The sequence below is a fragment of the Mesorhizobium sp. BHbdii genome (genome assembly GCF_053848045.1).
Genome location: NZ_JBSPKX010000001.1, coordinates 2,303,538 through 2,360,746 on the forward strand (window position 1 = coordinate 2,303,538; position 57,209 = coordinate 2,360,746).

Below are 57,209 nucleotides of genomic sequence, written 5' to 3' on the forward strand. Positions count from 1 at the left end.
CGGCGCGGTGTCGTCGCCGCTCATCCTCATGCGGTCTGGCATCGGCGATCCGGATACGCTGAAGCGGGCGGGGATACGCTGCCTTGCCGACCGACGGGATGTCGGCCGCAATCTGCAGGATCACCTGCTGGCCCTTGGAAATGTCTACAGTGCGAAAAAACCGCTGCCGCCGTCGCGCCTGCAGCACTCGGAATCGCTGATGTACCTGCACGGCAGCGATCCGACCCGTTCGACGGGAGGCCCCGATATTGTGCTCGCCTGCGTCGTTGCTCCATCAGCCGCGGGTGGCTTGAATGCACCATCCTATGGCTCGGCTTTCACCATTCTATGCGGCGTCACCCATCCGACCAGTCGTGGACACATCGCACCGGGCGGGCCGGGCCGAAACGATGCACCGATCATCGACCCGCATTATCTCGAAACCGAACACGACCGGGCAGTTTTCCGGACGGCGCTGAAGGCGGCGCGAATGATTGGTCATCATGCAGCGCTGGACGAGTGGCGCGACGTGGAAGTTCTGCCGGGATCACCGGTGCAGTCGGACGACGACCTTGACGCTTTCATCGCCAGCGCCGCCTCCACACATCATCATCCTGCCGGTACCTGCCGGATGGGCGGGGATGCCGACGCCGTCGTCGACCCGGATTTGCGGCTCAACGGCTTCGACAACATCTTCATCCTCGACGCGTCGGTGATGCCGACGATCCCGAGCGGACCGATCAATGCCGCCATAGTCGCCATCGCGGAGACCTGGGCGTCAGCTCCACCTCGCGCATGACCCCGAAAATCGGAATCGTATCGAGCGCAACTCGGGCCAATCGAGATCGGCCAGGCATGGCCCGAACCGGATCGATGCCGGACGGCCTATTCCGCCCAGAGTTCGCGGCGCAGTTCGCGCCAGCTTTCTTCGTCCGGTGCGACAAGAAGGCCACCTCCGACATCCGAAGGAAGATAGGCGCTGCCGTCGAAACGCGCCGCGTAACCACCTGCCTCGGCATGGATCAGCACACCGGCCAGGTGATCCCACGGCATCAGCTTGTTGTAGACAACGAAGTGGGCGTGGCCGCTCGCCAGCAGGCGGTATTCGTGAGCCGCGCAGCGATAGCCGAATTGCGACAAGGATTTCGTCTGGTTGCGCGCCAGCCGTGACCGTTCCGGCTCGGGCATGTATTGCCAGGACACCGCGCCGGTCATTTGGGAGATCGGTGCAGGCTCGGCGACATGCACCTTCTCCAGAGTGCCATGCGCATGCCGTATGTGGCTGCCAGCACCCTTGGCGCCGATCAGCCAGTCCTTGCCGACGGGATCGTGAATGATGCCGGCGACGGTCTCGCCCTTCACGACGACGCCCAGCATGACGCCGAACAGCGGCACGCCCGAGGCGAAATTGAAGGTGCCGTCGACTGGATCGATGACGAAGGCAAGATCGGCTTCGCCGAGGCCCTGGAGCAGCGCCGTGTCGTCGGAGCAGGCTTCCTCGCCGACGATCATCGCCTGGGGGTAGCGCTCACGCAGCCTGACGGTGATGAGCCGCTCAGCATTCACGTCGGCCTCCGTCACCAGGTCGGCTGCCGAGGTCTTCTGGCGGACCTCGCCCTCATCCAGCCGTCGAAAGCGCGGCATGATCTCGGCAATGGCGGCGTCGGACAGAAGCTTGGCAAGCCAGTCGATCGCGGTATCGTCAAATGTCATCGGGAACGTCTTGCCGTGTAAGGGTTTCGTTGAGGGAGGCGAAATCGAAGAGTTTGCGATCGAGCAGATGCGAAGGCCGCACATTGGTCATGGCCTGGATCATCGTGTCCTTGCGGCCGGGCATGCGCTTTTCCAAGTCGTCGAGCATCGCCTTCATCGCATTGCGCTGCAAGCCGTCCTGGCTGCCGCACAGATCGCACGGGATGATCGGGAATTTCATGGCGCCGGCGAATTTTTCGAGATCGGCCTCGGCGCAATAGGCGAGCGGCCGCAGCACCATGACGTCGCCGTCGTCGTTGAGCAGTTTTGGCGGCATGGCGGCGAGGCGCCCGGCATGGAACAGATTCATGAAAAAGGTTTCGAGAATGTCCTCGCGGTGGTGGCCGAGCACCAAAGCCGAGCAGCCCTCCTCCCGCGCGATGCGGTAGAGATGGCCGCGCCTGAGCCGCGAGCACAGCGAACAATAGGTGCTGCCCTGGGGAAGCTTGTCGGTCACCACCGAATAGGTGTCCTGATATTCGATGCGGTGCGGAATGGCGTATCTGTTGAGATAATCGGGCAGAATGTGTTTCGGAAAATTCGGCTGGCCCTGGTCGAGATTGCAAGCCAACAGGTCGACCGGCAGCAGCCCGCGCCATTTGAGGTCGAGCAGCAAAGCGAGCAGGCCGTAGGAATCCTTGCCGCCGGACAAGGCGACGAGCCAGCGATCGCCTGATTTCACCATCGAAAAATCGTCGATCGCCTGACGGGCGAGGCGCAGCAGCCGCTTGCGCAGCTTGTTGAACTCGACGGAGGACGGCACATCGGCAAACAGCGGATGAAAGCCGCCTGCGGCATCGGCGATCGGTCCGAGTGTTTTGGCGTCTGGCAGCATGTTCATGGCGCGTCGGCCCCAAAGTCCTTGTTGCTGCCCGGATTAACGCATCGGCCCGAAAACCGAAATCGATTTTCGAAAAGCATGATGCGCAAATAGAACGAACCAGAGCGTACTTTGTGCGTCCAAGCGGATGCACATCGCTCTAGCATGGCTGACAAAGAAAAGCTGGGCGGACCAAAACCGGACAAAGAAAAGGCCGCCTCGATGGGCGGCCTTCGATGCTGTCGCAGACGGGCGCGTTCGATCAGCGCGAATAGAATTCGACGACCAGGTTCGGTTCCATCTGCACGGCGAAAGGAACATCCGATAGGCCGGGGATGCGACCGAAGGTCGCTGTCATCTTGTTGTGGTCCACCTCGATGTAGTCAGGCACGTCGCGCTCGGCCAAGCCCACTGATTCCAGGACGATCACCAGCTGCTTCGACTTTTCGCGCACTTCGATGACGTCGCCCGGCTTGCAGCGGTATGAGCCGATGTTGACGCGCTTGCCGTTGACATTAATGTGGCCGTGATTGACGAACTGGCGAGCGGCAAAAATGGTCGGCACGAACTTGGCGCGGTAGACGACCGCGTCGAGACGCGACTCGAGCAGGCCGATCAGGTTCTCCGAGGTGTCGCCCTTGCGGCGATCCGCCTCTTCATAGACCTTGCGGAACTGCTTTTCCGAAACGTCGCCGTAGTGACCCTTCAGCTTCTGCTTGGCACGAAGCTGCAGGCCGAAATCGGAAAGCTTGCCCTTGCGGCGCTGGCCGTGCTGGCCGGGACCGTATTCGCGCTTGTTGACCGGGGATTTCGGGCGGCCCCAGATGTTTTCGCCGAGACGGCGGTCGATCTTGTATTTCGCGGATTCGCGCTTGCTCATCGCATTCCCTTTCAAAACAACACACCCGGAACCTCATGGTCCGGGTGAAGGAAACGCGCCCTCCTCTGGCCCCCGTTTTCGAGACCTGACAGGGTTTTCCCACGCAACGCGGCGGAAAACCCACGGGACACGTCATTTACACAAGACCTGGGAAAATAGAGCGCTTCCCAAACGTCTTGCGCACATAAAGAAACCACCGGGCGTTGCGGCCCGGTGTTGGTGGGCTGATTAAACGGAGATTTAACCGGTGTCAAGCTTGCGGCTGGCGGATAACCGACCAGCTGCGGGCTGTGTGCTGGACCGCGGCCATCCAACTGCGGAATCGGACCCGCCCTTCGTGCGGGTGCGGATGAGCGGCTAGTGCTTTGATTTCTTCTCGGGCAGGTCTTTACGCTTGGTCTCCGCGAATTCCTCGAGCTGCTTCTCGCTCATCGATTTGTACATTCCCTTCGAAGCGCCTTTGAGCTCACTCTTTTTGGTCTCGCCACGCTTGGCGGACAATGCCGCTCCTGCGGCTTTCTGCTGGGCTTTTGAAGTGGCTGGCATGATCGTTTCTCCCGTCTTGCAATGAGGGAAAAACGCACCGGTCCGGGTGATGTTCCCAGATATCAGGAAATCGCCAGCCCAAAGCCCTGCATCAAGCGGCGAGTCGGGAAATCAACCCGCTTCGACGTGAAGACAGCAAGATCGGCGCCTTCCACCAGCATCTCGCCGCGACCGCTGGCCTCGGTGTCCGCAAGCAGCGAGAGCGCCCGTCGCGCGATCGCCTCGGCGGGATCGAGCCAATCGACCGGCCAAGGTGCCGTCTTGCGCATACGGTTGGCCAGAAAGGGATAATGGGTGCAGGCAAGCACGACGATGTCGGTCCGCAGTTCATCGTGTTCGACGAAGCACGGCGCGATCTCGGTGCGCACCGCCTCTTCATCGACAAAGCCCTCGCGCATATAGACCTCGGCCAATCCTGCCAGATTGTCGCTGCCAACCAGGCGGACATGGCATTTTTGCGCCCATTTGCCGATCAGGTCGCGCGTATACTGGCGTTTGACGGTGCCGGGCGTCGCCAGCACCGAAACCAACCCGGAGCGAGTGCGTTCCGCCGCCGGCTTGATCGCCGGCACCGTGCCGACGAAAGGGTGGCCGGGAAATCTCTCACGCAACGCATCGATGACCAGCGTCGAAGCGGTATTGCAGGCGATGACCGAGATGGCCGGCGAAAAACGGTTGAGCAGCTTGCCGAACAGCTCCAGTATATGCGCCCTCAGTGCCGGTTCCTCCCAAGCGCCATAAGGGAAAGCCGCATCGTCGGCGACATAGACGAAGCGGCGGTCGGGCATCAGCACGCGCGCTTCGCGCAAAACCGTCAGGCCGCCGATGCCGGAATCGAACATCAGGATCGGGCGGGCGCTTGAGGGATCGGCCATTGTCATTTGAGTCGCGAGGGAAGGCTGGGATTACGAGAGAAGGCTGGGATTGCGAGAGAGGCTGGGGACCAAGAGATGGTCACATTCGAAGGTCCATCATCCTAAAATGATGGACCACACCAAATAACATTCGGTTACTCGTGGTTAAGCCTGGTCTTTGTCTGTCGCCTTCGCGGCGCGTGCGGCCGCCGCCGGAAGCCGCCTTGGATCATCGCCCGGCGATCCGTCGCCGCGCGGCATGGCCGGCGAAAACCTGTCCAGCGATGATATTATGCCGCGCAGCACCTTGAGTTCCGGCTCGGCGAAGCCGGCGCGCGTCAGCACCGCGCGCAGATTGTCGACCATCTTCGGCTTCTTCGGCGCCGGTCGGAAATAGCCGCGCGCTTCGAGCGCGCCTTCCAGATACGCGAACAGGCCGTGCAATTGTTCCTTGGTCGCCGGCACCATGTCGGGGCTGGAAAAATTGGTTTTCGTCTCATCTTCCAGGCCGGACTTCATCCATTCATAGGACATCAGCAGGGCCGCCTGGGCGATATTGAGCGAGGAGAAGGCGGGATCGACCGGGAAGGTGACGATCTCGTCGGCCAAGCCAACCTCGTCGTTGTAGAGCCCGAACCGCTCGCGGCCGAACAGGATGCCGGTGCGCTGTCCGGCTTCCTGGCGCGCCCTTAGCGCCCTGCCCGCCTCGACCGGTCCGCGCACCGGCTTGAAATTATCGCGTGCGCGCGCCGTGGTGGCGAAGACGAAATTCAGATCGGCGACCGCCGAGGCCAAATCGTCAAATACCCTAGCGGCATCTATCACATGGTCGGCCCGGCTCGCGGCAGCGCGCGCCTTTTCGCTCGGCCAGCCGTCGCGCGGATTGACGAGGCGCAGCTCGGACAGACCGAAATTCGCCATGGCGCGCGCGACCATGCCGATATTCTCGCCGAGCTGCGGCTCGACCAGGATGATCGCCGGGCCTGCGGCAGGAGGGATGTCGTTGCTGGCTTGCATGGCTGTCAATGAACTGCTGTTTGCGGCATTTCAGCGTCCCCTGCCATATCCGGCCGCGAAAATGAAGCTTTCACAAATGAAGCTTTCACAAAGAGTGGCCGATGGCGATGGTAAAGCACGCCCGCGCGGATCGCCGTTTGCGCGGCCAAAAATGCTTTGATATACGGGCCCCATCCCCGGCCGAAAGCCATGCGGGCAAGGCCGTTCCGATCCCAATAATGAGGCATTCTTTCCATGGCGAAGATCAAGGTGGCGAACCCGGTCGTCGAACTCGACGGCGACGAGATGACCCGCATCATCTGGCAGTTCATCAAGGACAAGCTGATCCACCCCTATCTCGATCTGAAGCTTGAATATTACGACCTCAGCGTCGAGCACCGCGACGCCACCAACGACCAGGTGACTATCGAGGCGGCCAATGCCATCAAGAAACACGGCGTCGGCGTGAAATGCGCGACGATCACGCCCGACGAGCAGCGCGTCGAAGAATTCAAGCTGAAGAAGATGTGGAAGTCGCCGAACGGCACGATCCGCAACATCCTCGGCGGCACCATCTTTCGCGAGCCGATCATCATGAAGAACGTGCCGCGGCTGGTGCCCGGCTGGACCAAGCCGATCATCGTCGGCCGTCATGCTTTCGGCGACCAGTACCGCGCCACCGACTTCCGCTTTCCCGGCAAGGGCAAGCTGACGATCAAGTTCGTCGGCGAGGACGGCAAGGTGATCGAGCATGACGTGTTCGATGCGCCGGCCGCCGGCGTCGCCATGGCAATGTACAACCTCGACGAGTCGATCCGCGAATTCGCCCGCGCCTCGCTGAATTACGGCCTGCTGCGCAATTATCCGGTCTACCTCTCGACCAAGAACACCATCCTCAAGGCCTATGACGGTCGGTTCAAGGACATTTTCCAGGAAGTCTACGAGGCTGAGTTCGAAGCCGAATTCAAGGCGAAAAAGATCTGGTACGAGCACCGGCTGATCGACGACATGGTCGCCTCCAGCCTGAAATGGTCGGGCGGCTATGTCTGGGCCTGCAAGAACTATGATGGCGACGTGCAGTCGGACACTGTGGCGCAAGGCTTCGGTTCGCTCGGCCTGATGACATCGGTGCTGATGACGCCGGATGGCAAGACGGTGGAGGCGGAGGCCGCACATGGCACCGTCACCCGTCACTATCGCCAGCATCAGAAGGGCGAGGAAACCTCGACCAATTCGATCGCGTCGATCTTCGCCTGGACACGCGGCCTCGCCCATCGCGCCAAGCTCGACGACAATGCCGAGTTGAAGCGGTTTGCCGAGACGCTGGAAAGGGTCTGCATCCAGACCGTAGAGGCCGGCTTCATGACCAAGGATCTGTCGCTGCTGATCGGTCCCGACCAGCCATGGCTTTCGACCACCGGCTTCCTCGACAAGATCGACGAGAACCTGCAGAAGGCGATGGCCTGACGCATGACCCTGAAAACCGGAATCATTTTCGGACAGGATCATGCGCAAAATCAAAGTGCTACAGCGTCCTTTGCGCGTATGAAAAGACGCGCGGCGCTGTAGTGAGCATCATGAGCAAACCGGTCGTCTACGGGGCGGACCATAGCGTCTACGTGCGCATCGTCCGCCTCGTGCTCGCGGAAAAAGGCATCGACTACGAACTTGTGCCGGGTCGACATCTTTGCGGCGGACGGCATTTCGGGCTGGTATTTCGACCATCACCCGTTCGGCCGCATCCCTGCCTTCGAGAATGACGGGTTCCGCCTATACGAGACCAGCGCGATTGCCCGTTATGTCGACGAGGCCTTTGATGGCCCGGCGTTGCAACCGGTCGAAGTTCGGCCTCGCGCAACCATGAACCAGATCATCGGCCTGCTCGACGCCTATGCCTATCGGGCCATGGTCTGGGATGTCGCTGTCGAGCGGCTGGAGAAGACGGCGCCTGACGAGGCTTTGATCGCCGCCGGACTTCGGCAGGCGAGAACGACACTACGGGCGCTCTCATCGCTGAAAGCCGAGGGGCCATGGCTGTTGGGCGAGCAACTGACGCTCGCCGACCTGCATGCCGTGCCAATCATCGGCTATTTCGTCAAGGTCGCCGAAGGGCGGAAGCTGCTGGCCGAGTTTCCAGATATTCGGGCCTGGTGGGACCGCATCGCTCAGCGTCCAAGCTTTTCCGGAACTAAAAAGGCAGGGTGAGGCGAATGGCAGCTGCTCATTCGGAAAGGTAGATTTCCGCCTTCATGAAGGTCTTCGCACGACCTGCGATCAGCACGCGATCTCCAGCCAGGTCACACAGCAAATGCCCGCCGCGCTGCGAACATTGGAATGCCGACAGATGCGTCTTGCCGAGTTTTTCAGACCAGTAAGGCACCAGAGTCGCATGAGTCGAGCCAGTCACCGGATCCTCGGGAATGCCCGCTCCGGGCACGAAATAACGCGAGACGAAATCATGGGCTCGCCCAGGCGCGGTAATGACCAGCCCAAGAGGATGAAGGGTTCCGATCCTAAGCAGATCGGGAACGAATGACCGTACGGATGCCTCGTCGACAAGCTCGACAAACAGGTTTTCGAAATTGCGGAAGCTCGAAACGGACCCCCGAGGAAATATCTCTTGCAGTGCCTGTATCAACTTCCCGCCGAGCGGCTGCGGCGGAAAACACGGCAGCTCGAGCTGGTAGGCACCTTCCCGTTGGGAAACCCGTAGCTCACCCACCCGCGTGGCAAAGGCCATGTCACCAGGCACATTGTGTTCCGCGGCCAACACATGGGCGGTCGCAAGAGTTGCATGGCCACAGAAGTCGGCTTCATGAACCGGCGTGAACCAGCGCAAATCCCAACTCTCGCCATTCGGCCGCGCAAACGCGGTTTCAGCAAGGTTGTTCTCGTTTGCGATAGCCTGCATCACATCGTCCGATAGCCAGTCCTCCAAAATGAGAACGGCAGCAGGGTTGCCCTGGAAAGCCCGTTCGGCAAACGCGTCGACTTGATACATCGTCAACGTGGTCACATCATCCCCGCCGCCATTTCGGCCCCGCCTTACTGGTACATGTTCACGCCGCTTCCAGCGCCGCTTTCACTGCAGCGATCGCGTTCTCGGCCTTCGAGGCATCCGGGCCGCCGGCCTGGGCCATATCGGGTCGACCGCCGCCGCCCTGCCCGCCCAATGCCGCGGATGCCACGCGGACCAGATCGACGGCGCTGAAGCGGCCGGTCAGGTCGTCGGTGACGCCGACCACGACGCTCGCCTTGTTGTCCTCGCCGGCGCCAACGAAGACGACGACGCCGGAGCCGAGCGACTTCTTGCCGGCATCGGCCAACGGCTTCAAATCCTTTGGCGCGACGCCCGATACCGCCTTGCCGAGAAAACCGACACCGGCAATGGTTTCGTTTTCCGCAGGCACGCCGGCTGGCGAGCGGTCGCCCAGCGCGAGCTTCTTGCGCGCCTCGGTCAGCTCCTTCTCAAGCTTCTTGCGCTCGTCAAGCAGCGCCTCGACGCGGGCCGGCACGTCGGCCGGCGAAATCTTCAGCGTGGCAGCGACCGCCTTCAGCCGCCTGTCCTGTTCGTCGAGATGCTTTCTGGCCGCCTCTCCGGTCAGCGCCTCGATGCGGCGTACGCCAGCGGCGACAGCGCCCTCCGACACCAGCCGGACCAGGCCGATATCGCCGGTGGCCCCGACATGGGTGCCGCCGCAGAGCTCGACCGAATAGGGCTTGCCGGCCTTGTCACCGGCAACCCCGGTGCCCATCGACACGACGCGGACCTCGTCGCCATATTTTTCGCCGAACAGCGCCATGGCGCCCTCGGCAATCGCGTCATCGACGCTCATCAGCCTCGTCGTCACCGGGCCGTTCTGCACGACGATCTCGTTGGCCATCGCCTCGACGCGTTCCAGTTCCTCGGCCGAAATCGGCTTGGGGTGGGAAAAGTCGAAGCGCAGCCGTTCCGGCGCGACCAGCGAGCCCTTTTGCGCGACATGGGTGCCGAGCACCTCGCGCAGCGCCTCGTGGACAAGGTGGGTCGCCGAATGGTTTGAGCGTAGTCGCGTGCGCCTGATATGGTCGACCTTCAACTCGACCGCTTCACCCGTCTTGACGGTGCCCTTGGTGACCTTGCCGAAATGCACGAACAGGCCGTCGCCCTTCTTCTGCGTGTCGGTGACGTCGATAGCAAAACCTTCGCCCGAAATCACGCCGGTGTCGCCCATCTGGCCGCCGGACTCGCCATAGAACGGCGTCTGGTTGACGACGACGCCGACGGTTTCGCCGACAACGGCGCTCTCCACCGCGGCGCCATCCCTGACTAGCGCCCGAACGATGCCTTCTGCTTGCTCGGTGTCGTAGCCTAGAAACTCGGTCGCGCCCGCCTTCTCGCGCACCGCGAACCAGACGGTTTCGGTGGCCGCGTCGCCGGAGCCGGCCCAGCTCTTCCGCGCTTCGGCCTTCTGCCGCTCCATCGCCGCGTTAAATCCCTCAAGATCGACCGAAACCCCGCGCGGGCGCAGTGCGTCCTGAGTGAGGTCGAGCGGGAAGCCATAGGTGTCGTAGAGCTTGAACGCTGTCTCGCCGTCAAGCCGGTCGCCGCTGCCGAGCGTCTCGGTCGCGTCGGCAAGCAGGCCGAGGCCGCGCGCCAGCGTCTTGCGGAAGCGCGTTTCCTCGAGCTTCAGCGTCTCTGATATTAGCGGCTGGCCCCGCACCAGTTCGGGATAGGCTTGGCCCATCTCGCGCACCAGCGCCGGCACCAGCCGCCACATCAGCGGATCACGGGCGCCCAAAAGCTGCGCATGGCGCATGGCGCGGCGCATGATGCGACGCAGCACGTAGCCGCGGCCTTCGTTCGACGGCAGCACGCCGTCGGCGATGAGGAAGCTCGATGCGCGCAGGTGATCGGCAATGACGCGGTGGCTCGCCCGGTTCTTGCCTTCCGCCTTGACGCCGGTCGCCTCTTCCGAGGCACGGATCAGCGCCTTGAACAGGTCGATGTCGTAGTTGTCGTGCTCACCCTGCAGGACGGCTGCGATGCGCTCCAGCCCCATGCCGGTGTCGATCGACGGGCGCGGCAGTTCGATCCGCTGCGCCTTCGTCACCTGCTCGAACTGCATGAAGACGAGGTTCCAGATCTCGATGAAACGGTCGCCGTCCTCATCCGCGCTGCCGGGCGGGCCGCCCGGAATGTCGGCGCCATGGTCGTAGAAGATTTCCGAGCACGGGCCGCAGGGACCGGTATCGCCCATCGCCCAGAAATTGTCGCTGGTGGCGATCCGGATGATCCTGTCCTCCGGCAGCCCGGCGATCTTCTTCCAGAAGCCCGCGGCCGCGTCGTCGGTATGGTAGACGGTCACCAGAAGCCGGTCCTTGGCGATGCCGAACTCGCGGGTGATCAGATTCCAGGCAAGCTCGATGGCGCGCTCCTTGAAATAATTGCCGAAGGAGAAGTTGCCGAGCATCTCGAAGAAGGTGTGGTGACGGGCAGTGTAGCCGACATTGTCGAGATCGTTGTGCTTGCCGCCGGCGCGCACGCATTTCTGCGAGGTGGTGGCGCGCGAATAGGGACGGCTTTCCAACCCGGTGAAGACGTTCTTGAACTGCACCATGCCAGCGTTGGTGAACATCAGCGTCGGGTCGTTGCGCGGCACCAGCGGGCTCGACGCCACGACCTCGTGACCCTCTTTGCGGAAATAGTCGAGAAATGCCGACCTGATCTCGTTGACGCCACTCATGAATACTGCCTTTTCGAGAGATCCGCCGATTGCCGGCGGAAAACAGACATGGCCTTTTAGCGGTCGCACTGCACCCTGTCCAGAAACACGGAATTGCTCCAAACCGTAGCCCTTGCCGGCTGTTCACAATGACCAGAGCTATCGGCAAAAACGCAAACCGCCGGCCCAAGGCCGGCGGCATAAACACATCGATACACCAACTCAATTCGGGATACGCGAACTCAAACCGGTAACTTTGACTGGCACAGCCTGTATCTTACATCGCGCCCGCTTCGTCCTCGAAACTATCGTCTCCGCCTTCGGAACCGCCATTTTCGAGGAATTTCTCGGCGATCAGCCCGGCATTCTGCCTCAGCGCCAGCTCGATCTCGCGTGCCGTGTCGGGATTGTCGCGCAGGAACAGTTTTGCGTTCTCGCGGCCCTGGCCGAGACGCTGCGAATTATAGGAGAACCAGGCGCCCGACTTCTCGACCACGCCGGCCTTGACGCCGAGGTCGACCAACTCACCGGTCTTGGACACGCCCTCGCCATACATGATGTCGAACTCCACCACCTTGAAGGGCGGCGCCAACTTGTTCTTGACCACCTTGACGCGGGTCTGGTTGCCGACGACTTCGTCGCGGTCCTTGACCGAGCCGATGCGGCGAATGTCGAGGCGCACCGAAGCATAGAATTTCAGCGCGTTGCCGCCGGTCGTGGTCTCGGGCGAACCGAACATCACGCCGATCTTCATGCGGATCTGGTTGATGAAGATGACCATGGTGTTGGAGCGCGAGATCGAGGCGGTCAGCTTGCGCAGCGCCTGGCTCATCAGGCGGGCCTGCAGGCCGGGCAGTGAATCGCCCATTTCGCCCTCGATTTCGGCGCGCGGCGTCAGCGCTGCGACCGAATCGACCACCAGCACGTCGATGGCGCCGGAACGCACCAGCGTGTCGCAGATCTCCAGCGCCTGTTCGCCGGTATCGGGCTGCGAGATCAGCAGATTTTCGAGGTCGACGCCGAGCTTGCGCGCATAGACCGGATCGAGCGCGTGCTCGGCATCGACAAAGGCGCAGATGCCGCCCTTCTTCTGGGCTTCGGCCACCGTGTGCAGCGCCAGCGTCGTCTTGCCCGAGCTTTCCGGCCCGTAGATCTCGACGATGCGGCCGCGCGGCAGGCCGCCGACGCCAAGCGCGATGTCGAGGCCAAGCGAACCGGTCGGCACCGTTTCGATCTCGACGACCTGCTCGTTTGCGCCGAGCCGCATGATCGAGCCCTTGCCGAAGGCACGCTCGATTTGCGACAGCGCCGCATCCAGAGCCTTTGATTTATCCACTGCTTTGTCCTCTACAAGCCGCAAAGAATTCTGAGCCATGATACATCACCCCTTGGTCGTCAATGAAGGCCGGACAATCCGTAATCCTTATTAATTTGTACCTTTTTTGTTCTCGTCTGGCAAGGGGAGACAAATGATTGAAAAACAAACAATATCTGGATTTGTTCTTTTTTTGTTTCGTGTTTTCACCCCCGGATGTATCCCGCTTCACCCGCAGGATCGTGCTGGCATCTTTCGAATCGCGCCTCCGGTTGCCGGGCTCCGCCGGACACCCTAGTCTTCGCCCGGCAACAGCAAAGGTTTCCTCCCAGGCATGATGAAGTCGCCGACAATCCTGGCCGTAGGCGGCGCCTATATAGATCGGCGCGGCCAGGTTTCGGGCGCCTTTGTGCCGGCGGCGTCGAATCCCGGCACGATGCGCGAGGCTGTCGGCGGCGCCGTCTTCAATGCGCTGCGCGGCGCCGTGCGGCGCGGCGTCTCCGGCTCGCTGCTTTCGGTGCGCGGCGGCGATGTTCTGGCCGACACGGTCTCGCGCGCCATCGCTGCGGCCGGCATTGCCGATCTATCCGTGGTGTTCCTCGATCGCACGACGCCGAGCAACACGACGATAATCGACGGCGACGGCGCGCTGATCGTCGGCCTTTCCGACATGGCGCTCTACGACCTGGCGCTTCCCAAGCAGATCCGCCGTGCCAAGGTGCGTGAGGCGATCAGCACCGCCGATGCGGTCCTGTGCGACGCCAACCTGCCGTCGACGGCGCTGGAGCGGCTGGTGGCGTTTGCCACCGGCAAGCCGGTCTTCGCCCTCGCCGTCTCACCAGACAAGGCGGTGCGGCTCGCGCCGGTGCTTGGCAGCCTGGCGATGGTCTTCATGGACCGGCGCGAGGCCATCGCACTCGCCGATGTCGGTATCGACACGGCGGAGCGTGATATCATCGACCGCCTGAGGCGCGCCGGCCTCAAATATGGCGTGGTGAGGTCGGATGACGGTCCGGTGCTGGGTTTCGACGAGGCCGGCGCCTTCTCGATCCCGCCGCCGAGAAAAGTCACCGTCGCCGCCGCCGATGCGCTGGCGGGCGCAACGGTCGCCGCCCTGCTGCGCGGCCTGACGCTGCGCGCGGCGCTGCGTGACGGCGTTGCCGCGGCAATGCTTGCGATCGAAAGTGCCGAACTTGTGCCGGTCTTTACGGCGGCAGACTTTGCCGACGCGCTGGCCCTTGTGCCCGAGCCGCAGAAAATTGGCATGAGCTGATGACCAGTGGAGAGGCGGCCTATTTGCCGGCACGCAGCCCCGCCTCATAGGCCCGGCGCGCCCAGACTGCCATCTCGTCCGGATCGTCGAAGGCGCTGTCGGGAATGCTCCAATACGGCATGGACACGAGCTTGCCGTGCCGCGAGCCGGTGTAGGTCCATTGCCGGCAGCCGGCCGCTTCGAATTCGGGCGCGCTTTCCGAGTCGGCCTTCAGCATCAATTCGCCACGGATGACGATGGCGACGATGACGCCGTCGAAGTAGATGCCCTTGCCGCCGAACATCTTGCGAATGCTGACCGGGCCGAGGCCTTCGAAAAGTTCGGCAATGCGTTCATTGTCCATGCCGCGATCATGTCACCCGGATTTCCCCTTGTCATCGCCGCAACCAAAACCATGCTGACAAGTTGAGAGCCAAATTCTTCGGAGTCCCTCATCATGCCGCTTCTGCTCAAAGGGTCCTGCCGGTGCGATGCCGTCCGCTTCGAGGTGGAAAGCCACACGCCGGTGCCGTTCATGCTTTGCTACTGCTCGATCTGCCGCAAGCAGCAGGGCGGCGGCGGCTTTGCCATCAATCTCGGTGCCGATTTCGATACGCTGAAAATCAAGGGCAAGCGCAACCTTGGCGTCTATCAAGCCGAGATCGAGGACGACGAGCATCCACAATGCGAGATCTCGTCAGGCGAGCGGAATTTCTGCAGGAAATGCGGATCGGCACTCTGGCTCTACGATCCGACGTGGCCGGAACTGGTCCACCCATTTGCATCGGCGATCGACACAGACCTGCCGAAACCGCCTGAAAAGGTGCACCTCATGCTGAAATACAAGGCGAACTGGGTCGAGCCCGACATCGGCGAGGACGACAGGGCCTACGATGTCTATCCGGAAGAATCGATCGCCGGATGGCACAAACGAACGGGAATGTGGGTGGACTGAGGAGCCCGATCAGGCCGAGGCGCGCGCCTCGGCCAGAGCCTTCAGATCGGCCGGCTTGAGCTCAACCGATTCGCCGCAGCCGCAGGCCGAGCTCTGGTTCGGGTTGCGGAAAGTGAAGCCGGTGCGCAGCGTCGTCTGCTCGAAATCCATCTCGGTGCCGAACAGGAAAAGTGCTGCCTCGGGCGCGACGTAAACGTGGGCGCCGTCGCGCTCGACATGATCGTCCTTGGCATTCGGCTCGGTCACCAGGTCGACCGTATATTCCATGCCGGCGCAGCCGCCCTTCTTGATGCCAAGGCGAATGCCGTGCGCACTCTCACGGGTCGCGACGATCTCGCGCACCCGGTCGGCGGCCTTTTCGGTCATCGTGATGACGGCAAAGCGTCCCATCTTTTCTTTCTCCATTGCGTGCAGGTTCAAGGCCTGCCGAATGATTCCTCACCTAAAATGGTGAAATTCTCTGCCTGGCGCAAGTGCACCAATCTTTGTCATATCCGGTGCTAGTACCAACCCACCGCGACCTGTGCCTCTTCCGACATGCGGTCGGGTGACCAGGGCGGATCGAAGGTCATGGTGACCTCGACGCCTGAAACGCCCTCCACGGCGCCGACGGCATTTTCCACCCAGCCCGGCATTTCGCCGGCCACCGGACAGCCAGGCGCGGTCAGCGTCATGTCGATCTTGACCGAGCGGTCGTCCTCGATGTCGATCTTGTAGATCAGGCCAAGCTCGTAGATGTCGGCCGGGATTTCCGGGTCGTAGACCGTCTTCAGCGCCGAGACGATGTCGTCGGTCAGCCGCGCCAGTTCGTCGGCGGGAATGGCCGAGGCGGAAACCAGACCGTTGGCAGTCGTTTCCGAAGTGGTCTCAGCGGTCCGGCCTGCATCATCCATCATCGTCACCCGAAGAATTTTCGCGCTTTTTCGAGCGCATCGGCCAAAGCGTCGACTTCGGCCCTGGTATTATACATGCCGAACGATGCCCTGCATGTGGAAGTTACGCCGAAGCGTTTCAACAGCGGCTGGGCGCAATGCGTGCCGGCGCGGACAGCAATACCCTGCCGGTCGATCACCATCGATACGTCATGCGCATGGATACCCTGCAGTTCGAAGGAGATGATGGCGCCCTTATCAGGCGCATCGCCGAAGATGCGCAGCGAATTGATGGCGCGCAGCCGCTCATGCGCATAGTCCTTCAAATCGGCCTCATGGGCGGCGATGCGCTCGCGGCCGATCTTTTCCATGTATTCCAGCGCAGCGCCCAACCCGATCGCCTGCACGATCGGCGGCGTGCCAGCCTCGAAACGGTGCGGCGGATCGTTGTAGGTGACGATGTCTTGCGTCACCTCCTCGATCATTTCGCCGCCGCCCATGAACGGGCGCATGCGCTCCAGCATGTCCTTCTTGCCATAGAGCACGCCGATGCCCGAGGGACCGTAGACCTTGTGGCCGGTGAAGACGAAGAAATCGCAATCGAGATCCTGGACGTCGATCGGCATATGCACGGCGCTCTGGCTGCCGTCGACCAGCACCGGAATGCCGCGTGCGTGCGCGATGCGCACGATCTCCTTGATCGGCGCCACCGTGCCCAGCGCATTCGACATGTGCGTGATGGCGACCAGTTTTGTGCGATCAGTCAGCCGCTTCTCGAACTCCTCGATATGGAAGACGCCGAGGTCGTCGACCGGTACCCAGACCAGCCTGGCGCCCTGCCGCTCGCGGATGAAATGCCACGGCACGATATTGGAATGGTGCTCCATGATCGAAAGCACGATCTCGTCGCTCTCACCGATATTCGGCATGCCGAAGCCGTAGGCGACGGTGTTGATCGCAGCGGTGGTGTTCGAGGTGAAGACGATGTTGTCGGTGCTTGGCGCGTTGAGAAACCTCTGCACTATCTTCCGCGCGTTCTCATAGGCGTCGGTCGCGGCATTCGACAGGAAATGCAGCCCGCGATGAACGTTGGCATATTCCTGGGAATAAGCGTGCTGGATGGTGTCGAGCACGACCTGCGGCTTCTGCGCCGAGGCGCCGTTGTCGAGATAGACCAACGGCTTGCCGTAGACTTCCCGCGACAGGATCGGGAAGTCGCGGCGGATCGCCTCGACGTCGTAGGGGATGTTTTCGACTTTCTGGTCCATCACAACTTCATCGCCTCATTCCGTCCAACACCCTCGTCCGTCTCGGCGCTACGCGCCGATCCACCTTCTCCCACAAAGGGAAGGCGCTAGCCGTGCGCCACGAACCAGCCGTCGAGCCTTGCTTCCAGCGCCTCGACAATCGCCTCGTCGTCCAGCTCCTCAATTACCTCGGCAACGAAAGCCTTGACCAGAAGGCCGCGCGCGGTCTTCTCGTCGATGCCGCGGGCCATCAGGTAGAACAGGTGGCTATGGTCGATCTCGGTGACGGTCGCGCCATGGCCGCAGACGACATCGTCGGCGAAGATTTCGAGCTCAGGCTTGGTCGAGAACTCGCCGTCATCCGACAGAAGCAGCGTGTTGCAGGCCATCTTGGCGTTGGTCTTCTGCGCATATTGGTGGACGTTGATGCGCCCCTGGAAGATGCCGCGCGCCTTGCCGGTAACCACATTGCGGATTACTTCCGTCGAAGCCGTGTGCGGCACGGCATGGTCGAGCACCATGGTCACGTCCGTATGAGTGTCACCGGCAAGCAGGTTGATGCCGCGCAGCGTGAAATCGGCGCCTTCGCCTGTCGTCTTGACCACGATCTCCTGGCGCACCAGCTTGCCGCCGGCATTCATCACGAACAGCGTCAGCTTCGCATTCTTGCCGAGATGCGCCTTGAACTGGGCAAGATGCGTGGCCGTATCCGGCTGCTCCTGCACGATCAGCCACGTCACGTCGGCGCCCTCGTCAAGCAGAAGCTGGCTGACCGAGCTGACGAGTGCGGCGCCCTCGCCCGCCTGGCGCTCGACGATAACAGCCTTGGCGCCGGCGCCGGCGCGGACGCCCAAGCGCACATGCGTCTGGCCGCCGGCCTGCAGGTTCTGCAGTTCGATCGGCTTGTCCAGTTCGGTGCCGTCGGCGATGTCGACAAAATAGCCGTCTGCAACGAAAGCGGTGTTCAGAGCGCCGATTGCATCGTCGGTGCCATACGGATCGAGCCCAGGTGCTGCGCTGCCGTCGGTCAGCTTCTCCGACAGGCGCTGCACCGCAACGCCATCAACCGTCGGCAGCTTCGTGCTCGAGACGCCGTTCAGGACTGGCAGAACGGCAGAGCCTTCAACGATCGGTGCGATCGCCTTGGCGGCAGCCGCGGGATCGAAGTCCGGCACCGAACCCAGCAGGCGACGCAGGTCGGTGTAGTGCCAGGATTCGATGCGCCGCGTCGGCAGGCCGCTCTTGATCGCCTCGATGGCGTCGTCGCGCTTCAGCATCACCGTGCCGTCGCCGGGCAGCAGCGAGAGCCGGTCGCTGAAGGCGTCGATCAGCGCCGTTTCGGCTGGCGTTCGCTGGGGTGTCGTATGTATATTCATCAGTTTCGCCTCGCCTAGCTTTGTCTCGCCTTCTGGCATCTCACGCGGCTTGGCCGATCACGCCGGCATAGCCATTGGCCTCGAGATCGAGCGCCAGCGATTTGTCGCCCGATTTGATCACCTGGCCCCTGTAGAGCACGTGCACAGTATCCGGCTCGATGTGTTGGAGCAGGCGCTGGTAGTGGGTGATGATGACGATGGCGCGGTCGGGCGAGCGCAGCGCGTTGACGCCGTCCGAGACGATCTTCAGCGCATCGATATCGAGACCTGAGTCTGTCTCGTCGAGCACGCACAGCTTCGGCTCCAGGAGTTTCATCTGCAAGATCTCGGCGCGCTTCTTCTCGCCGCCGGAAAAGCCGACATTGAGCGGCCGCTTCAGCATCGCCATGTCCATGTTGAGCGAGGCGGCGGCGTCCTTCACCCGCTTCAGGAATTCGGGGATCTTCAGAGGTTCCTCGCCGCGCGCCTTGCGCTGCTCGTTCATCGCCACCTTCAAAAATTCCATCGTCGCGACGCCCGGTATTTCCATCGGATACTGAAAGGCGAGAAAGATGCCTGATGTGGCGCGCTCGGCCGGATCCATATCGAGGATCGACTGGCCGTTGTAGAGGATATCGCCTTCGGTGACCTCATAATCCTCGCGCCCGGCGAGGATGTAAGACAGCGTCGACTTTCCCGAGCCGTTCGGGCCCATGATCGCGGCGACCTCGCCGGCCTTCACCGTCAGGTTCAGGCCGCGGATAATCTCAGTGCCGTCGTCGACAATGCGGGCATGCAGATTTCTAATTTCAAGCATTCTCTTGCTCTATCGTTCCGTTGACTACATATCGCCGGGCTAGGGTAACGGCGACGTCGCTTTCAAGTTCAGGTGCCAAGTCAACTCGCATACTTCCGTCCTCGACGGCGTCGGCGGGATTCGGCCACCTGGTGATTTCAAAAATCTCAGGACCGTAGACTTGGATCATCAACTCCGTGCCGTCTTCGCGCCCAGCGCTAATTCGGTTGGCTTCGACTTCGATACTGACGGCGACCCTGCTTTCGGCAGCAAAGCTTCGAAGGTAATTTCCAAGCGACGTTGCCAATTCTCCGCAAATCTGCTCATCGAGTTTGGCCCGATAGTCGTCGGGTAGCTCACCAGAATCCCTGTCAAACTGGTGGACGCGTGCCACCAACGGCGGACCGTTCTCTGCCTCATCGTCACTCACCCGACACTCCCCTCGAGGCTGATCCCAATCAGCTTCTGCGCCTCGACGGCGAACTCCATCGGCAGCTGCTGGATGACGTCCTTGACGAAGCCGTTGACGATCAGCGCGATCGCCTCTTCTTCCGGGATGCCGCGCTGCATGACGTAGAATTTCTGGTCTTCGGAAATTTTCGAAGTCGTCGCCTCATGCTCGAACTTCGCCGTCGCGTTCTTGGCTTCCATGTAGGGCACGGTGTGCGCGCCGCACTGGTCGCCGATCAGCAGCGAGTCGCAGTTGGTGAAGTTGCGGGCGTTGGTCGCCTTGCGGTGCGCCGAAACCTGTCCGCGATAGGTGTTCTGCGAAAGGCCGGCGGCGATGCCCTTGGAGATGATGCGGCTCGACGTGTTCTTGCCGAGATGGATCATCTTGGTGCCGCTATCGACCTGCTGGTAGCCGTTTGACACGGCGATCGAATAGAACTCGCCGCTGGAATCGTCGCCGCGCAGGATGCAGCTCGGATATTTCCAGGTGATGGCCGAGCCGGTCTCGACCTGCGTCCACGATATCTTCGAACGATGGCCACGGCAGTCGCCGCGCTTGGTGACGAAATTGTAGATGCCGCCCTTGCCCTCGGCGTCGCCGGGGTACCAGTTCTGCACCGTCGAATATTTGATCTCGGCATCGTCGAGCGCGATCAGCTCGACCACCGCGGCATGAAGCTGGTTCTCGTCACGCTGCGGCGCCGTGCAGCCTTCGAGATAGGAGACGTAAGCCCCCTCCTCGGCGATGATCAGCGTACGCTCGAACTGGCCGGTGTTCTTCTCGTTCATGCGGAAATAGGTCGACAGTTCCATCGGGCAGCGCACGCCCTTGGGCACGAAGACGAAGGAGCCGTCTGTGAACACCGCCGAATTCAGTGTCGCGTAGAAGTTGTCGGAGGTCGGCACAACCGAACCGAGATATTTCTTCACCAGTTCCGGGTGCTCGCGGATCGCTTCCGAGATCGAACAGAAAATGACGCCGGCCTGCGCCAGCTCCTTCTTGAAGGTGGTGACGACGGACACCGAATCGAACACCGCGTCGACGGCGACGCGGCCCGACTTGTAGACATTGTCGCTGGGTTCCTCGAGTTCCGACGCGTCGGTCTTCTGCACGCCGGCGAGGATTTCCTGTTCCTTCAGCGGAATGCCGAGCTTTTCGTAGACCCTCAAGAGCTCAGGATCGACGTCGCTCAGCGATGTCGGTCCCGGCGTGCTCTTGGGCGCCGCATAGTAGTAGAGGTCCTGGAAATCGATCTTCGGATAATGGACGCGCGCCCACTTCGGCTCGTCCAGCGTCACCCAGCGCCGATAGGCTTCCAGACGCCATTCCAGCATCCAGGACGGCTCGTCCTTCTTCGCCGAAATGAAGCGGATAATGTCTTCGCTCAGGCCCTTTGGGGCCTTGTCCATCGCGATTTCGGTCTGGAATCCGTATTTATACTGGTCGACGTCGATCTTTCGGACCCGATCGATCGTGTCCTGCACAGCAGGCATATGCGTTCTCCATCCACGCCGGGGTCAAGGCCCGACAGTTTTCAAACTATGGCACCGCGAAACGAGTGCCCATGGGCAACCAAGGCGGCGTAAGTTCCATATAGTGCGTCCCTGCCGGAAATTCACCCGGCCACCATGAAACGCACGGCTCTACCAGGCCGGAAGGCCTGCATCATTCTGCCGCACTCAGGCAGCTTTTTCCCTGCCCGCCGCTTCGTTACCGGCTTGCCGCGAGGCGATACCTGACAGTGCCTTGCGGAACAACTCGACATCCTCGGCACTCGTTGCGTGGCCGATGGACACGCGCAAAGCGCCAAGGCTATCACTGTGCCCCATAGCTTTCAGGACATGGCTCGGGCCAACCTTGCCCGACGAACAGGCGGATCCAGCCGACAGTGCCACACCGGCGAGGTCGAAGGCGATCTGCGCCGTCTCGGCCTTGATGCCCGCAATAGCGAAGAATGTCGTATTGGCAAGCCTCAGCGCGCCAGTTCCGAAGATTTCCGCATCCGGCACCAGCGTTTTCACGATGGCCTCGATCTCGTCGCGGCGGCGACCGACCGCATCGATGCTCTTCAATCCGATCAGGGCTTCCCGCGCCGCCGCGCCAAAACCGGCGATCGCGGCTAGGTTTTCGGTGCCGCCACGGTGGCCCTTTTCTTGGCCACCGCCGGCGATCAAGGGTCTTGGCATCATCAGGTCCGAGGCGGCGAAGATGGCGCCAGCGCCCTTGGGACCGCCGATCTTGTGCGAAGACAGAATCAGGTAATCGGCGTAACCCGCTGACAAATCGAGCGGAATGCGGCCGGCGGCCTGCACGGCGTCGATGATCAGAATGCCGCCCGCCGCCTTGACGATTTCGGCGATGCGCTCGATCGGCTGGATGATGCCGGTCTCGTTATTGGCAGCGTGGATCGCCACCAGCGGCAGGCCGTCTGCCTTGTCATGACGGCCAAGTGCCGCCGCCAACGCGTCCAGCCTGACGATGCCGTTGGTGTCGACGCCGATGCGTGTCACCTGGGCTGCCGGAAAGCGCCCGCCATTCAGCACACAAGGATGATCGGCTTCGCAGACATAGAGCCGGCTCATGCGGATAGTGCCGCGCCCCATCTGCCAATCCGGCGTCAGCAGCGTCGAGGCGGCTTCCGTCGCACCGGAGGTGAACACGACATGCTCGGCGCTGGCGTTGACCAGCGTCGCCACATCGCGCCTTGCATTCTCGATCAGCCGCCGTGCGGCGCGACCCTCGGCATGGACCGATGACGGGTTGGCGGCGACATCAAGCGCGGCAATCATTGCCGTGCGCGCCGCGGCAAGCAGCGGCGCACTGGCATTGTAGTCGAGATAGGCGCGTCTTCCGGCCATTTTCGTTTCGATCGGTCCCTTCAAGAGCCATTCCGCGAGGATAGCGCGTTATTTCCTTGAAATTGCAAGGCAAGCCGTCCTATTTACGCGACTTGCGGCGCGGATGGCCGAACCACGATGTTTTGGCCACCCAGTTTTGAACAATTCTAAACTAGCTTCTAGAAAGACGCTCGCCCTGCGTCAAGGCCTGGGAAGACTGGGGGCCAGAGGAAGAGTTGTTCCGGGCGCCGCGCATTCATATGCCATGTGGAGTATTTTATGCCTGAGGTCATTTTCACCGGTCCGGCCGGCCGCCTGGAGGGTCGCTACCAGCCGTCCAAGGAAAAGAGCGCGCCGATTGCCATCATCCTGCACCCGCACCCCCAGTTCGGCGGCACGATGAACAACAAGATCGTCTACGACCTCTTCTACATGTTCCAGAAGCGGGATTTCACCACGCTTCGCTTTAATTTCCGCGGCATCGGCCGCAGCCAAGGCGAATTCGACCACGGCACCGGCGAATTGTCGGATGCGGCCGCGGCACTTGATTGGGTGCAGTCGCTGCATCCTGATTCCAAGAGCTGCTGGGTCGCCGGCTATTCGTTTGGCTCCTGGATCGGCATGCAGCTTCTGATGCGCCGGCCGGAGATCGAAGGCTTCATCTCGATCGCGCCGCAGCCCAACACCTATGATTTCTCGTTCCTGGCCCCCTGCCCGTCGTCCGGCCTCATCATCCATGGCGACGCCGACAAGGTCGCGCCGCCAAAGGACGTGCAGGGGTTGGTCGACAAATTGCACACGCAAAAGGGCATCACCATCACCCAGAAGACCTTGCCCGGGGCTAACCATTTCTTCTCCAACGACGCGGACCTCCTGCTCCAGGAATGCGCGGACTATCTCGATCGCCGGCTGGCCGGCGAGTTATCCGACCCGCGGCCGAAACGGTTGAGATAACAGCGATGTACCAGCCCCCGCATTTCCAGGAAACGCGGCAGGACGTGCTGCACGGGCTGATCCGGGCGCATCCGCTTGGCCTGCTGATTTCAAATGGAGCCGAGGGGCCGGTCGCGAACGCGATCCCGTTCCTGCTCGACGCCCCCTCCCTGCGCAACGCAGAGGCGCCGCCGAACGGCAGGCTGCGCGCCCATCTGGCGAGAGCCAATCCGCAATGGCGCCTGCTGGCCGACAACCCGGCATCGCCTGTGCTGGTCGTCTTCCAGGGCACCGATGCCTATGTGACGCCGTCCTGGTACGAGACCAAGCGCGAGACCGGGAAGGTCGTGCCGACCTGGAACTACGCCATTGTCCAGGTGCGCGGTGCAGTTAGAGTGATCGAGGACCAGGATTGGCTGGCGCGACAGATTTCCGATCTGACGGTAACACAGGAAGCCGCTCGCAAAGCACCTTGGGCGGTGACCGACGCACCAGCCAGCTTCATCCAGTCGCAGATCAAGGGCATTGTCGGGCTGGAAATCGAGATCATGGACATGCAAGGCAAGTGGAAGGTCAGCCAGAACCGGCCAATAGCCGACCGTAGCGGTGTCGCCGAGGGGCTCGAGAGCGAGGGCTCGAACTCGCCCGACATGGTCCGGCTTGTACGATCCTACGGCGGACTGGACGACAGGTAGCACCGACCTTGTGCAAGGTCGCAGCCCGGGGACTCCCAGGGATTTGCTGCGGCCAGGAAGGCATCGGTGTCGACCTTACCGGCTTGCGCCACGTCGCGCTGAGAGGCAGGTCGCTCAATCGACCTTCGTCATCGCCGCCTTGCGCTCGTTGGCGATCAGCCACAGGTTGCGGATGTAGATGAACAGTCCCAGGGCCTGGCCGGCGATGAACACCGGATCCTGCCGCTGGATGGCGTAGATCAGCAGCAGGCTGCCGCCGAACAGCGAAAAGAACCAGAAAGCGATCGGCACGACGCTGCGCTTGGCTTTTTCCGATGCGACCCACTGCACGACGAAGCGCATGCTGAAAAAGAACTGGGCGACAAAGCCGAGCAGAATCCACGTATCGAACTGCTTGACGAAGACGTCGTGAAGCCAGGTCGCCAGTTCCTGAAGCACGTTAGCCATGCCGGATTTCCACTGTTTTTGGCATTCTGCGGCGCCGGCGGCGCAGCCACCAAACACCGGCGAGATCAAGCACCCCTTGCAGGCCGCGATCGAAAATTCCGTAATTCGACTTGCCGTGGCGGCGAGAGCGGTCGACGACGTCGCAATGCACGACGCGATACCCCTCCTGGATGACGAGGGCCGGAACAAAGCGGTGCGTGCCGTCGAAGAAGGGTAATTTCCTAAGGATATCGGTATGGATCGCCTTCAGGCCGCAGCCCGTGTCGCGGGTCTCGTCATGCAGGACGGCCTTTCTCAGCCAGTTGGCGAAACGGGACGCCAGTTGCTTGATCTTGCTGTCGCGACGCTTCAGGCGCTGCCCTTGCGCAACACCGAAACCGGGACCGGCCTGCCGCAGCGCATCGACCAGCACCGGAATATATTTGGGATCGTTCTGGCCGTCGCCATCAATCATGGCGACGATATCGCCGCGGGCCGCCCAAGCGCCCGAACGCACAGAGAGAGACTGGCCGGCGGATTTCTCATGCCGGAGGTGGCGAAGCGGAAACGGGCGAAGCACTGCCTGGGCGGCAAGCACCGAGGTGGTCTCATCGGTCGAACCATCATTGACGACGATCACCTCGAAGTCGCGCCCGACCATCGCCGCCCCGATCTCGTCAAGCAGAAGCGGCAGGTTCGCCGCCTCGTTCCGGCAGGGAATGACGATGGATATCTCCGGCATTTCGGGTCGGGCTCTGTCATAGGATATGGCATTCGATTCGATGCCGTGCGGTGCCGTTCCAGCGGGTCATGTGCGGCAAGAATCCGCTGGCGCGCCTCATTACGCCAGCCCAAACGATGAAGCAAGATGCAGCCGGAAGGCGAGCTTGCGCCCGTTTCACGACCCCGTGATTACGTTCGCACCGAACCGATCATGTAAAACGCGATCGGATGCAAAACCGGATTCCCCTTTTGCTGACCGCGCTTGGATGCTAAACGCCCGCGTTCACGCATACCACGCCCGTTGGGCGCTTTCGGGAAAGAAAAAATGTCCGCCTTTAAATCCGATTTCCTGCGCATTATGAGCGAGCGCGGTTTCATCCACCAGATTTCGGATGACACCGGCCTCGACCAGCTTTTCGCCAAGGAAACGGTGACCGCCTATGTCGGCTACGACGCCACGGCGACCAGCCTGCATATCGGCAATCTGATTTCCGCGACCATGCTCTACTGGCTGCAGGAGACCGGCCACCGGCCGATCGCCCTGATGGGCGGCGGCACCTCGATGATCGGCGACCCGTCCTTCCGCGACGACCAGCGCAAGCTTTTGACGCCTGAGGCCATCGCCACCAACATCGACGGCATCAAGCGCATTTTTGGCCGCATTCTGCGTTTCGGCGACGGTGCGGGCGACGCGATCATGGTCAACAATGCGGACTGGCTGATGAAGCTCAACTATGTCGAATTCCTGCGCGATGTCGGCCGGCATTTTTCGGTCAACCGCATGCTGACCTTCGACAGCGTCAAGCTGAGGCTCGAGCGCGAACAATCACTGTCGTTCCTCGAATTCAATTATATGATCCTGCAGGGCTATGATTTCGTCGAGCTCAGCCGGCGATATGGCTGCCGCCTGCAGATGGGCGGATCGGACCAGTGGGGCAACATCATCAACGGCGTCGATCTCGGGCACCGCATGGGTACGGCGCAGCTTTATGCCCTGACCACACCGCTGCTGACGACCTCGTCAGGCGCCAAGATGGGCAAATCGGCCAAGGGCGCCGTCTGGCTGAACGGCGATCTCTACTCGCCCTATGATTTCTGGCAGTACTGGCGCAACACCGAGGACGCCGACGTCACGCGCTTCCTGAAGATTTTCACCCGCCTGCCGCTCACCGAGATCGCGCGGCTCGCCGCGCTTGGAGGCTCGGAGATCAACGAGGCCAAGAAGGTCCTGGCCACGGAAACGACGGCCATCGTGCACGGCCGCGAGGCAGCCGAGCAAGCCGAGGAAACCGCGCGCAAGACGTTTGAGGAAGGCGCGCTGGCCGAAACGCTGCCAACCGTTGAGGTCGGCAAGGCCGATTTGCAAAGCGGCGTCGGCATATTGTCACTGTTCGTCACCGCCGGGCTTGCCGCATCCAACGGCGAGGCGCGGCGACACATCCAGGGCGGCGCCGTGCGGCTGAACGACCAGCCGGTGTCGGACGATCGCCGGGTGGTGACGCTTCAGGATCTCGGCCCGGAAGAGGTCGTAAAACTGTCGCTCGGCAAGAAAAAACACGTTCTGGTGCGGCCGGTTTGAGCGGAGCCCTGAGCCGACCTGATGGAATCGGGATGGGTCTTCTTGTTTGACCATGATCTTTTCCGGTTTGCGGCGCTGACCTTCGGTTCGGGATCACGGTCAGGGATAAAACTTGATCAGCTAGCTGCCGAGAATGTGACGTGCTCCCCGTTTGTCCATGCCGTGCTTAAATCGAATTTTAGGCTGCTCGGATAGTAATTGACGAGAAGCGAGCTTTGTTTGATCTTTGTCGTTGGGGGGATCAAATATGGCGATTCAGGCACTCAACGTTGCTGGGCCGAAAAACCAGACACCGAAGAATGACAATTCCGAACTCACGAGCGAGGTGCCGGTCACTAATGAAGAACGGCGCACCGACGAACTCGTAATCGCTTTGGTCGGCCCTGTGGGATCCGGGGTAAGCATCACCGCTCTTGCGCTCGCGGAAATACTTGAGGGGGAATTCGGCTACTCCGTTGAGACGATAAAGGTCAGTGATATCATCAACGAAAAGGCCGAACTGGTTGATCATCAGCCGGTGTCTGCTACCGACGATGAACGCATCCACAAATTGCAGCAGACAGGCAGCGCCTTACGAGGGCAGTTCGGCGAGGATGTGCTCGCCAACTTTTGCATCGAGAGAATTCATGCCAGCCGTGATGAAAGTGACGCGGACAAGGTGCGTCGCTACTGCACTATTATCGATTCCTTGAAAAACCCTGGCGAAGTCGAGCGACTTCGAACTGTTTACGGCGATTTGTTCTGGCTCTTGGGAGTGTTTGCCCCCGAAGAGGTTCGAATTTCTAGATTGAAGGCTGCCAGCCCCAGCAATGCCTATATCCAGCGGATCAGCGATCAGGACTACGACGAAGGAACTGAGCATGGGCAGTCGGTCAAGGACACCATGAGCATCGCCGATATGTTCATCAGGAATGATGCTCAGAATACGGTGCAATTGACCGTGGTCCTGCAATCGTTCCTGGATCGCATTTTTGAGGTCGGCGTCAGTACCCCGAACAGCGATGAAACCGCCATGTTTGCCGCAGCTAGCGTGGCCATGCAGTCCGCTTGTCTTTCCCGGCAGGTGGGAGCTGTGATTCAAAATCCCCACGGGGAATTGATAGGCCAAGGCGCAAACGACGTGCCAAAGTTTGATGGCGGTCTCTATTCATCCAACCTGCCTCCGACCCATGATCACCGCTGCTACAACTGGAAGAATAAGATCTGCCACAACGATGCCGAGAAAGACGCGATCTTCGACCAGATAGCGAAGTACGCGCGGGAGAGTTTTACGGAAAGTTCTCAGCAGGAGGTCGATGACTTCCTGAAGAAAGTTCGGAAATCGCGTGTTAAAGGCCTCATCGAGTTCTCTCGCGCCGTGCATGCGGAAATGGCGGCAATCGTGTCGGCGGCTCGTGATGGCCTCGGTCAGGTGCGTGGCGCCACCCTCTTTACGACAACCTTTCCTTGTCACAACTGTGCCCGACACATCGTCGCTGCCGGCATCCGCAAGGTTGTCTATATCGAGCCCTATCCGAAGAGCTTGGCCCTCAACCTTCACAACGATGCCATATCGACAAACGAGAATGACGAAGGGAAGAAGGTCGTGTTCTTGCAATACCAAGGTGCTGCGCCACGTAGCTTCTCTAGGATTTTTAAACCGAATCCTGTTAGGAAGCAGGCTGGTAGCTTTGTTTTGCGATCACGAAAGACGGCGATGCCGTTTTCCGCTCCTCCCGTGGACTCCTTGGTCACGCGGGAAGAGTTGGAGGTTGCTCGGCTACTGAAGGAGATATCTGATGTCCAAGAAGCCTAGTGGCACGCAGATTGAAATGCTCCTACCAATTTCTGGAAAAAGGGCTCGACCCGCTGCCGCCAACGTCGGGAGAGAAATTCGCACCCTCTCTTACGACAAGATCGTCGACTCCCTGCGGAAGAAAGGCTTAACTAAGACCGTTGTGAAGAAGTAGCCACGACGCGCCGACCGTCGCTGCTTGCGATCCACGATCGCACCTGCGTACGGTCCGTGATATCGGCGCCGTTCGATGAAAGCTTCCTCCACCTCAATGGGAGCATCAATTTGCAGGTGTCGCATCCGTGATGGGTCATAGGCGTGAACTAGGTCGGGACGAACGAGAATCCGCTTAGGACCAAAGCTCAGTCCGAGTGTTTAGGTTCGACCTCACCGATACTCGAAAATCGACCTGAATATCCCGGGCGCGATCACTGACAGCGGGTTGACGTCCAGTCTCGGCTTGTTGGCGTCGCCCTTGAGCCGGTAGTTACGCCGATCAGGCCGCGGTCACGGCCGTTGCCGAGCAGCGCGCCGAACAGCGGCGCTGGCCTTCGGATCACGGCCTGGGGTAACTCAATCAGCTTTCTGCCGAGAATGGCCGTGGAATATCGCCATCCGTCTCATCGATCGAAACGAGCAGGTAGCGCCAGGAGCGGACGTTCTGCTGCGCCTCGATGAACGTCTTGTTCTGGGCAGGGACCAGACTGACTGCCTTCGACAAAAAGGCGACAGCTGCTGTTTAGGTGCACTTAGGCGCGAATGGAAAAAATCTGCTCGATCATGCCGAATTGTTCATCATCTATGCCTTCGAGCTACGCCTCCCGCCGCTTGGTTGCCGGAGCTTTCGCCGGCGCCGCCTTCACGCGTGCGGTCTTTTCGTCCGGCACTGCTGCCGGCTCGACCTGCTTGGGCGGGAGTTTTGGGATTGTGCGTTGGAGTCGAAGCTTGGCCAGACCCGACGCCTTATCAGCTTCTTTGCCTAGAAGTCTTACCACTTCGTCGATCCAACCGGCCTCCGGCTTCAGGACCTCTTCAAAGCGGGCCCCCTTGTAGCGCTCCTGCAGAGCGTTCGAGATCCAATACCAGTTTGACTTTGGAGACCGCATCCATGCCGCGATAAAATCCTTGGGTTTTATGGCGGCGAGAATCGGTATCGAAGCGTAGGTGTACGTTCCCTTTCCAGTATTACAAACCTCTTCTAGGAACCGTTGACCGTCAGCCTCCACAATCTTCAAAAGCTCAGGCGCAAGCTCTGGAAACTTTGCCTCAAGGGCCTTGCCGCGTGCATCCAGCAGATGCCGGAAGATGGCCTCGAACTCCGCCTTGTAGTCGTCAGTAACCCAATAGCTGATCCCATAGGCTGAATGATCGAACTCGTCATACCAGCGCCAATCTGATCCCCGTGGGGGCAGCCGACCCTCGGCGAGGAGTTTGTCGATGTAGGACCTGCACTCCTTCGCGACTGTCTTGAGGTCCTTGCCAAGAATGCCCTTGCTGGCCATCATCATCCGAAGCGCAAAGATGTGGAGCATCTCGCCGGAATCGACGATGGCCCGCGTGTCGAACTGCTCCTGCATCTTCTTGACTGCATCATCGACAACGTCGTCGTTGAGTTTGTCGAAACTGCCGACGATCTGCCAAGGCGCCGCGCTCTGTGGTTTCAGGAAATAGGAGCTCGCATCCAGCGATGCTCGAATGCCTGATTTATCGAACCGCCCCTCGATCAGCATCTGGCTGAGCACTTCATCCTGAAGTAGCGAACTGGTCAGATTCACCGAACTGTAGCGGTTCTTCGCGACTACAATCCTGGGCTGCTCGCCAGCGCCCTCCTTTCCCCCGCGTCCAGCAATATAGCCAAATTCACTGGCGCGCCGTTGCGAAAGGTCCTCAGGCTCGAGGCGACCGGCCCGCCACTCGATGTCAAAAGCACAAAAGAGCCGGACGAGTTCGACCATCGCCTGATCGTTCGCCAGATGCTCTTTGCTCAAAGTTCCGATCAGTCGGCTCAGATCCTCGATCACATGCCGCAATATCCGAAGTGATTGCACGCCGGATTCGGAGAAGACCCCGATCATGTTGTCCCGCTGCGTGGCAACGAAATCCTTTCCGGACCCCGCAGGCAACACCGAATGAAAATCGTCAAAGGCCGCGAGGACCTGCGGCTCCACGCGAATGGTCTGGCCGAAGATCTTCTCCTTCGCTTCCGAAAATTCTTCGGCGAGCTTCTGGTCGTGAGCAATGACGATCACGCAACAGCCGTGATGCTCCACATAGAGATTGATGATTCCCAGCGTCTCTTTTACGCCGAGGCCACATCGCTCGAGATCGTCGAAAATGATCGGCTTGTCGTTCCTCACTTCCTGGCGGAGGAATGCCCCGACCAGTCCCGAGGTGAGGCCGCTGACGGCGAGTGATCCGAGACCCGGCACCTCGGCCGTCATGTCGCCGACGCTGTTGGCAATCTTCTTGACCCACGCCTTTCCCGGAAACATCGCTGTGTAGACGGCTGCGACCACGTCATCGGAACTGTTGAGGCCGAAGAGGCTCACATAGTACGCTTCCTCGTCCGGCATCGCCTGGCGTACCTGGTAGGTCTTCCCCGTTCCCCAGTCGCCGGTGACCAGAACGGCATAGTGCGGCTCTTTGCGTGTGCGGTAGTAGTCCAGATATTTCTTCAGATTCGACGTAGAAGTTGTCGGCAGCTTGGTAGTCTTGGGGGCTGCTTCGATCATGTCCGCCATAGATTTCGCTGGATCCTCATCAGGCCCGAAAAAGCGCTTTCTCAGGTGCCGCCAGACGCTCATAGTTGCTCCGTTTCAGGCGCGACGACCAAGGTCTGCGAGCGTAGAGCCTCCGCGAGCTCGCTGAGCCAGGACGACACGTCGACGATCGAAACGGCATGTTGATAATCGTAAAAGTAGTCCTTCACCTTGCGATACCTGTCCCCAAACCGCTCGAAAAAGAGCATCTGGACCTTGTCCCCCCGGCTGAGGACGCTCTTTATCGAGCGGCCGCCGTTCAGAAATTTCAGCGCATGCGCTGTTCCCAACGAGTACAAGATTTTGCGCTTCGGGCTTTGGCTATCCTCCAGCATGAAGAAGTCCTTGAATATGGAATTCTGTCGGACGGACTCCGCACCTCCTCGCCAGTTTATAAACTTGAACTCCGCAATGCGGCGGTCAGTCTCGAGGTCGAATTGGCGTCCGGTGTTGCCGGCGCCAAGCGAAACATACTCGACGCGCTCTCCCGGTTCGAGAACGTGTGGGAGACACAGCAAGATGCCAAGCGCATGTATTGTGACGTCGATCTGACCCGCCAGCCGTTTCATTGCGCCAGCCGCCGCAAGCACGTTGCGTTCGGCACCCGCGGTTTCCAGAAATGGCAATGCCTGGTCGGCCGTCAAACCCCGCACATCGCTTTCAATTCGCGACAATGTCCGCGTCAGATTCTCTCCCGCAAACTTCGAGAGAAGCTTGATCGCCCCAGCCGGATCTTCCTTCATCGCCCCATCCATTCGACTACGTCGTCAGCAATGTGCGCCGGTTGGAATTCGATCGCGGCACATAGTGTAGCTCCTGGCCGTGCGCGGAAAACCGTCAATTTGGCCCGGTTGCAGTAATACACACAAAGGTGTCGAACTCCGCACTCTTATAATTTGCACCACCAACCGCACCTCAAAGTTCATGCAGTGCAAGCGCTTCGGATCATCGGCGTGAATCCGGCCGGGGCGGACGAGCGGCCGCTTAAGATCAAAACTCGGTCGCTCGAAGCAATTGACCTCACCGGTACTCGAAAATCGACCTGAATATTCCGGGCGCGATCACCGACAGCGGGTTGACGTCCAGTTTCGGCTTGTTGGCATCGCCCCTGAGCCGGTAGGTCACGCCGATCAGGCCGCGATCGCGGCCATTGCCGAGCAGCGCGCCAAACAGCGGCAGTTCGCCGAAGATGCGGTTGAGGCCATAGACCGGCATGAACGTGCCGGTCATGTCCATGTTATTGTTCTGGTCGTAGAGCGTGCCCTGGAAAGTGGTGCCGATACGCGGGCCGCGCAGCACGCCATTGGCCAGCTTGAGATAACCGGCGCCCTTTTCGATCTCGGAAAAGCCGCGCTCGAACTTCACTCTCGACGTGTCGATATTGGCTTTGACAGCTTCGTTGAGGCTGCGGCTGTCGCCCGCCGGCGTCGTCGATACGAGCGAGGCGAGTCTCGGCTCGTTGACCACGAAGAAGTTGTGCGAGTCGACCTGGCCTCTCATCGGCCCATCGCTTGCCCCGGTGAGCGCCAGCATGATCGAACCGCCCTCCATATGCTCGTAAATGTTGAGGAACCGCAGGATGGCGCCGGCATCGGCCGACGTCACGTTGAGGGCGCGCCTGCCGGCGCCGGTCGTATTGCTGATGCTTATGGCAGCACCCGAGCTTGCCGTGGCGCTCACCTTGAGCCCGTTCACCCTGGAGCCGGCGGCACTGTAGTCGAGCTTCAGGTTCGACAGTCTCTCGTTGTGGAAGCCGGTCAGGGAATTGACATCGGCACTCACCGAAATCGCGTCGGACCCCGTGGCCTTGGTGGCGGTGTCGACATCGGACGTGAATTGCTTGATCAGTGAGCGCGCGTCCAGCGCGTTGCCGCTGATGTCGACCGCGTAGCTCTTGCCCGATCGTTTCACTGACACGGCAACGTTGTCTCCCCGGTTCAACGTGACCTTGCTGAACCGCGCCGAGGACAAGGCGCCGTTGACCAGCACCACGCCGCCGTCGATTGAAAAAGTCTTTCCATCCAGGTCGAAGTCGGACAGCGTCGTGGTGTGTCCGGACTTGGCCATGGCAAATGTCACATTGGCTGGAATGCCGGGTCCCTTGCTCCAGCCTGCCCAGGGAATATCCAGCCTGGCATTGGTCAGATCCGCCGAAACAGTCTGGTTGCCCGTGCCGCTCTTGTCGATCGCAACCTTGATGGTTCCGGAAAGCAGCGGCGACAGGCCAGGCATGGCGGCTGCACGCATCTTGTCGTCGAGCACCAGCGCCACTTTCCGGCTGCGTGGCGGTCCGCCATCCCTGAGCGGCTCGATCAGGTCGAGTTCGGCTGGAATGCCGTTGAGCAGCGCCTTGGCTGATATCACGGCCTTCTCGGGTTCGACCGTGATCGAACCATCGGCGTCCGTCACCGTCTGGTCTTCGAACGGCTTGCCCAGCGACAGGTCTTTGTAATCGAGCGTCACCAGCCAATCGAGTTTCGAGCTGTCGACGCCGGACTGCAGCGGAATGTCCGCCTTGACGTGGCCGGTCACCGTGCCGGACAGTTCGTCCGGGAGCAGGCCGACATGGCGCATGGCATTGATCGGCTCGTAGGAGGCAAGTTCGGCAATTGCCGACGCCTCCCCGGCGACGTCGATATCGAGCGCGCCGATCACCGGCGGGCGGTTCGCCGCTTTGATCTTCAACGTGCCGTTGCTTGCCGCCACCGTGCGGCCGCTGGCCATATAAACGTTGCCCGAGGACAAAGCGACGTCGACGTCATTGCCGTGGAATTCGACAACACCGACCGCATCGCGTATCGGCGGAATGTGACCGGCCGTATCGAAGCGCGATCCTTCGATCTGGAAATGGCCGAACACTTCATCTGATGAAAGCGGTATCCCGTTGCCCAGGCGCCCGGGCACGACCTGGAACTGCAGGCTCGCGTCGACGACGCGGCCGCCGAACAGGTTCTTCAGCACCCAAAGGCGAGCATTTCGCGCGGAAAACCAGGGCCACAACTGCTTGACATGCGAGACCGGCATGTCGTGGACATTGAAGGCAACAGATATGCCAGGCACCTTTCCCTCGACGAACTCGACCGAAGCCGTGCCCAGCGCCTCGCTGGCGGCTCCGGATCTGATCCCGATCTGCTCGGCCACGAGCTTGCGGCTCCTGGTCTGGTAGACGCCGGCGACGCGGGCGATGAAATCGAGCGCGGGTTCGGACGATTCCGAAGGCGACAGCGTCGAGCCGTCGCTGGTCAGGTCGTAGCGGTAGGATGGCTCCTCGCCCGCTGTCCCTGTCGCAGGCTTCGGTCCGATCGAACCGGCGAAATTGAAAATCGAGCGACCGGTTTTCAACAGCAGCTTGTCGACCTGGATCTTGTTCGAACCGGCGACAAGCGTGGCATTGAGATCGACGTCTGCTGGAAGCGAGCCGCGGGGGCCAAAATCTAGCACGGAACCGGCGAACGACAACGAGGCCGCCAGCCGCGACGCATTCTCGCCGGATCCTTCCGATCCCGCCAGCTTCAAGGCAATCGCGCCCAGCGTCCCGCCTGGCGCTGCCGCAGCCCCGTTAACCTCCGCTATCTCGACGCTGGCATCCAAAGCCGTCACGCGCCGCGTCGTTGTATCGCGGGTCGCTGAGGCGGTGATGGTGAGTGCCCTGCCGTCGACCTCCGCGTCGGACGAAAACTCCATGCCGCCCGGCCCCGACTGCCCAACGGTGGCATCTGTGATCCTGACCAGTTTGACCGACCCGGCCTCGGGCAGAACGACGTCGACATTGCGGAGGTCGATCCGGCGCATCGAATCCTCGCGCACCGCATCGAGCGCGTGGTTGACGCTGGCAAAGACCGTGCCGGCCAGTCTTTCGGGGTCGATGAGGCCGTCGTCATTGCGCAGCGCCGCCGTCCAGTCGCCACCCGACGGCAGCGCCGCCATAACGATGCGCGCATCGGAAATCCTGGCGCTGGTAAGCCGCACCTCGCCCGAAAGCAGCGGTATCAGCCTTATGCCGAAGCGGACACGCCCAGCATCGGCCATCGGTTTGCCGTCGGCGGTCTTGAGACCGACGTCGCTGACCTGTAGCGCGATGAAGCTCGATCCGTCGAGCGTGAGACGGGCCGGCCCGACCGCAACATCGACATCGACGCCGGCCAATTTCTCGATGGCCGTTTCCGCTTCGGCCCGCAGCCGCTCGGCGCCGAAACCGGACATGCCGATCGCATACACAGCGGCGGTGGCCAGCAGCACAAGGACCACAAGGCCGGCAAACAGCCGCGCAAGAATACGAACGCCGCGGCCGATCGACGCCTGGCCGAGCGGCGGTACGCGGCACGCGGACGGGAAGGCACCCAGGTCGGTGATCTCATCACGCCTGAATCTGATCTTCTCGTGCTGCGGCTGCTCCTGATCCACACAATTTTCCGTTGAACGAACTCGACCGTGGACGAATCCCGGTGCGACAATATATCGATGAGGCTTCGCGCGTAACCTCAAACAAGGGCATCGATATGGCTGATCTCGATCTCGGCGACCTTGCGCCGCAGTTCGACCTTCCCCGCGACGGCGGCGGCTCGCTCAGCCTCGCGTCATTGCTGGGGAAGCCGGTCGTGCTTTACTTCTTCCCGCAAGACGACACCACGGGCTGTACCAATGAGGCGATCGGCTTTTCGCAGTTGAAGCCGGAGTTCGAAAAGCTCGGCGCCACCGTCATCGGCCTGTCGCCGGACAGCGTCCGAAAACACGACAAATTCAAATCAAAATACGACCTGACCGTCGACCTCGTCGCCGACGAGGAGCGCAAGGTGATCGAAGCCTATCATCTGTGGGTCGAGAAGAAGCTCTATGGCCGCCGCTATATGGGCGTAGAGCGCGCAACGTTCCTGATCGGCGGCGACGGACGGATTGCCAAGATATGGCGGAACGTACGAGTCAAAGGCCATGCCGAGGCGGTGCTGGAGGCCGTCCGCGCGCTCTGATAGCGACGTTGGCTGTGGGCTGAGAGCCCCATGTGAGGCATGAAGCGCTGAGCCTGCGCCTCATGCCCTCATGCCAACCAGCTGCAACCCATGGGCTGCAAGGAGCTGGGCGCCAGCAACCGACCGTTAACCTTAATGATGTGTAATCAGGCTTGTCGTTGGTATCGTAACGAAAGCTTGGTCCCGTGAACGTAGCCAGTCAGTCAACGGTCTTCGGCAGGCGCAAGGAGCCCCACACGGTCATTATCGCCCGGGGCAACGAGGTCAGGCATTTCACGATACGTCCATGGGTTGCCGCATTTTGCGGCTCCGCGCTGGCGGCGATGGCCATAGGCTACCTGCTGGCGACCTCCTATCTCGTGCTGCGCGACGACCTGATCGGCGCGACCACGGCACGGCAGGCGCGCATGCAGCAGGCCTATGAGGACCGCATCTCCGCACTGCGCGCCCAGGTCGACCGGATCACCAGCCGTCAGCTTCTCGACCAGCAGCTCATGGAAACCAAAGTTGGCGAACTGCTGGAACGACAGACCCAGCTCAGCCTGCGCCACGGCCGCCTCGGCCCGCTCCTCGAGCGCGGCGAGAGCGAAGTCGGAACGCCACCTGCCGCAGGCACTGCTGCGTCCGCAAAGCCGGAAAAACGCGCCGACGTAACCGACGCCCAGCCGCAGTCCTATTCGGTTGCCAGCGTCGGCGCCAACCTTGGCGCCGGCGATACCAGGCCGTTCTCCCTGTGGTCGACCCGCTCCGATCCGCTGCCGAGCGATGCGGCGGCCGCTCGTGCCGACAGACTGTTCGTATCGATCAGCGAGTCGCTCAAGGCCATAGAGAGCCAGCAGCTCACCCGCATCACCACGCTTGCCGACAACGCCTACAGAAACGCCGATGCAATCTCTCAGGCGCTCGAGGCGGCTGGCCTGCCGGTCGACAGCGATTTTGGCAAGAGCGATACCGGCGGTCCGCTGATACCAATCGACAGTTCGATGACGTTCGACAGCAAGGTACGGGAACTCGACGAGGCGCTGGACGCGCTCGATCGTCTGAAGACGGAGGCGCGACGGCTGCCGCTCGCCAATCCCGCCCCCGGTCGCTCGGTCACCAGCCCGTTCGGCGTGCGCACCGATCCGCTCCTCGGCACCGCCGCGCTGCATTCGGGGATGGATTTCAGGGCGCCGACCGGAATGCCTGCGAAGGTGACGGCGCCCGGCGTCGTCGTCAAGGCCGGCTGGAACGGCGGCTATGGCCGCATGGTCGAGGTCGATCATGGCAACGGCTTTGCGACGCGCTATGGGCATCTCAGCAAAATCAACGTGACCGTCGGCAAGAGACTCAATGCCGGCGACGTCATCGGTAAGACCGGCAGCAGCGGCCGCTCGACCGGCCCGCATCTGCATTACGAGATCCGCCACAATGGCGAAGCCATCGACCCGCTGCGCTTCCTAAGGGTCGGCAAGAAGGTCGCGCAGTATCTCTGAAGCCCGCATCTTCTTCATTAAGACAGATCTGGCCGTTTTCCATCTGATAGCGGCCTCTGCTCCTGCTCCGTGTCGCTGGTGGGCCCGGGACTGATTCATCATTCGCGGAAGTCACTTGTTATTTTTGAATTCCATTTGACTGAATAAATATTCGGTGCGAACCTCAATGTCTCCTAGGGACGCAAGACATGGCACTGCGTGGGACCAATCAGGAATTCGGGCGGCCTTACAACAGGCGCATCGTCCTCGAATCCATCCGCCTTCACGGTCCGATCGCCCGCGGCGACATTGCCAGGCGGGTCGGGCTCACTGTCCAAACGGTATCGACCATCGTTCGCGAGCTGGAAGAACACGGCTACGTTCTGTCCCTGCGCGAAGAGCCGCGGGGGCGCGGGCTGCCTCCGGCGACCCTGCGGATCAACCCGGAGGGCGGCTATGCCGTCGGCATCCATGTCACCCCGCTGGGTATCAATGCGGCGCTGATCAATTTGAGCGGAGACGTGATCGAGAGCATCTACCGCGAGGCCCCCAGCGCAACGCCCGACCATGCCTTCGATCTGATCGGCGCGATGGTGCTTGAATTGACCCGACTGCGGCCTGGCGGTCGCGTTCTCGGCATCGGCATGGCGCTGCCCGGCCCTTTTGGGGTGGAGTCGATGAGCTTTATCGGCCCGACGACGATGACCGGCTGGAAGGACGTGGCGCTTCGAGATCGGCTGGAGGCATCGACCGGGCTGCCCGCGTTTTTTGAAACCGACATGGCGGCCGCGGCAATGGGTGAGCGCCTGTATGGCCTCGGGACGGGATATTCCGAATACTACTATCTCTATTTTGGTGTCGGTCTTGGCGGCGTCATGGTTCATGACGGAAGCGCGCTGCGCGGCGCCTGGGGAAATGCAGGCGAAATCGGACACATTCCTGTCGTGCCGGGTGGCGAGCCGTGCCCCTGCGGCAACCGCGGCTGCCTCGAAAGATACCTCTCGCTCGAGGCGCTGCGGCGCCGGAACATCAGCGACGCCGATTGGGTTGATGAAGTCGGGCCGATCTTTCGCAACGCCATCACCATCATTGAGAACCTGTTCGATCCCGAAACCATCATCCTCGGCGGACTGGCGTCCATCGATTTACTTGAACGGCTGGCCGGTTCGGTTGCGAACCTTCCCAACTCGATCTCGGCGCGAAAGGACCGCACGGCGCCGCGTGTCACCGTCGCACGCGGCGGCCAGCATGCGGTGCTGCGCGGGGCCGCAGCGCTTGCCGTCTCCGGGGTGCTTTCGCCACGCTTCGGCCAGATATTCACGGCCGAGCGCGAACGCGGGCGAGATATCCTGCAAGGCAAGGGGATCGCGGCATGAGTGAACCTCTGCTGGTGCTCGACAACGTCGCCAAGAACTATGGCGCGATCGAAGCGCTCAAGGGCATCAGCTTCTCGATCGGCAAGGGCGAGGTGGTGGCGCTTCTAGGCGACAACGGCGCCGGCAAATCGACACTGGTCAAGATCATCGCCGGTGGCCTGGAGCCGACCTCCGGTCGCATGCTGTTCGAGGGAAAGGAATTCCTGGCCAAATCTCCCGCCGAGGCCAAGGCGGCAGGGATCGAGACCGTCTACCAGGACCTCTCGCTTTGCACCAATGTCGACGTGGTGGCCAATTTCTTCATGGGCCGCGAGATCACCAGGAAATTTCTTGGCGTTGCCGTGCTCGACGAACCCGCCATGGAGCAGGTGGTCGAAAAGGCGCTGGCCAGCGCAGGCACGCGCATCCCTTCGCTCAGAACCAATGTCGAGCACCTCTCGGGCGGCCAGCGGCAGGCCATCGAGCTCAACCGATTCGTGCATTTTGGCGGCAAGCTCGTGCTTCTCGACGAGCCGTTCGCGGCACTCGGTGTCGAGCAGACGCGGCGCGGTCTCGACATGATCCGCCAGGTGGCCAGCCAAGGTATCGGCGTCGTCATCATCACCCATATCATGCAGCAGGCCTTCCAGGTCGCCGACCGGATCGTGGTGATCCGGCAAGGTGTCGTGGCGGGCGATGTCGCGCGAAACAAAACAAGTCCCGACGCGGTGATCAACATGATCACCGGAGAGACGCTCGCCGGTGCCGGACCGGCAGGCTGAGGGACAAACGAGGGGTCCGGCGCAAAAGGAGCGAACGACATGAAGAAAATACTTCTTGCTGTCTTCGGTATCCTGGCACTGGCCTTTGCCACGCTCACGCCGGCATTCGCCCAGTCCAAGGGCACCGTCTACTACCTGGTGCCGACATTGCTCGATGAATTCCAGACCGGCTCGGTGAGCGCTCTGGAGATGTTCCTGAAGCAGGTCGGCTATGAGATGAAGACGCTGAACGCCGATAACAAGACCGACGCTCAGCAATCGCAAATGAACGACGTCATCGCGCTCAAACCGTCGGCGATCATTCTCGCCGCCGTCGATTTCAATGCGTTGAAGCCGTCTATCGAGGCCGCCCGCGCCGCCGGCATCCCGGTGGTCGAGTTCGATCGCCAGATCACCGCGACACCGTCCGATTTCACGTCGGTGGCGGGAACGGTCGAGATCGGCCAGATTGCCGCCGATCAGGCCGAGAAGCTCTTGAAGGCCAAGCACGGATCGGTGAAAGGCAAGATCCTCCAGGTGCTCGGCGATCCTGGCGACCCCTACACGCTCGACATCCAGAAGGGTTTCGAGGAGAAGATGAAGGCGTTCCCGGACGTCAAGATCATCTCGGTTCCGGCCATGCAATGGGAAGCCAGCAATGCCGGCACCATCGTTGCCGACCAGATGCTTGCCAACCCGGATATCGACCTGATCTTCAGCCACGCCGCCCATCTCTCGGTCGCCGCCGTCGCCTCGCTTGAGGCCGCCGGCAAGAAACCGGGTGATGTCATGCTGATGAGCTCGAACGGTGCGCCGGTCGGGCTCGACCTGATCCGCAAGAGTTGGCTCAATGTCGAAGTCGAGCAGCCGCTCTACGCTCAGGCCGCCGCCGTCGCCATGTTCATGGACAAGGTCGTCAACAAGCAGGAGATCAAGCCGGGCGAGTACGACGTGCTCGGCCTGAAGTCGACCGTGACCAAGGAAGCCTGGGGCCCAAATATCAAGATCCCCGGCGCTGCGATCACCAAGGAAAACGTCGATAACCCGGCCTTCTGGGGCAATATGAAGCCGCCCACGGACACCGTGAAGCCGGTCGAATAACAAGGTCGCCTACGGCTCCGGGCCGCGCCGGCCCGGAGCCCAACCTCTGCAGCCCGGCACGTCAGAACGAACGCGCAGGGACGCTGCAGCAATTTCAATCCGCGCATAATCCCGAAAATCGAATCGGCTTTCGGGGTCATGCGCCAGTCGGATCAGCACATGAATCCCCGCACGCGCCACGCCCTCGAGTTCACCCTCGACAACCTCGTCTGGTTCATGCTGGTCTTCGTGCTGGTGGTCTTCTCCATCTTCATTCCAAACTATTTCCAGCTCGGCATCTTCGCCAACATCATAGAGGCGTCGAGCGTGCTTGGCGTCATGTCGATCGGCCTGGCGCTGGTCATCATCACCGGCCACATGGACCTGTCCGTCGAATCCGTGGCGGCGCTCGGCGCCATGGCGGTCGGCATCCTGTTCTGCTCGGCGGGTATCGGCCTGGGTGTCCAATTGGATCCGGAATGGCTGATGGTTCCGGTTTCGCTGCTTATTGCCCTCGTTGTCGGCGGCATCATCGGCGCCATCAACGGCTATTTGGTCGTGAAGGTGAAGATGAGTGCTTTCATCATCACGCTGGCGTCCTACATCTGGGTGCGCGGCCTCGTGCTGGTTATTTCCGGCGGCCGCTCCGCGCAGGATCTTGCGCCGGCAATCCGCTGGTTCGGCATTCAGCGCCTCCTTGGCCTGCCGCTCACCGCCTGGATCACCATTTCGTGTTTCGTGATCTTCTCGCTGATCATGGCCAAGACACCCTTCGGCAGGCACCTCGTCATGATCGGCGGCAACGAGACCGCAACCTTCCGCGCCGGCATCCGCGTCACCCGGAACCTCGTCATTGCCTTCGTTCTCGCTGGCGCCATCGCCGGCCTTGCCGGCTGGCTGCTGGCAATCCGCACCTCCGGCGCCACCGCCAATCTTGGCGTCGGCCTGCTGTTCAATGCCTTCGCCGCGGTCGTCATCGGCGGTGTCAGCCTGAAGGGCGGCGTCGGCACCCTGCCCGGCGTCTATGCCGGCGTGCTTTTGCTGTCGGCCATCAACACGGCGATCAACCTCATGGGCCTTCCGGCCAACTTCACCCAGGTGATCCATGGCCTGCTGGTGCTTGCCGCCGTGCTGCTCGACGCCTTCAAGCAAACCATCCGCCAGAGGCTGGCATGACCGGCCGTCTCGAAAACAAGGTTGCGCTGATCGTCGGCAGCGCGCGCGGCATCGGCAAGGGCATCGCACAGCGCTTCGCCGAAGAGGGTGCGAAACTGGTCCTGGCCGACACCGAGGTCGAGGCCGGGCAAGCGACCGCAGACGAGCTCGGCGCCGCCTTCATCCGCACCGACATCTCGCAGATGGCCGATGCGGAGGCCGCCGTTGCGCTGGCGCTCGACCATCACGGCCGCCTCGACATCATGGTCCAGAATGCCGGCATCTACCCCTGGCAGTTGCTGGAAAACACCAGTCCGGAGGACTGGGACCGTGTCATGGCGGTCAATTTGCGCGGCAGCTTCAATGCCGCCCGCGCCGCGCTCGTTCCTATGAAGGCGCAGCACTTTGGCCGCATGCTGTTCACCTCCTCCATCACCGGCCCGCACGTCACCAGCCCCGGTCACGGCCACTATTCGGCGACCAAGGCCGGCATTAACGGCCTGATCCGTTCGGCCGCTCTCGAATTCTCGGCGTATGGCATCACCGTCAACGGCGTCGAACCCGGCAATATCCTGACCGAAGCAATCCAGCTGCATCGCGGCGCCGCCTATATAAAGAACATGGAGGACTCCATACCGCTCGGCCGCCTCGGCAGCCCGCGCGACGTGGCCAACGCCTTCCTGTTCCTGGCCTCGAACGACGCCAGCTACATCACCGGCACGACCATCATCGTCGACGGCGGGCAGCTGCTGCCCGAAGGCAGGGATTTCCGGCTCCTTCCGCCATGATCTTCGATTTCGGCGACGGTTTTTCCTGCACCAGGCGACAGCGGCAGATCATGCAGCACTTGCCATGGTTCGTCTCAAGACCGGCGACACGGGCAAGGATGGTAGCCAAGCGACTTGGCTTCGCGCAGGAAGTTGCAGGCTGAGGCTTCGCCGGACGTGCGGCAGCGCCGAGGAAACAAGGCGTAAGTCGCGTCGATAAAACTCGATTCGCTACCAATACTTTAACATCGGTTTACCCGAAGTTGTTAACAGCAACGACGCTCGTTTTCATGATCAAGCAAAGGGCCTACCTTGCCACAGCATCATAGCTCTCCTTTCGGCAACCTGAGAGAGTGCAACTGGAGATTGCAGCACTGCCAACAGCTGACGTTCGCCGCGATCGCCGACAGGGAGCCTGGCCTTGCCAGTGTCTGGAAACGCAGGGACTCCGGTGCCGGGAGCCGGGCTTGAGCGTCATTCGCGCTCTTGAAGGTGCCGATCTTCCGGCAGTCGCAGGCATGTTTCAACGCGTGCTGCGCAAAGAGCGGACCGAAGCGACGCCAGCGCTCATCGACTATATGAGACGGTTTTATCTGGAGGCGCCGGGTTGCGGAGGCGACCTGCGGTCGCTTGTCCACGTCAACGCAGCCGGCCGCGTCTCCGGATTTGTCGGCGTTCACGCATTGCCGATGCAGTTCAACGGCCGGCAATTACGAGCCGCCATCTGCAGTTCGCTCATGGTCGAGGATCATGAGCGCGACCCGATGGCCGGCGCTCGCTTGTTGAAAGCCTACCTGGATGGTCCGCAAGACATCTCCTTCAGCGAGACGGCCAATGATATTTCCACGAAGTTGTGGACCCGGCTGCGCGGCGTGGTCCTGCCGCAATACAGTCTCGACTGGGTACGCGTGATGCGGCCGTCGAGCTTTGTGCTCAGCCTTTCCGCCAATCGCATGAAGCTTGCCCGAATTCTCAATCCGTTTGCCCATGCCCTCGACCGATTTTATTGCAGGCGAATGAAGTCCAGCGAACGACGCTGGTCCGGTGTGGCGGCGGACGGGGCAGGCCATGGCGCTTTTCGGACGTGCGAAATCGACAGCGGCACATTTGCCAAGCTCGTCGAACCGTTGACCGTCCAGTTCGCCCTGCGCCCGCAGTGGACGGAGGGCCAGCTTGCTCACATCCTGGCCGATGCGGCAGAAAAGCCCGACCTGGGCGAGCTTGTCTATGTTTCCGTGGCATCGCCAGCCGGCACCAATGTCGGCGCATTCGCCTATCACGCACGGGCGGGTGAAATCGGTCGCGTGCTGCAGATCCTCGCCCTCCCCGGCCAGGCGGGTTCAGTCATCGACTGCCTGATCGATCATGCCGCCGCGCGCGGCGTTAGCGGCTTGCGCGGGCGCATTCAACCCGCACTTCTGGAAGCAATGCTTGGACGACGCATAGCTTTCCTGACCGTTGCCTCGACCGTGGTGCATTCACGCGATCCAGAGCTTTTGGATGCCATGAAGAACTCGCAGGCTTTCCTGAACGGGCTTGCGGGCGAGCAGTGGAGCCGGCTGATCGGCGGCCGCTTCACCTGAAGCATTCAGTCGTGCGGGAGCGAAGTCATTGGCTGATCGTCGGAGGCCTTTGCCTTCGCTCAGTGGGAACGTCGCTAAGCGGCGAGACGTGACCCTGGTGGCGGCGCAAGGCGGTGACTGACGATCTGCCGGCCTCTGACGGCCCTGACTGTCAGGAGCTTCTTGACTATGCCAGGCGGTCACGAATGCCCTGCGATATGTTCGACAAGGCGAGGTGCTTCCTCGGCGATCGCCAAGATGATGCCTGACTTGCGTGTGGAGGCGAAGTCCAGCCCTGCGAAGTAAAGGCCCGGCAGGGCGGCCACGCCATCCGCGTGAACAGGCTGTCCCGCGCTGTCGAGCGCACCGGGAAGCCTCATCCAACTGAAATCGCCCTTAAAGCCCGTGCACCACACCACGCTCGTTACGCCGGAGCGGGAGAGATCGAGCGAACCGATCATCGGGTTCGGCTGACGCATCGCGACCGTCTCCGCCGGGTCGGGCTCCGCAACGGGTGCATCGATCCCCATGCGGCTGATATAGTCGTCGACATGGCGTTTGACATTTTCGGAGGCTTCATCCGCAAAGCGGGCATTCGCTTCGAGATCGTCGGCAAACGAGAGGCTGCCGCCATCCTCGATGCCGGTGAGACGCCCAAGCAGCACGACACCCTGGGCGCTCAGCGCCTGAAGGCTTATCGTATGCGTCGACCCGAGCACGCCACGCGGCGGGATGCGTCCCGCAAGTCGAATGACTTCCTCCCGGCGCACGTCGAGAAACCCGCTTTCGAGCAGCCAGACCATGATGTCGCGACCCCGGTAGCGCCGTGGGAGCCGTCCGACACGACTGGTCGCAAGGAAGACTGCTCGGCCCGCGTCCGCCAATTCCTCCGCGATCTGAGCACCAGATTGGCCGCTTCCGACCACCAGCACCGCTCCGTCGGGCAGATCGGCAGCGCTGCGGTAGCCGGAAGCGTCGATCTGGCGGAGAGCTGGCGACAACGCGGCGGCCCAGACCGGGCGCACCGGACAATTCAGGCTGCCGCTTGCGACGATCACATTGCGCGCCCAAATCGTGCCGTGTGAGGTGGTCAGCCGATAGGCGCCATTCTCGCGCGTGAGTTCGCTTACCGCAGTATCCGGTTCGATCGGCAGCGCGTTGCGCCCGGCGAAATCCTCAAGGAGAGTGACGAACTGATCGCGCGTCAGGGCACCATCCGGATCCGGACCGTCATAGCAATCGCCCGGCATGACGGTCTGCACGTTGGGAGTATTCATCCGAAATAAATCCCATCGCTGTGTGCGCCAGGTCTCTCCTATGCGGCCCCGCTCCAATACGCTGTGGCGCAGACCCCGTCGCGCCAGCCAATAGCTGACACCCAGGCCGGCCCAGCCGGCCCCGATGACGACAGCATCGAGAACATCGCCGCCATCGGTCATTTGCTGCGGTGATCTCATAATCGCCCCCGGCAACCTCGCCGCGCAGCATTAAGCCTTGTCCACGGCAACTAGTCCAGCACCGCCGATTTCCGTCCGACTGGCCGAGCGCATTCCGGTTCGCCAGCCTCTCGCCAGAGCGCAAGGCGAACCCGAGAACCTCCAACGTAGTCTCATCGAGAAACTCCTTTTGCTCCGTCCACGGAAAGCCGATCACAGATCAAGACGAACAGGGCAATGGGGGGCGGAACATCGGTCACCCTGAAGCGCTCGCCGTGGCTAGGTTTGAGAGCCAGTTCCAGGTACTGATTTCCTCGACCTCATCAACGAGTTGCGGACGCAGGTGCAGATAGCGCGTCGCCCTGCGCTTGGCGGCGATGTCGGCCCATACGCGTTCAACTTGCGAGGCGGTCAGTCCCGCCGCCTGCCCCACCACTTCGGCGGCCACGCCGTTGTTAAGGCCGAAAAGGCAAATATCCATCCGGTCATAGGGAAGCGAGAAGTAGAACTCCTCCTGCGTCTGCGCCAGCGAGTAGGTATCGGTGGTCGGCGGCCGTTTGCGGATTTCCTCTGGAACGCCGAGAAAGGCGGCCAGCGCATAGACCTGCGTTTTATAGAGATGTGCGATCGGCTTCACGTCAGCCGCGCCGTCACCGTTCTTGACGAAGAAACCCTGATCGTATTCCAGCCGGTTCGGCGTTCCAAGAACGGCGAAGTTCAAGCGATCGGCATGATAATATTCGATCTGTTTGCGGGTGCGCTGTTTCATGTTGGTGGCGGCGACGACACCGAGATAGACCGGCAGCGGCATTCTTATTTTCGTCTGCTTGCCCTTGGGATCCTGCACCACCAGCGACGAAATATTGTAGCCTTCGCCCTCAAGCGCGTTCGCGATCACGATCTTCGAGGCCCAGCCTTCGCCATATTCCGGGACCACTTCGCGGATGAAGGTGTCGCGACGCTCATAGCAGCCCATGGCGCGCAGAGCCGGCCCGATATCCTCCACAATAGCCTCGACACCGAAAGTGTCGGCGACAAGGCGGCCGAGCCGCAGACTTTCCGGATCGGAATCGTTTTCCGGCATGAACAGGCACAATACATTCTGAGGCCCGACGGCTCGCGCGGCCAACGCCACCGAAACGCTTGAATCGATCCCACCCGAAAGACCGAGCGTGAGACCCCGCTTGCGAATACCACGCAACTGCTGGCGCAAAGCGGTGACGATCCTGTCCGTTTCGGCGGCGGGGTCGATCGCCAGGGCCTGCGCCAGAATGGTCTGGGCGTCGTCGCTGGGGCGAACACTCATTGCGCGGCCTCCATCATCTCTGCAGCAAGCCGGCGGCTGACCTTGCCCGTATCCGTTTTTGGTAATTCCGAGCGGAACTCGATGACCTTGGGGACCATGAAATCCTCAAGATGACGTGCGCAGTGGCGCATGACATCCTTTTCGCTTAGCTTCGGGTCCGAGCGTATCACGAGTGCGCCGATCGCATGCCCAAGCACCGGATCCGGCACGCCGACGACAACGGCCTCCGCGATGCCCGGATGGGCGTGAAGCACGGCCTCCACCTCCTTCGGGGCCACCTTCTCCCCCCGCGTCTTTATGATGTCGTCCTTGCGCCCGACGAAATAGTGAAAGCCATCCTCATCGGTCCTGAACAGATCGCCGGTATAGAGAACCTTCTCCCAAGGGTTTGGGCCAGGCCGCAGGGCCCGTTCGGTTGCTGCTTCGTTGCGCCAGTAACCTTGCATGACGTGCGGTCCCCGAATGACCAGTTCACCCGCTACGCCTGGCGGCACGCGTTGCCCGTGGTCGTCGACGACAAAGGCTTCGGTGTTCGGGATGGCTATGCCGACCGACCCCGGCCGGCGATCGAGCTCCTCGGGCGGCAGGTAGGTGCAGCGCTTGCATTCCGTCAGGCCATACATCGAATAGAGTCTGACACCGGGAAAAAGGAAACGCAGACGTTCTATGTGCGCCTGCGGCAAGGCCGCTGCCGTATTCGAAATATAGCGAAGGCTGGGCAGGAAGCCCGGCGTCAGGTCACGCATCTGCAGGACCATCGCCGCCATAGTTGGCACGAGCGGAAGACCGGTGACGCCCTCCTCGCGGATACGTTCAAAGACTGCTTGAGGAAAAGCGAAGGACTTTTCGAGCACCAGCGTGGCGCCGAGCCTGACGGCCATCAGCAACTGATAGAGGCCATAGTCGAAGGCAAGGGGAAGAACATTCAAAATGATGTCGTCTGGCGAGTTGCGCAGATAGGTGGTGATCGAGTCCGCGGCCGCGTCGCAATTGCGGTGCGTCATCATCACGCCCTTGGGCCGGCCCGTTGAGCCTGAGGTGTAGATGAGCATAGCCAGATCGACGTCGATGCCGCCGTGGTCGATCTCACTGGCTTCGAGCGTCAGGCAGTCCGCTAGGGATGCAGCCCCTGCCGGGCATTGGCCATCGGTACCAGCGGTGGAAGCCACGAAGATGCCGGTCTCGCCGCTCGATCCGCACGCCTCAGCGACCACGGGCATCAGTTTTGCCTGCGTGAGGATCGCGGCAGCGTCGCAATCGGCGATGATGTAGGCAAGCTTTTCAGCCTTGGTGGATGCGTTGATCGGACTGAACGTCGCTCCTGCCTTGAGGACGGCGAAAATCGAAACCGCGGCCTCCCAGCAATTGTCCATGAAGATCAGGACCCGGTCGTTGCGCCTGACGCCATTCACAAAAAGGGCGGCGGCCAGGCGGCTCGAAAGATCGTCCAGTTCTTCGAAGCTCAGCCTTTTGTCTTTGGTGATCAATGCCGTTTTGGCGGGATGGGCAGCGGCCTTCGCGGCCAGGAAATGTTCGATCCGCATGGACGCTCCTCGCCGCGGGCACCTACGCTGCCAGCGCCTTTGCTCTCGCACTGATGAAGGATGAGAGACGTTCAATCGAATCCAGATTGGCCGGTACGACGTCGGAATCGACCATCGCTATGCCGAAATCGTCTTCGATGAATGCCACCAATTCCAGCACGGCGGTCGAGTCGATGATGTCGTTCTCGATCAGCGAGTCTGTATCTGCAAGCTGGTATGACGTGTCGCCGAACAGGAAGTTGTCGACGATAAAAGTTCTGACCTTGTCCTTGATTGTAACCATTTTCTTTCCTTCCATCCTCAGGCTGCTCGTGCCGCACCGACCTCTTGGCCGGTGAAATTTTTCTGCCACAGCTGCGTCGACAAAATGCCGACGAAGGCCGCGTTGTCGCGAAACCCAGATACTGGCTGCGTGCGGCATTTCTCATGAAGATTTGCCACCGCCTTGGCGTTGAATAGTCCGCCGGCAGCGATGCTCGCTTCGCTCAAGCAGTCGCGTACGTAATCCAGTTCTCCGGCTCCAACAAAGGAGCTGGCGTCCGGGGCTCGGTAAGGTTGTTTGGTGCGCTCCCGGATCGCCGTCGGAAGGAGGTGCTTGGCTGCCTTGCGAAGTATGTGCTTTTCCACCAATCCCTTCAGCTTCATCTCCGGCGGTAGTCTTGCCGCGAATGCCACCAAACGAGGATCGAGGAAAGGGAAACGTCCTTCGATTCCATGCGCCATCGCCATGCGATCGCCTTGGCTGGAGAGTATATAACCCGGCAGGAGGAAGCGGGTTTCGAGATATTGTGCCTGATGCAGTGGATGCCACAGGGAAAATGCTTGGGGCAGCTGGCTGACAAGGTCCTCAGCCGCGTCATAGCCCTTCAACGTCGCACGCAGGTCGCCGGAAAAGAAAATCTTCGCCGCCGCCGTGGTCTTGAAGCGCGGCCGATGGGAGAACAGCGGATCGTCGAGCGCAGTGTTACCGGCGCCGAAGAACGCAGCCAGGTACTCCACTGACTGCTGCTGCAGACCCGGCAGATAGGGATAAAGCCTGCGGAACAGCTGTGGCCTCATGCGCGATGCCGGCTGCCGCCCGCAGAACCGGCGAACACGCGCTTCCTTGAAGACATCGTAGCCTGCGAAGACCTCGTCGGCGCCCTCGCCAGTCAGCACCACTTTCAGGCCGGCCTGGCGAACTAGGCCGGATAATTGATAGAGGGGGGCCGGGGCCGTGCGGATGATCGGCCGCTCGGCAAAGCGGATGACTTCAGGGAAGACACCGGCGATATCGCCGGCACGGCAGGCAATGGTTCGATGATGGGTGCCAAGTGCTGAAGCCATCTCGGTCTGGAAGGCGCTTTCGTCGTGCTCGGCGCTGTCGAACGTCACGGAAAATGTCTGCAGCTTGAGAGGAGTCATGCCGGCGGCAAGCGCCGAGACAAGGGACGAATCGAGCCCGCCCGAAAGATAAGAACCGACCGGCACGTCGGCGCGCATGCGAAGCCTCACCGCATCGGTTAAAAGGGCCTGCAGCTCCTCGGCCGCATCGTCCTCGTTCGTGACCGTCGACGGCGCATCCCGATGCGGATAGTCGAGGTGCCAATAGCGTTTGACCGTGACTTGCCCCTGAGTCGCGATCATCATGCTTGCCGGCTCCAGCTCGTGGATATTGCGGAAAGCCGTGCGCGGAGCGATCGGCGCCCACAGCGTAAAGATCTGGTCGAGTGCAATCGGATCGATTTCGGCTGAGACGCCGGGGACCTTCATAAGGGCCTTGATTTCCGATGCGAAGTAAAACACGCCGTCCTTGTTCGTGTAGAACAGCGGCCGGACACCCATCCGGTCTCGTGCAAGCACCATACGCCGACGCCTGTTATCCCATATCGCGAAGGCGAAATCGCCGTTCAGAAGCGGCAGGCAGTCTTCGCCCATCTCGTCATACAGGTGCAGGATGACCTCAGTGTCGCTCGACGTACGGAAGCGCCGGCCCTTGGCTATCAGCCCTTCGCGCAGTTCCAGGTAGTTGAAAATCTCGCCGTTGAACGCAATGGTCAAGTTGCCCGATACATCGGACATCGGCTGCTGGCCATCACCGATCCCGATTACAGATAGTCGCGCATGCCCGAGGCCAGCGTCGGGTGTTACAAATTTCCCTTGCTCATCCGGCCCGCGATGGGCGATCGCAGCTATCATGCGCGCAAGCAAAGCTTCCGCATCCCGGATCGAACCGAAATAGCCCCCGAATCCGCACATTACCTAAGACTCATATATCAGCGAGGTACGAAACATAACCTCAATAGTTTCCTCAAGCGTTAACCGGATAACCTCAACTAACACATGGTTAACAATAATTAAAAAACAAAGGTATTTTTTTATATTTATTATATCATCCAGATGGAGAAGTATATTTCAACGCTAAACGCAACTTTTGTTCGAGCAACGGCGGCGCAGTCGCGTTGCCGCCCATGGCCGGCTCAGTGGGTCCGTCACAGATCGCTTGTTCGCTCGATGGATTTTGCAATCCCAAGCCGCCCCGATCTAACCCGACAAAAAGTGCGGAAACTAAAAAGCGCTTAGTTTGCCTCGAAGTCAGCGAGCGCATCCACCGGATGACAAATCCTCGCAGTGTATTTCTTCACGGAGTATACTCGACATGGCCGTTGATTTGTCGCAATCATCCCCTGTCGAGCCGCGACCAAGCGCCGGCACTTGCACAAGACAACACACATACGGGGAGGTTCGCGAAAGTGATCTCGACAGGGTCGCCGGCTGGAGCCGCATCACCAGGCGGTTCCGCGCGGGAGCGCACTCACTTCGCCGCCGCGAGTCGCCGGTCCAGCGCGTCGAGCACCCGACGCGTCAGGGCCGGATAGTCGCCATCGAAATGGTGACCTCCATTGATAGCGATCACACCGATGCCCAAGGATTTCAGCGCCGGACAGGCATCGTCCTCTTCCTCCGTGCCATAGATGCACTGTACGAGCGACGGATCGATCGCCTTGATGTCGTCGACCGGGTCGCCGGCGCTCCCCTCGCCTTCAGCGCCGAGCCAGCCGAGGACGGAAATCTTGTAGTCAGCCTGATGCGATAGCGCCATGAGCGTGACTTGGCGCACTACAGTGCGGGTCGCGGGCGGAAGCAGATTGTAGGTGCGCGGCAGGACATCGGCGCCGAAGGAATATCCGATCAGCAGCACGCTGCGGACATTCCAGCGCTTTCGATAATAGCTGATGATCCGGGCGAGATCGTCGGCGGTCGCCTGCGGCTGGCGCTCGGACCAGAAATAGCGGAGCGAATCGATCCCGACCACCGGCACACCCTGCTGCTGCAGGGCATTGCCGACCTCCCTGTCGATATCGCGCCAGCCACCATCGCCGGAATAGATCACGGCCATGGTGTCGCGTGACGGTTTCGCGTCGAGGACGGTGAGCGGCAGACCGAACGGGTTGTCCGTTTCGTCGCCCTCCTGCAGATATTCCGAGAGTGCGCCGGACAGGGCGGCATAGGCGTCGTCCTCCGTGTCCGTGGTTTCGATGTCCGGGTGCTTGTCCACCAGCGCGGCGACATGTTGACGCCCCTCGGCGGACGCCGCGGGTGAGAACGTGACGCTGACCGGGTCCGGCAAGGGGCCGTCCGTCAAGCCATAGACCATACGGCCGCTCTTCGTCTCCTTCTCGGCCGGCGTGCAGAGCTGCTTGGTCAAGGCAATGCCCTCTTCGGGATCGACTGCGAGGGTCTTGCCGATCGTTGCGGCGGGAGATTGGGCGGCGATCGCCAGCGCCATAGCACCGCCGGCGCCGACCCCGGCGACGACCGGCGGCCGGTAGGCACCGCTAGCGGCGGCGCGTTGAACCTGCTGGCTCAAGGATTCGATATCCGAGACCGTGTAAATGCAATCTCCGTCGTCCTTGGCGAGCGCGGCCAGATAGGCCTTGAGATCGATGCCTACGACGATTGCATAATCGCCAGAAAGCGAGTGCGCAATAGCATCTTCCTTTTCCGTCCAGCCGTCCGCGCCGGAAAGCAGCACGACGAGCCCGGATGCGTCCTGCTTCGGCAACAATATATGTGGCGACGGGATCATGCCGGTGTCGAATCTCGCCTCTTCGGCCGCTGAGGGGAGGCTTGCCGCCGCAGCTATCAGCGTCGCCAAGGCAGCGCCTTTCCAGATCCTTGCTATGCGGGTCATTTCTTGATCACTCCCTTGATGCCGCCGCCGATCAGGAACGTCGCATCCATGAGCGCGAGGATGGGACTGAGACCGCCGCTCGCCGCCAGATAGCGCGGCTGCCAGTGCGGGTGGAACTTCGACTTGAAGGCGCGCAGACCTTTGAAGTTGTAGAAGCGCTCGCCGTGCTCGTAGAAGGTCCGGCCGGCGCGATCCCAGACCGGCGCCGTGCTGCGGGAGGACATGCCGGAAAGCGGCGCCATGCCGAGATTGAAGCGCCGGTAGCCTTGCGCCTTGAGGTATTCCATCAGTTGCGCGAACAGGAAGTCCATAGCCCCCTTCGGCGCCTCCGGCGAAAAACGCATGAGGTCGACCGAGCCCTCCTCCCTCGTGCGCGTGAGGAGGATGTTAGCGAATGCGACGATGCGCCCCTTGCATTTAAGGATCGCAACCGGCTGCGTTACGAGATATTGCGGATCGAAGGCGCCGAGCGAAAAGCCCTTCTCCCGCGCATTGTGATGGGCAAGCCAGGCATCGGAGATGGCGGCGAGTTCCGGCAGGATGGCCGGCACGTGCGCGGGGTCCACCACCGAGAACTCCAGACCATCGCGCTGGCCGCGGCCCACCTGGTGGCGCAAGGTCGCCCATTTGCCGCCCTTCATCTCGAAGCGCGTGAGATCGACCTCTGCAAGCTCACCGAGGCGGAAGGCCCTCAAGCCTGCATCGGCGTAATAGGCAAGCCCGCGCGGAGAAACCTGGTAGAAGACTGCCCGGCAGCCATTGGATCGTGCCGTCTCGATGAACTGCCAGATGAGGTCCGGCCAGGCCTCCACCGGACCAACAGGATCGAAAAGCGCGACCCAGGAGCGCCCCCAGCGGCCGTACATGATGAAGGCGCGGCCGTCGGCAGAGAACATGATGCTCTTGTCACCCATGCGCACGAGATTGGCGTCTGACATGTCCTGCGTCTCGAGGATGGCGATCGCCCGCTCCATATCCTCATTGGAGGCCGGCGCGATAGCAGTCGCGGCTGGACGCATCAGACTCCAGATCGCCACCGCGCTCGCGCCGATCGTCACTCCGAGCAGCGCACGAAGACCCCGCGGCGCCTCCGCCGAGAATTCGAACTGCCACCAGAGCTCGTGGCTGTATTCGACATTGCGATAGACGAACAGCAGGACGACGAAGGCGCCGAGGCAGACAACGCCGAGTGCCGTCAGCCAAGGTACGGTCAGGGCCTGACCGAAGAGCGAGGCTCGACGAACGAAAAGGCGCCGGCTTGCCAGCAGGCCGACGAGGAAGAAGGCAAGCATGCCGGCCTCCACGAGCGCCACCGCCTTCAGCAGCGAAAGCATGAGTGCCGCGGCCGCGAGCACGACCGATCCCCACCAAGCCCCGTCGAGGCGCAGCGCCAGGCCACGCGCGACGATGAAGAGCGCGAGGCCCAAAATGCTCGCGAGGAAGTGCGCGCCTTCGATGATGGGGAGCGAGACGTAATTCGCGAGGAAGGCGAGATTCTCGTCCGGTGTCGGCGTCACGCTGGAAAGCACCAGCATGAGAGAGAGGACGAGCGCGAGTGTGGCGAGCAGAAGCGGCGTCATTCGACCGCCGGCACGGCGGATGCTCGAAGCCACCGGATGGCCGGCGAGCTGGCGAAGCTCCATGCCGATGATCACGACGATGGCGATCAGCAGCGGCAGCACATGATAGATGACGCGATAGAGGACGAGCGCGCCAAGGATCGCGTCGACATCGGCCGCATGCCCAAGCGTCGCGACGATCACGGTCTCGAAAACACCGAGCCCGGCAGGCACGTGGCTGAGCACGCCGAGCCCGACGGCGATGGAGTAAATGGCAAGAAAAGCCGGCCAGCCGATCGTTCCGGTCGGCAGGAGCACGTAGAGAACCGTGGCGGATGCCGCGAGATCGAGCGCCGTCACCAGGAACTGACGCGACGATGTCCTGGAATCCGGTAGACGCAGAGTGAAGCGACCAATGCTCACCTCATGGCCGCTGCGCCCGGCTATCTGGACCGCGAGCAGGCCGGCAAGCACGATGCCGGCTATCGTGCGCAGCCAGAACGCATCGAGGCCGGTGAGCGGCGCGACGTATTCGCCGACGGCAAGCAGGCTCAGACAAGCGACGGCCGCGAGGCCCAGCCCGAAGGCGAGTGTCACGAACGCGATAACGCGGGCAATGTCGTCAGGCTCGAGGCCGAGCCGTGAATAGGATCGATATCGGATCGCGCCGCCGCTCAACGGCCCGAAGCCCGCGGTGTTGCCGACCGCATAGGCGCAGGCGGCCGTCAGCGCGACATCGGCATAGGGGAGCTTGCGCCGAACATAGTCGAGGGCGCCGACGTCGTAGAAGGTCAGCGCCAGGAAACTCAAGCCGGTGAACAGAATGGCCGCAACCACTGAACGCCAGCTCGTATCGGCTAGTGCCGAGACGACGTCGTCATATCGGACCTCTGCCGTCAGATGGAAGATCGCGGCTCCGAAGAGCGCGATCACGACGAGCGTGCCGATGGCGGAGAGATAGTGTTGGTTGCGCCTCAGGAACAGCTGCCTCCCGGTTCCAGTCAACCGAACCTGATTTGCTTCAGCCCTGCTCGAAAAAAACGTCATGAATAGTCCTCGTCTCGCTATCCTTGGTTTTACCGCGTCGCTTGGGTGACGAGTTGCCTCTCGGATCGAGCATTGAACAGCCGTTTGACGCCCTCGGCGAGCTTCCCGAGGGCCCCCGCCAGATGATTTGCTACCGCCGGACGGCTGTGTCGAACCCTGTGCACCTGAGCCCTGCGGATCGGTTCTGGCGTCTTCGCCGGTGGCGAGAAGTACCGGCACCTTGGTGCGAGCGGCGCGATCGCTATTCCGCCGAGCATCGAGCCGAGAGCGACCATGGCGATGACAACACGGCTATTCATTACATGCACTCCGCTTTCCGGGAGCGAGGCATGAGGAGATCATGCTCATTCCCTTCTATGATAAGGACCCGGTTCCATGAATTCGGAGGCTCGCGCCGAGCCCGCAAAGCTGTGGACACCGCTGCATCTCAGAAGAACTGGGTCGGCAGATCGAGGGGCTACGTGCAGCCCGCATGTTGCGGGCTGCAGATCCTGGAGTCCCTCCAATCCAAGACAACCAACGAGCCCCCGGGTTCGGGCCCGTTAGGGATCAGCCAGCGACTGGCTTATGCGTGGTCGAGAGGCAGTGCGACGAAACGGGTGGTGTCGCCCGACTGGACCCGCACAAGCGCAGCAGACTTGCCTTCCTTCCGGAGCGACATCAGGTCCTGGCGGAAATCCTTGGCATTCGACACCGCCTTGCCGCCGACGTCGAGGATGATGTCGCCGGCGGAGAGACCATGCTGCGCGGCCTCGCCATTCGGATCGACGGCGACGACGACCATGCCTTTTTGGCCGGGACCGGCCACCTTGCTTGCCGGAGCAATCAGAAGACCGAGACTCTGCTCGTTGGGCGGTACGCTGCCGCTGTCGTTTGCCGCGACGACCTCAGGAGGACGATCGGCGGGCATCGTGCCGAGTGTCAGCGAGATGTCCTGCACTGCGCCATTGCGGAGCACGCTCAAAGTCGCTGAACTGCCTGGCGCCATCCTTCCGATCTTCTGCGCCAGTTCACGCGGATCGTTGATCGCGGTGCCGTCGACGGCGGTGATGACATCGCCCGGCTTGACACCGGCCTTCGCCGCCGGCCCGTTCGGCTCGGCCTCGTCGATGAGCGCGCCCTTCGCCTGTTTCAGCCCGAGGCTGTCGGCGATATCCGGGGTGATCTGCTGTTGCTGGATGCCGAGCCAGCCGCGGGTGATATAGCCCTTGTCCTTTAATTCGGCGATCACGGCTTTTGCCGTATCGGCCGGAATGTCGAAGCCGATGCCGACCGAACCTCCAGAGGGCGAGAAGATCGCCGTGTTGACACCGATCACATCGCCATTGACATCGAAGGCAGGCCCGCCCGAATTGCCGCGATTGATCGGCGCATCGATCTGGATGAAATCGTCATAGGGACCGGCGCCGATATCGCGCCCCTCGGCGGAAACAATGCCGGCGGTGACCGTGCCGCCGAGGCCATAGGGGTTGCCGATCGCGATCACCCAGTTGCCGACACGCGGCCGCTCGTCGGCAAATTTGACATGCGGAAAATCGCTG

50 protein-coding genes and 1 pseudogene (2 of these 51 cut by a window edge) are annotated in these 57,209 nt (G+C 61.5%); 19 read left to right on the top strand and 32 right to left on the bottom strand.

The features are described from left to right. Window positions 1-778, top strand: partial view of a GMC family oxidoreductase gene (locus ACWTU8_RS11260; protein WP_455848126.1) — the 3' portion only. It extends 758 nt beyond the left edge of the window; 778 of the gene's 1,536 nt are visible here — the last part of the coding sequence; its start codon lies off the left edge, out of view; its stop codon occupies window positions 776-778. 86 nt (window positions 779-864) lie between these two features. Here the strand turns inward: ACWTU8_RS11260 and ACWTU8_RS11265 are convergent, their stop codons facing one another. The 6 genes from ACWTU8_RS11265 to ACWTU8_RS11290 form a co-directional block, all read right to left on the bottom strand. After that, window positions 865-1,692, bottom strand: a complete 828-nt coding sequence (locus tag ACWTU8_RS11265) for an inositol monophosphatase family protein (RefSeq protein WP_455848127.1) — start codon at window positions 1,690-1,692, stop codon at window positions 865-867. Further along, complete coding sequence (gene ttcA, locus ACWTU8_RS11270; RefSeq protein WP_455848128.1) at window positions 1,682-2,572, bottom strand: tRNA 2-thiocytidine(32) synthetase TtcA; 891 nt, start codon at window positions 2,570-2,572, stop codon at window positions 1,682-1,684. The genes ACWTU8_RS11265 and ttcA overlap by 11 nt, the downstream gene beginning before the upstream one ends. A 241-nt stretch (window positions 2,573-2,813) precedes the next feature. Continuing rightward, window positions 2,814-3,431, bottom strand: a complete 618-nt coding sequence (gene rpsD, locus ACWTU8_RS11275; protein ID WP_029353615.1) for a 30S ribosomal protein S4 — start codon at window positions 3,429-3,431, stop codon at window positions 2,814-2,816. 357 nt (window positions 3,432-3,788) lie between these two features. Continuing rightward, entirely contained in the window at window positions 3,789-3,977 is a 189-nt protein-coding gene (locus ACWTU8_RS11280) for a DUF3008 family protein (RefSeq protein WP_095521667.1), read from the bottom strand. 62 nt (window positions 3,978-4,039) lie between these two features. After that, on the bottom strand, window positions 4,040-4,852 hold the full coding sequence (murI, locus tag ACWTU8_RS11285) for a glutamate racemase (protein ID WP_455848438.1): 813 nt from the start codon (window positions 4,850-4,852) through the stop codon (window positions 4,040-4,042). A gap of 144 nt (window positions 4,853-4,996) precedes the next feature. After that, a complete protein-coding gene (locus ACWTU8_RS11290) occupies window positions 4,997-5,848 on the bottom strand; it encodes an RNA methyltransferase (protein ID WP_455848129.1) in 852 nt (283 codons plus the stop codon). Between ACWTU8_RS11290 and ACWTU8_RS11295 the strand changes: the two genes are divergently transcribed. The 3 genes and pseudogenes from ACWTU8_RS11295 (at window position 5,847) to ACWTU8_RS11305 (ending at window position 8,032) form a co-directional block, all read left to right on the top strand. Continuing rightward, window positions 5,847-6,008 carry a hypothetical protein gene (locus tag ACWTU8_RS11295; protein WP_455848130.1) on the top strand — a complete coding sequence of 54 codons (162 nt, stop codon included), beginning with the start codon at window positions 5,847-5,849 and terminating at the stop codon, window positions 6,006-6,008. The two genes, ACWTU8_RS11290 and ACWTU8_RS11295, sit on opposite strands and share 2 nt — an antisense overlap. A gap of 74 nt (window positions 6,009-6,082) precedes the next feature. Next, window positions 6,083-7,294 carry an NADP-dependent isocitrate dehydrogenase gene (locus ACWTU8_RS11300; protein WP_455848131.1) on the top strand — a complete coding sequence of 404 codons (1,212 nt, stop codon included), beginning with the start codon at window positions 6,083-6,085 and terminating at the stop codon, window positions 7,292-7,294. 110 nt (window positions 7,295-7,404) lie between these two features. Further along, a pseudogene (locus tag ACWTU8_RS11305) lies at window positions 7,405-8,032 on the top strand (glutathione S-transferase family protein). 16 nt (window positions 8,033-8,048) lie between these two features. Here the strand turns inward: ACWTU8_RS11305 and ACWTU8_RS11310 are convergent. From ACWTU8_RS11310 to recA, 3 genes are all read right to left on the bottom strand, one after another. Further along, window positions 8,049-8,843 carry a PhzF family phenazine biosynthesis protein gene (locus ACWTU8_RS11310; protein WP_455848132.1) on the bottom strand — a complete coding sequence of 265 codons (795 nt, stop codon included), beginning with the start codon at window positions 8,841-8,843 and terminating at the stop codon, window positions 8,049-8,051. 43 nt (window positions 8,844-8,886) lie between these two features. Continuing rightward, the gene (gene alaS / locus ACWTU8_RS11315; protein ID WP_455848133.1) at window positions 8,887-11,553 is read right to left on the bottom strand and encodes an alanine--tRNA ligase; all 2,667 of its coding nucleotides are present in this window, start codon (window positions 11,551-11,553) and stop codon (window positions 8,887-8,889) included. A 256-nt stretch (window positions 11,554-11,809) separates the two neighbouring features. After that, complete coding sequence (gene recA, locus ACWTU8_RS11320; protein WP_455848134.1) at window positions 11,810-12,907, bottom strand: recombinase RecA; 1,098 nt, start codon at window positions 12,905-12,907, stop codon at window positions 11,810-11,812. Between the two features lie 274 nt (window positions 12,908-13,181). Between recA and ACWTU8_RS11325 the strand changes: the two genes are divergently transcribed. Further along, the gene (locus ACWTU8_RS11325; RefSeq protein WP_455848135.1) at window positions 13,182-14,120 is read left to right on the top strand and encodes a carbohydrate kinase family protein; all 939 of its coding nucleotides are present in this window, start codon (window positions 13,182-13,184) and stop codon (window positions 14,118-14,120) included. A 19-nt stretch (window positions 14,121-14,139) separates the two neighbouring features. Here ACWTU8_RS11325 and ACWTU8_RS11330 read toward each other — a convergent pair whose 3' ends face one another. Continuing rightward, window positions 14,140-14,463 (bottom strand): TfoX/Sxy family protein, encoded by a 324-nt coding sequence (locus tag ACWTU8_RS11330; RefSeq protein ID WP_029353596.1) that lies wholly within the window; start codon window positions 14,461-14,463, stop codon window positions 14,140-14,142. 93 nt (window positions 14,464-14,556) lie between these two features. On the opposite strand from ACWTU8_RS11330, the gene ACWTU8_RS11335 reads away from it, so the two are divergent. Further along, entirely contained in the window at window positions 14,557-15,054 is a 498-nt protein-coding gene (locus ACWTU8_RS11335; RefSeq protein ID WP_029353593.1) for a GFA family protein, read from the top strand. 9 nt (window positions 15,055-15,063) lie between these two features. On the opposite strand, the gene sufA is transcribed toward ACWTU8_RS11335, so the two are convergent. The 8 genes from sufA to ACWTU8_RS11375 all read right to left on the bottom strand — a co-directional run bounded on the left by sufA (window position 15,064) and on the right by ACWTU8_RS11375 (window position 22,633). After that, window positions 15,064-15,444, bottom strand: a complete 381-nt coding sequence (gene sufA, locus ACWTU8_RS11340) for a Fe-S cluster assembly scaffold SufA (protein ID WP_455848136.1) — start codon at window positions 15,442-15,444, stop codon at window positions 15,064-15,066. 110 nt (window positions 15,445-15,554) lie between these two features. Further along, window positions 15,555-15,947 carry an SUF system Fe-S cluster assembly protein gene (locus tag ACWTU8_RS11345; RefSeq protein WP_127212323.1) on the bottom strand — a complete coding sequence of 131 codons (393 nt, stop codon included), beginning with the start codon at window positions 15,945-15,947 and terminating at the stop codon, window positions 15,555-15,557. Window positions 15,948-15,952: 5 nt separating this feature from the next. Then, entirely contained in the window at window positions 15,953-17,194 is a 1,242-nt protein-coding gene (locus tag ACWTU8_RS11350; RefSeq protein ID WP_455848137.1) for a cysteine desulfurase, read from the bottom strand. A gap of 86 nt (window positions 17,195-17,280) precedes the next feature. Beyond that, window positions 17,281-18,549 carry a Fe-S cluster assembly protein SufD gene (sufD, locus tag ACWTU8_RS11355; RefSeq protein WP_455848138.1) on the bottom strand — a complete coding sequence of 423 codons (1,269 nt, stop codon included), beginning with the start codon at window positions 18,547-18,549 and terminating at the stop codon, window positions 17,281-17,283. Window positions 18,550-18,589: 40 nt separating this feature from the next. Then, window positions 18,590-19,345, bottom strand: a complete 756-nt coding sequence (gene sufC, locus ACWTU8_RS11360; RefSeq protein ID WP_455848139.1) for a Fe-S cluster assembly ATPase SufC — start codon at window positions 19,343-19,345, stop codon at window positions 18,590-18,592. Next, a complete protein-coding gene (locus ACWTU8_RS11365; RefSeq protein WP_455848140.1) occupies window positions 19,338-19,754 on the bottom strand; it encodes a hypothetical protein in 417 nt (138 codons plus the stop codon). The genes sufC and ACWTU8_RS11365 overlap by 8 nt, the downstream gene beginning before the upstream one ends. Then, window positions 19,751-21,268: a Fe-S cluster assembly protein SufB gene (gene sufB / locus ACWTU8_RS11370; protein ID WP_095521676.1), complete on the bottom strand. Its 1,518-nt coding sequence runs from the start codon at window positions 21,266-21,268 to the stop codon at window positions 19,751-19,753. Before sufB ends, ACWTU8_RS11365 begins: the two co-directional genes overlap by 4 nt. A gap of 186 nt (window positions 21,269-21,454) precedes the next feature. After that, window positions 21,455-22,633, bottom strand: a complete 1,179-nt coding sequence (locus ACWTU8_RS11375; RefSeq protein WP_455848141.1) for a cysteine desulfurase family protein — start codon at window positions 22,631-22,633, stop codon at window positions 21,455-21,457. 258 nt (window positions 22,634-22,891) lie between these two features. Here ACWTU8_RS11375 and ACWTU8_RS11380 point away from each other — a divergent pair, with 258 nt between their 5' ends. Further along, a complete protein-coding gene (locus ACWTU8_RS11380) occupies window positions 22,892-23,566 on the top strand; it encodes an alpha/beta hydrolase (RefSeq protein WP_027154148.1) in 675 nt (224 codons plus the stop codon). Window positions 23,567-23,571: 5 nt separating this feature from the next. Beyond that, complete coding sequence (locus tag ACWTU8_RS11385; protein ID WP_455848142.1) at window positions 23,572-24,240, top strand: FMN-binding negative transcriptional regulator; 669 nt, start codon at window positions 23,572-23,574, stop codon at window positions 24,238-24,240. Window positions 24,241-24,354: 114 nt separating this feature from the next. Here ACWTU8_RS11385 and ACWTU8_RS11390 read toward each other — a convergent pair whose 3' ends face one another. Then, entirely contained in the window at window positions 24,355-24,687 is a 333-nt protein-coding gene (locus ACWTU8_RS11390) for a lipid-A-disaccharide synthase N-terminal domain-containing protein (protein WP_029353575.1), read from the bottom strand. Further along, the gene (locus ACWTU8_RS11395) at window positions 24,680-25,408 is read right to left on the bottom strand and encodes a glycosyltransferase family 2 protein (RefSeq protein WP_455838181.1); all 729 of its coding nucleotides are present in this window, start codon (window positions 25,406-25,408) and stop codon (window positions 24,680-24,682) included. Before ACWTU8_RS11395 ends, ACWTU8_RS11390 begins: the two co-directional genes overlap by 8 nt. A 306-nt stretch (window positions 25,409-25,714) precedes the next feature. Between ACWTU8_RS11395 and tyrS the strand changes: the two genes are divergently transcribed. From tyrS to ACWTU8_RS11410, 3 genes are all read left to right on the top strand, one after another. Then, the gene (tyrS, locus tag ACWTU8_RS11400) at window positions 25,715-26,968 is read left to right on the top strand and encodes a tyrosine--tRNA ligase (protein ID WP_455848143.1); all 1,254 of its coding nucleotides are present in this window, start codon (window positions 25,715-25,717) and stop codon (window positions 26,966-26,968) included. Window positions 26,969-27,215: 247 nt separating this feature from the next. Further along, complete coding sequence (locus ACWTU8_RS11405; protein ID WP_455848144.1) at window positions 27,216-28,763, top strand: anti-phage dCTP deaminase; 1,548 nt, start codon at window positions 27,216-27,218, stop codon at window positions 28,761-28,763. Next, a complete protein-coding gene (locus ACWTU8_RS11410; protein ID WP_455848145.1) occupies window positions 28,747-28,917 on the top strand; it encodes a hypothetical protein in 171 nt (56 codons plus the stop codon). Before ACWTU8_RS11405 ends, ACWTU8_RS11410 begins: the two co-directional genes overlap by 17 nt. Window positions 28,918-29,554: 637 nt before the next feature. Here ACWTU8_RS11410 and ACWTU8_RS11415 read toward each other — a convergent pair. From ACWTU8_RS11415 to ACWTU8_RS11425, 3 genes are all read right to left on the bottom strand, one after another. Next, a complete protein-coding gene (locus ACWTU8_RS11415; RefSeq protein WP_455848146.1) occupies window positions 29,555-31,546 on the bottom strand; it encodes a hypothetical protein in 1,992 nt (663 codons plus the stop codon). After that, on the bottom strand, window positions 31,543-32,244 hold the full coding sequence (locus ACWTU8_RS11420; RefSeq protein ID WP_455848147.1) for a hypothetical protein: 702 nt from the start codon (window positions 32,242-32,244) through the stop codon (window positions 31,543-31,545). Before ACWTU8_RS11420 ends, ACWTU8_RS11415 begins: the two co-directional genes overlap by 4 nt. A 277-nt stretch (window positions 32,245-32,521) precedes the next feature. Next, window positions 32,522-35,905, bottom strand: coding sequence for a hypothetical protein (locus tag ACWTU8_RS11425; protein ID WP_455848148.1), 3,384 nt, complete (start codon window positions 35,903-35,905; stop codon window positions 32,522-32,524). A 95-nt stretch (window positions 35,906-36,000) separates the two neighbouring features. Between ACWTU8_RS11425 and ACWTU8_RS11430 the strand changes: the two genes are divergently transcribed. The 8 genes from ACWTU8_RS11430 (at window position 36,001) to ACWTU8_RS11465 (ending at window position 44,623) form a co-directional block, all read left to right on the top strand. Then, entirely contained in the window at window positions 36,001-36,468 is a 468-nt protein-coding gene (locus ACWTU8_RS11430) for a peroxiredoxin (RefSeq protein ID WP_455848149.1), read from the top strand. Between the two features lie 185 nt (window positions 36,469-36,653). Next, complete coding sequence (locus ACWTU8_RS11435; RefSeq protein ID WP_455848150.1) at window positions 36,654-37,943, top strand: M23 family metallopeptidase; 1,290 nt, start codon at window positions 36,654-36,656, stop codon at window positions 37,941-37,943. A 188-nt stretch (window positions 37,944-38,131) separates the two neighbouring features. Continuing rightward, window positions 38,132-39,298, top strand: a complete 1,167-nt coding sequence (locus ACWTU8_RS11440; RefSeq protein ID WP_455848151.1) for an ROK family transcriptional regulator — start codon at window positions 38,132-38,134, stop codon at window positions 39,296-39,298. Beyond that, window positions 39,295-40,059, top strand: coding sequence for an ATP-binding cassette domain-containing protein (locus ACWTU8_RS11445; RefSeq protein WP_455848152.1), 765 nt, complete (start codon window positions 39,295-39,297; stop codon window positions 40,057-40,059). Before ACWTU8_RS11440 ends, ACWTU8_RS11445 begins: the two co-directional genes overlap by 4 nt. A gap of 39 nt (window positions 40,060-40,098) precedes the next feature. Next, window positions 40,099-41,139: a sugar ABC transporter substrate-binding protein gene (locus ACWTU8_RS11450; protein ID WP_455848153.1), complete on the top strand. Its 1,041-nt coding sequence runs from the start codon at window positions 40,099-40,101 to the stop codon at window positions 41,137-41,139. 159 nt (window positions 41,140-41,298) lie between these two features. Further along, a complete protein-coding gene (locus ACWTU8_RS11455; RefSeq protein WP_455848154.1) occupies window positions 41,299-42,294 on the top strand; it encodes an ABC transporter permease in 996 nt (331 codons plus the stop codon). Then, window positions 42,291-43,061: an SDR family oxidoreductase gene (locus tag ACWTU8_RS11460; RefSeq protein ID WP_455848155.1), complete on the top strand. Its 771-nt coding sequence runs from the start codon at window positions 42,291-42,293 to the stop codon at window positions 43,059-43,061. The genes ACWTU8_RS11455 and ACWTU8_RS11460 overlap by 4 nt, the downstream gene beginning before the upstream one ends. Before the next feature lie 446 nt (window positions 43,062-43,507). Further along, window positions 43,508-44,623, top strand: coding sequence for a hypothetical protein (locus tag ACWTU8_RS11465; RefSeq protein WP_455848156.1), 1,116 nt, complete (start codon window positions 43,508-43,510; stop codon window positions 44,621-44,623). Between the two features lie 179 nt (window positions 44,624-44,802). Here the strand turns inward: ACWTU8_RS11465 and ACWTU8_RS11470 are convergent, their stop codons facing one another. The 9 genes from ACWTU8_RS11470 to ACWTU8_RS11510 all read right to left on the bottom strand — a co-directional run. Continuing rightward, entirely contained in the window at window positions 44,803-46,059 is a 1,257-nt protein-coding gene (locus ACWTU8_RS11470; protein ID WP_455848157.1) for a flavin-containing monooxygenase, read from the bottom strand. A 235-nt stretch (window positions 46,060-46,294) separates the two neighbouring features. Continuing rightward, complete coding sequence (nadE, locus tag ACWTU8_RS11475) at window positions 46,295-47,344, bottom strand: NAD(+) synthase (RefSeq protein WP_455848158.1); 1,050 nt, start codon at window positions 47,342-47,344, stop codon at window positions 46,295-46,297. Continuing rightward, window positions 47,341-48,888 (bottom strand): class I adenylate-forming enzyme family protein, encoded by a 1,548-nt coding sequence (locus ACWTU8_RS11480; protein WP_455848159.1) that lies wholly within the window; start codon window positions 48,886-48,888, stop codon window positions 47,341-47,343. The genes nadE and ACWTU8_RS11480 overlap by 4 nt, the downstream gene beginning before the upstream one ends. A 22-nt stretch (window positions 48,889-48,910) precedes the next feature. Beyond that, on the bottom strand, window positions 48,911-49,171 hold the full coding sequence (locus tag ACWTU8_RS11485; protein WP_029353536.1) for an acyl carrier protein: 261 nt from the start codon (window positions 49,169-49,171) through the stop codon (window positions 48,911-48,913). Between the two features lie 17 nt (window positions 49,172-49,188). Continuing rightward, window positions 49,189-51,126 carry an asparagine synthase (glutamine-hydrolyzing) gene (gene asnB / locus ACWTU8_RS11490; protein WP_455848160.1) on the bottom strand — a complete coding sequence of 646 codons (1,938 nt, stop codon included), beginning with the start codon at window positions 51,124-51,126 and terminating at the stop codon, window positions 49,189-49,191. 556 nt (window positions 51,127-51,682) lie between these two features. Beyond that, window positions 51,683-53,062 (bottom strand): virulence factor family protein, encoded by a 1,380-nt coding sequence (locus tag ACWTU8_RS11495; protein ID WP_455848161.1) that lies wholly within the window; start codon window positions 53,060-53,062, stop codon window positions 51,683-51,685. Further along, on the bottom strand, window positions 53,059-55,668 hold the full coding sequence (mprF, locus tag ACWTU8_RS11500; RefSeq protein ID WP_455848162.1) for a bifunctional lysylphosphatidylglycerol flippase/synthetase MprF: 2,610 nt from the start codon (window positions 55,666-55,668) through the stop codon (window positions 53,059-53,061). Before mprF ends, ACWTU8_RS11495 begins: the two co-directional genes overlap by 4 nt. A gap of 29 nt (window positions 55,669-55,697) precedes the next feature. Then, window positions 55,698-55,967, bottom strand: a complete 270-nt coding sequence (locus ACWTU8_RS11505; protein WP_455848163.1) for a hypothetical protein — start codon at window positions 55,965-55,967, stop codon at window positions 55,698-55,700. A gap of 266 nt (window positions 55,968-56,233) precedes the next feature. Continuing rightward, on the bottom strand, window positions 56,234-57,209 hold the 3' portion of the coding sequence (locus tag ACWTU8_RS11510) for a trypsin-like peptidase domain-containing protein (protein ID WP_455848164.1). It continues 497 nt past the right edge of the window; only the last 976 of its 1,473 coding nucleotides appear in the window; its start codon lies beyond the right edge, outside the window — the gene reads right to left on this strand; the stop codon is at window positions 56,234-56,236.

Bases quoted from the DNA above. Each gene is read 5' to 3' on its own strand.
- ACWTU8_RS11265 (WP_455848127.1), bottom strand. From the start codon at position 1,692: ATGACATTTGACGATACCGCGATCGACTGGCTTGCCAAGCTTCTGTCC.
- ttcA (WP_455848128.1), bottom strand. From the start codon at position 2,572: ATGAACATGCTGCCAGACGCCAAAACACTCGGACCGATCGCCGATGCC.
- rpsD (WP_029353615.1), bottom strand. From the start codon at position 3,431: ATGAGCAAGCGCGAATCCGCGAAATACAAGATCGACCGCCGTCTCGGC.
- ACWTU8_RS11280 (WP_095521667.1), bottom strand. From the start codon at position 3,977: ATGCCAGCCACTTCAAAAGCCCAGCAGAAAGCCGCAGGAGCGGCATTG.
- murI (WP_455848438.1), bottom strand. From the start codon at position 4,852: ATGGCCGATCCCTCAAGCGCCCGCCCGATCCTGATGTTCGATTCCGGC.
- ACWTU8_RS11295 (WP_455848130.1), top strand. From the start codon at position 5,847: ATGGCTGTCAATGAACTGCTGTTTGCGGCATTTCAGCGTCCCCTGCCA.
- ACWTU8_RS11290 (WP_455848129.1), bottom strand. From the start codon at position 5,848: ATGCAAGCCAGCAACGACATCCCTCCTGCCGCAGGCCCGGCGATCATC.
- ACWTU8_RS11300 (WP_455848131.1), top strand. From the start codon at position 6,083: ATGGCGAAGATCAAGGTGGCGAACCCGGTCGTCGAACTCGACGGCGAC.
- alaS (WP_455848133.1), bottom strand. From the start codon at position 11,553: ATGAGTGGCGTCAACGAGATCAGGTCGGCATTTCTCGACTATTTCCGC.
- recA (WP_455848134.1), bottom strand. From the start codon at position 12,907: ATGGCTCAGAATTCTTTGCGGCTTGTAGAGGACAAAGCAGTGGATAAA.
- ACWTU8_RS11325 (WP_455848135.1), top strand. From the start codon at position 13,182: ATGATGAAGTCGCCGACAATCCTGGCCGTAGGCGGCGCCTATATAGAT.
- ACWTU8_RS11330 (WP_029353596.1), bottom strand. From the start codon at position 14,463: ATGGACAATGAACGCATTGCCGAACTTTTCGAAGGCCTCGGCCCGGTC.
- ACWTU8_RS11335 (WP_029353593.1), top strand. From the start codon at position 14,557: ATGCCGCTTCTGCTCAAAGGGTCCTGCCGGTGCGATGCCGTCCGCTTC.
- sufA (WP_455848136.1), bottom strand. From the start codon at position 15,444: ATGGGACGCTTTGCCGTCATCACGATGACCGAAAAGGCCGCCGACCGG.
- ACWTU8_RS11345 (WP_127212323.1), bottom strand. From the start codon at position 15,947: ATGGATGATGCAGGCCGGACCGCTGAGACCACTTCGGAAACGACTGCC.
- ACWTU8_RS11350 (WP_455848137.1), bottom strand. From the start codon at position 17,194: ATGGACCAGAAAGTCGAAAACATCCCCTACGACGTCGAGGCGATCCGC.
- sufD (WP_455848138.1), bottom strand. From the start codon at position 18,549: ATGAATATACATACGACACCCCAGCGAACGCCAGCCGAAACGGCGCTG.
- sufC (WP_455848139.1), bottom strand. From the start codon at position 19,345: ATGCTTGAAATTAGAAATCTGCATGCCCGCATTGTCGACGACGGCACT.
- sufB (WP_095521676.1), bottom strand. From the start codon at position 21,268: ATGCCTGCTGTGCAGGACACGATCGATCGGGTCCGAAAGATCGACGTC.
- ACWTU8_RS11375 (WP_455848141.1), bottom strand. From the start codon at position 22,633: ATGGCCGGAAGACGCGCCTATCTCGACTACAATGCCAGTGCGCCGCTG.
- ACWTU8_RS11380 (WP_027154148.1), top strand. From the start codon at position 22,892: ATGCCTGAGGTCATTTTCACCGGTCCGGCCGGCCGCCTGGAGGGTCGC.
- ACWTU8_RS11385 (WP_455848142.1), top strand. From the start codon at position 23,572: ATGTACCAGCCCCCGCATTTCCAGGAAACGCGGCAGGACGTGCTGCAC.
- ACWTU8_RS11390 (WP_029353575.1), bottom strand. From the start codon at position 24,687: ATGGCTAACGTGCTTCAGGAACTGGCGACCTGGCTTCACGACGTCTTC.
- ACWTU8_RS11395 (WP_455838181.1), bottom strand. From the start codon at position 25,408: ATGCCGGAGATATCCATCGTCATTCCCTGCCGGAACGAGGCGGCGAAC.
- tyrS (WP_455848143.1), top strand. From the start codon at position 25,715: ATGTCCGCCTTTAAATCCGATTTCCTGCGCATTATGAGCGAGCGCGGT.
- ACWTU8_RS11405 (WP_455848144.1), top strand. From the start codon at position 27,216: ATGGCGATTCAGGCACTCAACGTTGCTGGGCCGAAAAACCAGACACCG.
- ACWTU8_RS11410 (WP_455848145.1), top strand. From the start codon at position 28,747: ATGTCCAAGAAGCCTAGTGGCACGCAGATTGAAATGCTCCTACCAATT.
- ACWTU8_RS11415 (WP_455848146.1), bottom strand. From the start codon at position 31,546: ATGAGCGTCTGGCGGCACCTGAGAAAGCGCTTTTTCGGGCCTGATGAG.
- ACWTU8_RS11420 (WP_455848147.1), bottom strand. From the start codon at position 32,244: ATGAAGGAAGATCCGGCTGGGGCGATCAAGCTTCTCTCGAAGTTTGCG.
- ACWTU8_RS11430 (WP_455848149.1), top strand. From the start codon at position 36,001: ATGGCTGATCTCGATCTCGGCGACCTTGCGCCGCAGTTCGACCTTCCC.
- ACWTU8_RS11440 (WP_455848151.1), top strand. From the start codon at position 38,132: ATGGCACTGCGTGGGACCAATCAGGAATTCGGGCGGCCTTACAACAGG.
- ACWTU8_RS11445 (WP_455848152.1), top strand. From the start codon at position 39,295: ATGAGTGAACCTCTGCTGGTGCTCGACAACGTCGCCAAGAACTATGGC.
- ACWTU8_RS11450 (WP_455848153.1), top strand. From the start codon at position 40,099: ATGAAGAAAATACTTCTTGCTGTCTTCGGTATCCTGGCACTGGCCTTT.
- ACWTU8_RS11455 (WP_455848154.1), top strand. From the start codon at position 41,299: ATGAATCCCCGCACGCGCCACGCCCTCGAGTTCACCCTCGACAACCTC.
- ACWTU8_RS11460 (WP_455848155.1), top strand. From the start codon at position 42,291: ATGACCGGCCGTCTCGAAAACAAGGTTGCGCTGATCGTCGGCAGCGCG.
- ACWTU8_RS11470 (WP_455848157.1), bottom strand. From the start codon at position 46,059: ATGAGATCACCGCAGCAAATGACCGATGGCGGCGATGTTCTCGATGCT.
- nadE (WP_455848158.1), bottom strand. From the start codon at position 47,344: ATGAGTGTTCGCCCCAGCGACGACGCCCAGACCATTCTGGCGCAGGCC.
- ACWTU8_RS11480 (WP_455848159.1), bottom strand. From the start codon at position 48,888: ATGCGGATCGAACATTTCCTGGCCGCGAAGGCCGCTGCCCATCCCGCC.
- ACWTU8_RS11485 (WP_029353536.1), bottom strand. From the start codon at position 49,171: ATGGTTACAATCAAGGACAAGGTCAGAACTTTTATCGTCGACAACTTC.
- asnB (WP_455848160.1), bottom strand. From the start codon at position 51,126: ATGTGCGGATTCGGGGGCTATTTCGGTTCGATCCGGGATGCGGAAGCT.
- ACWTU8_RS11495 (WP_455848161.1), bottom strand. From the start codon at position 53,062: ATGACCCGCATAGCAAGGATCTGGAAAGGCGCTGCCTTGGCGACGCTG.
- mprF (WP_455848162.1), bottom strand. From the start codon at position 55,668: ATGACGTTTTTTTCGAGCAGGGCTGAAGCAAATCAGGTTCGGTTGACT.
- ACWTU8_RS11505 (WP_455848163.1), bottom strand. From the start codon at position 55,967: ATGAATAGCCGTGTTGTCATCGCCATGGTCGCTCTCGGCTCGATGCTC.